This is a genomic window from Bacillus sp. NMCN1, from assembly GCF_002998085.1.
Classification (GTDB): Bacteria; Bacillota; Bacilli; order Bacillales; family Bacillaceae; genus Bacillus.
Genome location: NZ_PVQL01000003.1, coordinates 1 through 57671, shown reverse-complemented (window position 1 = coordinate 57671; position 57671 = coordinate 1). Strand labels below are relative to the sequence as shown.

Here is a 57671-nt window from a genome sequence, read left to right as displayed (position 1 = left end):
CACCTGTGAAGAAATCTTTTCCAACCACCACATGCTCTGTTTGATTGACTGGCACTGTTAAGCGGGTATCAAACACATAGCATTGACCGTCCCATAGCTTCCCTTGAACTTCCGGGTCTTTTCCATATGTGACAATTCCGCCGTCAAGCTGGGAGACATCTTCAAAGCCTTCACGCTTTAACCAGCCTGAGAATTTCTCACAGCGTACGCCGCCTGTGCAATACGTCAGGATTTTTTTCCCTTCAAGTATTTCTTTATTGTCACGAATCCACTCAGGTAATTCGCGGAATGTCTCGATATCAGGACGCACTGCCCCTCTGAAGTGGCCAACATCAAACTCGTAATCATTACGTGCATCAATCACAACGGTATCAGGTGATTGCATTTGCTCGTAAAATTCGACAGGGCTGAGATGTTTACCTGTTAATTCTAACGGATTCACGTCATCTTCAAGGCTAAGATTCACTAGTTCATTCCGATGGCGGACGTGCATTTTTTTAAACGCATGACCATCTGTTTCGTCAATTTTGATCGGCATAGACGCAAAGCGCGGATCTTCTTTTAACGCTTGCATGTACTTATCCGTTTGCTCAATGGTACCAGAAACAGTTCCGTTTAAGCCTTCTGCTGACACAAGGATACGGCCTAACAAACCAAGCTCCTTACAGAATGCTAAATGCTCTGCTGTAAACGTCTCTGGGTCCTCAATGGGGACATATTGATAGTAAAGTAATACACGATATTGTTTTTCCATATATATAAACACCTCTTAAATTTAATGAAAACATACCGTTCTTTATCATACAGGAAATACATACCTAAAGGCAATGTCAGCGGCTCAATTCCATAAAACGGAAGGGTCTTTCTTCTCATATTTGACAGAACTTTCTGTAAAATGAGATGATTTATGAAATATGATGTTATAAAGGAGCAGAACTCAATGATCCAGCCAGAAGATATCGTCAGAAGCGGTCCAAACCAATTTATTTCTCAAAAAGGGATTTATCATGAACTCGATTCACTTGTTTCTCCATCCTTCCAGTCGCCCGCTGTAGTGACGGGACATGATTCATTTCATGCTTTTTCACAGTACACACAGCTTCCGTCTCATTGGCCTGTTGTCCAGCACAAAGGATACAGTTCACCAAATGCGGTCACTCGAATTGCAGAAGAACTGAAAGATGCAGATGTAATCATTGGGATCGGGGGCGGCACGATTTTAGACACCGCCAAGTCAGTAGCAGAAGCTCTTCAAATTGAAGTGATCATGGTTCCAACCATTCCAGGGACATGTGCTGCATCTACACCGCTTAGCGTCATTTATGATGACAAGGGGAATTTCATGAGAGTCGATTACCATAAACGGTCCAGCTACCTCACTCTCATTGATCATACATTTTTGCTCTCTTCTCCTCTTTCCTACCTTCAAAGTGGGATTGGAGATACGCTGGCGAAATGGTATGAAGCGGAAGCCATTATTCGAAATGCAAAGGATTCCTTGCCGCTCATGGTGCATGCTGCACTAAAACAGGCGGTATACGTGAGGGATATTCTTGTTTCCCATAGCGAAGAGGCTGTCCACAGCTTGCAAACAGGTCAGCTTTCGCAAGCATTTGCGGATGTAACGGATACAATTATTACATTAGCCGGTACGGTCGGCGGCTATGGGGGACGCTACGGCAGAATGGCAGGAGCCCACGCCATCCATAACGGATTGACGTTTATTGAGGAAACGCACCATGTGTTACATGGTCAAAAAGTGGCCTACGGCATTCTTGTGCAGCTTGCCGCAGAAAATCGAATGAGCGAAGTAGGAGCATTACTTGAGCTTTATGAAACACTAGGATTACCTAGAAATATGCGTGAGCTTGGCATCACAGCTCAGCTGGGAGAAGCCGCAAAAACGGTGGCAAACCATGCTGCACGTGGAGACGAAACCTTCTGTTTAATTGGAGACTATTCCAAAGAGCAAATTGTCGACGCCATTCAAGTCATTGAAAACGTATCAGCCTCAAAAAACCGTTAAATAAAAAAAGCACAGGCATCCCACCTGTGCTTTTCTTTCGATTAAAAATCAAAGTTATCTGGATCTGGACCTGTGCGCTCATCTTCATTAAGCTGATCGATGACGCCCATCTCATGTGCGGACAGCTCGAAATCGAAGACTTGTGTGTTTTCGATGATTCGGCTCTTCGTCACAGATTTTGGAATGGTGATAATACCATGCTGCAAGTCCCAGCGAAGAATGACTTGTGCCACGGATTTGTCATGTTTTTTCGCAATATCCTGAAGAACAGGATGGTTCAGAAGCTTCCCGCTGCCTAATGGTGACCACGCTTCTACATGAATCCCTTTCTCCTTGCAGTAGTCTCGTAAAGGCTCCTGCGTCAGCTTTGGATGCAGCTCGATTTGATTGACCATTGGCACAACTTCTGCCTCTTCTAATAAATCATCTAGGTGGTGCTGATGGAAGTTACACACACCGATGGCTCGAACGCGTCCATCCTTATACAGCTTCTCTAGTGCTTTCCATGTTTCTTTATATTTGCCTTCAACTGGCCAATGAATTAAATAAAGGTCTAAAACATCTAGCCCAAGCTTGTTCATACTTGTTTCAAAGGCTTCAAGTGTTGCTTCATAGCCTTGATCACGATTCCAGACCTTTGTCGTAATGAACAGATCATCGCGAGAGATGCCTGATTGCTTAATGGCTTTGCCTACCCCTTCTTCATTTTGATAGGCCGCTGCTGTATCGATGCTGCGGTAGCCCGCTTCAAGAGCGTCTTTGACTGCATTTACAGCCTCATCCCCATCTTTTACCTGCCATACACCAAAGCCTAGCTTCGGCATTTTTACTCCGTTTGCTAATGTGACTGTATCTGTTAATCCACTCATCAAACAAACCTCCGCTTCATTTTTGCTTACCAAGCACTATACCCGAATTTTCTATTGATCATGCATGAATTTTCACTGGTGTTATTTGATATATTGTCCTATATCGACTTGATTGGCATCAACGATTTGGTATTCGCTAGTTTGATCTTTCTTTTTAGAAAAATCATATGTCTCCAAAAATGCCTGATCATAGAAAGTCAGACCGTATGTTTCCTTCTTATTCTCATACACCCTGATCCAATAAGAATCTTTTGAGGCTTTTTTAGCTTCATTGGTTTTCTTTAATTTCACATCTGAAAGTTCCTTCAACAGCTTTTGAATCTCTTCTTTTTTATCCAAAACAGCACGTTCATGATCATCCTCAATTTGAATCGAAGTCACCTTATTCGGATCAATCAAGACCACATCATCAAAAGAGTATGTTTTGGCATTGATCATAAAATAAAGACCAATTCCTAATAAAATCATAACCACTAAACCAATCATCCACTTTTTCAACCTAGCTCCTCCTTCTATTCACGCCACACCTATTGAAACAACGAAGTCCAATCATCCTTCTCAGAGAACACTTGAATCCCGTGCTGTTTCAGCAAGGCGGACGTCACACCATCACCAGCTTTCGTCTTACCGTTAAACTCCCCCTGGTAAATCATCCGGCTCCCGCAAGAAGGGCTGTACTCTTTTAACACAACCGCTGTTGCTTTCAGAGACTGAACCTGTTCCAGCGTGGCTTTTGCACCTTTTACATACATGTCTGTGACATCAGTTCCATGCACATCGACAACAGAAGCCTGCCCCCGTAATACATCATGTCCATCTCCGCCAATAATTTCTGCAGGAGGTCTTGGCGTAGAAAAGCCGCCAAGCAGTTCAGGACAAACCGTAACAGCCTTTCCTTCCTGCACAAGCTCTTCGATTCGCTGATCTAATCGATGGCTGCCATTATACCGGACCTTCAACCCAGCAAGACAAGCGCTTACCACAATCACGTTTGTTCCTCATTTTTATGGATTGAGCATTTTTTACTGACTTTAAAATAAATACATACAGGCAGATAGAAGATCGTGTAACCTAAAAAGGGCAGGGCACAATACAAAGCGGCCGCCCAAACAGGTTCTTCAACTCCTGTAATGCCAAAATAGTAAACAAATAATAGCAAGCTGACAAACAGTCCCACGAACGGCATGATGGTTGCTGACTTTTTAAAATTTTCCAACATTTCTTTCTCCAATGAAGCTCCCTCCTTTTGAGCATGATCACGAATAACGTCAATATATGTTAATTTTACCATATAAAAAACCGAAATCATCTCATTTTCTATGATGGTTTCGGTTTTTTTAATCTATATCTTTTCTTTCCAAGCCTTCAAAAAGCGCTCAATCACTTGTAATTCATCTTCATGAAACTGCTGGAGAAGTTCTAAATAGGACGCGACGGCTTTTTCATGCAGTTCATCATGCAGAGCTGCCAATTGCGTGCCTTTCTCTGTCAATGAATAGTAGACGGACTTCTTATCCCCTTGCCGATGACAATAGTCCACCATGCCTTTATCAATTAGTTTTTTCACAGCCTTTGTAATAGCGGGCTTTGATAGTTTCAGTTGTTGAGAAAGAAATGTATTATTTGATTCGTTTGGATTGGCTTGAATCATTGATAAAATGTGAAGCTGTGTGAGTGTCCAATCTTGCTTGAGTGTATCAGTCGTGGTAATCAGTGGATCTGTTGGATCATTCCGTCTCTTTTCCCTATGCATAATCAAATCTTGAATCGCTTTTAATACAATCTGCTCTTTTGTCTCCATCTGAACCTCCACTCTTAACTGATTAATAAAATGGTACTAATAATTAAAAGAGGAGTCAAAAGAAATGGCAGTGTGAGAAAAAGAACAGGCCATCAGACCTGAAAATTGTGTATGCACTTTTCTACTAGTTGACCCATCATGTCACAGCTCCTCTTTCTTTTATTTGCTATAATTCATGGAGGATGTCATCCAATTTTTGATGAAAAAGGTGAGCTAATGAAAACCGAACAACAAATGGCCATTCGCCAGCTAGAAGAAAAGATACACCTGTTTTCTTCAGCTGTGAACGGAACCTTCCTCACATTTGACGATTTTGTTCTATCTAATACTCACATATCGACAGACACATTCAATTTGCTATTACCGACATCAGCCCAAATCAAAGATCCGCAAAAAGTGAAAACAACCATCGAACTCTTGCAGTCACAGAAGCTATTATTCAGCACATGGGTGGATCACCGCTTGCTTCATCCTGATTGGACTGATTTACTAAAGGAATATCAGCTTGAAGAGGTTGAACGCAATACCATCATGATGCTTGAGCAGACAGAAGACATTGATCCATTCACGCCTTCATCGCTCACGATCAAAGAAGTACTCGATGATCAGACACTGCATGATTACAAAAATATCTTTATCGAGCTATTCAAAGAGTCACCGGAGGCCATCGCTTTAGAGGACTATTTCCAGCGTTTTTCGCTTGAAGCTTTACACTCACGCGCTCGCATGTTCGTCGGATATGCAGACCACAAACCGGTTACAACAGGCTTATTACTCGAAGCAAACGACAGCTACGGTATTTATGATGTCATCACAAGGGCAGAGCACCGCGGAAAGGGACTTGGCAGTGACATGTTTCATTACCTTCTGACCCAGACAGAAAACAAACAAAAGTGTGCCCTGTTACAAGCATCGGCTGACGGCAAAAATATTTACCAACGTGCCGGCTTTCAACCAATCGGTGAAATGGTCGTTTTTGAATAGAAAGGCTCTTTTCATGTGAAGTTAAAAAAAACATAAAAAAGCTGCCTATCATTAGGCAGCTACAGATTGTTGACAAAGGGCTAAAATGAACTTGATTTTAGCTCTTTGTCTTCTATTCAGCACGATGCTGACGATCCATATAAAGTGGCGGTCTCTTCAACGAAATCACCGCACAGCTAAAGGCAATCAGCACAAAAACTGCACCGAACTTCGCCAGATCAACAGATGAACCGGTCATCGTAAACAGGACACCGCCAACCGCTGAGCCAATCGAGATACCAATTTGCAAGGCCGATGTATTTAAGCTTTGCTGAATATCAGACGTCACAGGATCTGTTTGAATTAAATAGCTCTGCAAAGCCGGCGTCAATGCCCAGCTGAGCGCTCCCCATAAGACAACCATGACCATAAAGAGGGCAAACACACCCGCTGTATAAGGAATGATAAACATCACAACCGCAAACGCGATTGTCACCAGCAAAATGGCTTTCCCTGAACCCAGCTTGTCACTAAGCCAGCCGCCAAACCCATTCCCGCCTATAGATGCAAGCCCGAAGACCAAATAACAAATGCTAATCCAGAACGGGGTCATATGCAGAACTTCCATCAAAAATGGAGTGAAATAAGAATAAAGCATATAATGACCTGCAAGCATAAACAAACTGATCAAGTGTGCACTAAAAATTTTCGGATGCCCTAAAGAACGAATTTGCTCTCTAAGAGGTGTGACTTTTTCAACAGGCATTTTCTCCAATAGAAAATAGATCAGCACCATCGATATGGCTGATAAAATACTGATTCCTAAAAACATCACTCTCCAGCCAAAGCTCTCTGTAATAAAAATACCGATCGGTACACCGAGAACAAGTGAAGAACTAATCCCAATAAAAATCAGCCCTAATGCCTTCGCACGATGCGCTGGTTCCACCAATTTAGCAGTGATCGTCAGTGATAACACCACCACAAGCGCTGTACTCATCGCGATCAATACCCTAGAGATCATGACAAGGGCAAAGGTTGAACTAAAATATGTGAACACATTTCCTAATGTAAACACCAATAACGCGATTAAATAAAGACGCTTTCGTTCGATTTTAGCTGTGGCAGTCAGCAGCACGGGTGCCGAAATGGCATACACAATGGCAAATACGGTGATAAGCTGCCCAGCAGTCGCAAGAGATACATTCAAATCCTCTGCAAGGCTTGGCAAAATACCCCCAACCACAAGCTCAACTAATCCAACCGCAAAAGTAGAAACGGCTAATAAATATACTCTCCAGTTCATGTCTAACATCCCTTCTATATATCATCGCTTTCACTTTTGATACAGGGTGAAGACAAACAAAAAAACCCTGATTACAAAAAAGGAAAGCGCGCTTTTGTAATCAGGATTTATCGGATCCTGGTAGAAACCCTCAAACCATATTATTGAGGTTATACAAGTCTATTTTTTCTTCAAATATAGTAGCATATGCTTACATAACTGGCAAGCTGTAAAAATAGGAAATGACTGCAAATTCACGATCAAATAAAAACACTCAGAACAGCATGAAAAGAAACCCTGGAACAACTTGCTTTCTCCAGCAATTACAGGTAAACTGATGAAAAATCAACGAACATTGATCAACGTAGATCTGGAATAGTAGCTTGAATTGACCTTTAACAGAGAGGGAACGGTGCTGAGAAGTTCCTACTGACATCTTCAAGTGAACCTGCCGATTTAGTTCTGTTTCATACAGCGGTTCATACCGTTATCATGATCGAGTGTAAAGCTGTGCTTTAAATTAGGGTGGTACCACCAGGAATGGTCCCTAACTTAAAGCACAGCTTTTTTGTTTTTTAAAAGGAGGAACATGCAATGTCAAAGAAACAATTTGTTGAGAACATTACAAGCATGGAAGACGACTTCGCCCAGTGGTATACAGATGTTGTCACAAAGGCACGCCTCGTCGATTATTCAAGCGTCAGAGGCAGTATGATCATTCAGCCATACGGCTTTAAAATTTGGGAGAATATACGGGACGAACTGGACCGTCAAATCAAAGAAACGGGTCATGAGAATGTGTATATGCCGCTCTTTATCCCAGAGAGCCTGCTGCAGCAGGAAAAAGATCACATCGAAGGCTTTGCCCCTGAAGTAGCGTGGGTCACACACGGCGGTGAATCCGAATTACAGGAAAGGCTCTGCGTCAGACCAACCTCTGAGGTGCTGTTCGCTGAGCATTATAAAAACATCATTCACTCCTACCGCGATTTACCGAAGCTGTATAATCAATGGGCGAATGTCGTCCGCTGGGAAAAGACAACACGTCCCTTCCTTAGAACCCTTGAATTCCTATGGCAGGAAGGACACACATGCCATGAGACTGAGCAAGAAGCGATTGAGGAGACAGAAAGAATGCTTCACATCTACGCTTCTCTTTGCGAAGAGCTCCTTGCCATTCCTGTCATTAAAGGGAGAAAAACAGAGAAGGAAAAATTCGCCGGTGCCCGCTTCACCTATACAGTCGAAAGCTTGATGCATGATGGAAAAGCGCTGCAAACGGCCACTTCTCACTTCTTCGGGAACGGATTTGCCAAAGCATTTGGCATCGAATTCTTAAACCGCGAAGGAAAGCTAGAGCATGTCCAGCAAACCTCTTGGGGCTTCACAACAAGAATCATCGGTGCCATGATCATGGTGCACGGCGATGACAGAGGGCTTGTCCTTCCGCCAAACATTGCGCCAACCCAAGTGCGGATCGTGCCAATCGCCTCTCATAAAGAAGGTGTGCTGGACCATGCCTACGAATTGAAAGATCGACTCACCCGCATCGCACGTGCTGACATTGATGCAAGCGATAAACAGCCAGGCTGGAAATTCAACGAGTGTGAAATGCAGGGCATTCCTCTACGTGTAGAAGTGGGCCCAAAGGACATCGAAAAAGGACAGGTGATGCTCGCAAGACGAGACACTGGTGAAAAGCAAGCTGTCACAATAGATGCACTTGAACAAACCATCACATCCACGCTTGAAGATATTCAGCGGACGATGTACGAAAAAGCGAAAGAACGATTACATGAAAAAACATCAGAAGCACACACCATCGAAGACATTGAGCACATTCTTTCAGAAGAAAACCGATTAATTAAAGCCATGTGGTGCGGTGACGAAGATTGCGAAAACGACATCAAAGAGAGAACAGGGGCGACCTCACGCTGTATCCCATTTGAACAGGAATCCGTTTCAGACACATGTGTCTGCTGCGGAAAGCCTGCATCTGATATGGTCTTCTGGGCAAAAGCTTATTGAGAATCGAAACGAAAGAGAAGCATCCTTTACGATGCTTTTTTTTTGTTAAAAAGACCCAAACACCCATTGACCTCACCTGCACGATCCCCTATAATTCATATTAATATAATCGGTTTTTAAGACTTTAACTGGAGTGGTGATATATGAAGCGCTGGCCCTCACTGTTTGCCGAACGCTGCCCTAAATGTAAAACAGCATTAGAAGTCTCTAAGTCCAATGCCCTGCAAGGCAAAGTCGTGAAAACGTGCCCCAACCTTCATTATCAAAAAGAGTTTCACCCAGCCCTTGAAACATATATCGAGCACGATGACGTCAAATAAAAAAGACCAACACGTTTGCTTTGTTGGTCTTTTCTTTATAATAAATCAAGCCAAATTTTGACCGCTGTCGCCGTAATCATCACAGCTAGTGCCCATTGTAAGTAGACGGCATTGATTTTCTGACCGACCTTAGCACCAATCGGAGCGGCTATTAAACTTGCCAGCATCAGCACAACCGCAGGAAGAAGCATGACTTGACCCGTCAATACCTTTCCAGTCGATGCACCGATCGCAGATAGAAACGTAATCGCAAGTGAGGACGCAATCGTCATCCGGACAGGAATTTTTAAAATAGACAGCATCACCGGTACCAATATAAATGCTCCACCCGCGCCTAGCACCCCGGAAACACTGCCAATTACAAAGGCAATACCTGCCGCAAGCCCTTTATGAAAAGTGACTTCTCCCTCTGAGTCTGCACGCTGTCCCTTTTTTGGAATCAGCATGAGGATCACAGCCACTACCGCGAGCAATCCATAGACGAGATTCATCCCACTCTCTGGCATAAAGTGAGATACATAACTGCCTAATAAGCTGCCCGCCAATATACTGCTCCCCATATATAAAATCAACGACCGATGTAAATACCCGCTTTTTCGGTAGGCCAATACCCCACCCAGCGTCGAAAAAAGCACTTGAATGGCGCCAATCCCTGATACCTCGTGTGCTGATAGTGCCATCACACCGACCAGTGGCGGGATATAAAGCAGCATGGGGTAGTTGATCACAGATCCCCCGATTCCCACCATTCCTGATAAGAAGGAACCAATACATCCGATGATAAAAAGTGTAATCAAAAACGCAAAATCCACGCTGGTCTCCTCCTTTGCAAAAGGAAAAGGGGATCTTCAGCAGATACCCCTACATCCTTTAGGACCCTTTTCTCACCCAGAACTTCAGCACATGTCCTTCTTCCGTCTGCGTGATCAATTCATGTCCGCTTGACTTCGCCCATGCTGCTAAGTCAGCTTTAGCTCCTTTATCTGTTGCATGTATTTCTAAAACTTGACCTTCCGCCAAGTCGTTCATTTTTTTCTTTGTTCGAATAATCGGCATTGGGCATGCAAGCCCTGTGACGTCTAACATTTGATCTGATGTCATTTCGTTGTTCCTCTCCTCTTATTTTATTGGACATTACCGAATCGCACAACGGTTTGGACCAATTTCCATTTCACGCTGCGCTTCATCGTCTGGGCTCAGCTTCCCCATATTGGTTTGACGAATGTCTTGATAGGCGTTTGGTTGTGCAGGTAGGTTCTTCGTGACCATTTCTCTAAATACGGCTTCATCATCAATATTCAGTCCATGATTTTCTTCAAATAGAACGCCTAGCTCCTTCCAAACGCTTCCGTCTTCATTAACTTCATCCATGATCATGAAATGCGCTGGCAACACAATCAATTCTTTTGAAAGTGCGCCATATCGGTCATATAGGGTTTCTCTCAAATCACCTACCCAGTCCTCCGCCATTCCATCGAGGTCGGGTCTTCCAATCGAATCCACGAACAAAATATCACCTGAAAGAAGATATTGATCATCCACGATAAAAGATGTTGACCCAATCGTATGCCCCGGTGAGTAAAGGGGATGAATATCAATGGTAGCCGCTCCTATCGCGATGCGCTCTCCTTCTTCAAGACGGTTATATTCAAAGATCACTTCTTCTGCATCTTTTGGCGGCAGCCAGTAGCTAGCACCCGTCTGTTCAGCCAGTTTCTTCCCGCCAGAAATATGATCTGCATGAAGATGAGTGTCCAACACTTGCGTTATAGAGACATGATGCTTTTTAGCAAAACGCATATAGACATCCGTCATTCTAGCTGCATCTACAATTGCGGCTTCTCCATTCGACATGATCATATAAGACAGGCATCCCTTGCCCATCCGTACAAATTGATAGAGCTCTCCACCGCCGGTTAAATCCCCGATCTTCACTGGCTCTAGATGCTCGCTCCACGCCTTCATACCGCCTTCTAAATAATGGACCGTTCTGCCCGCCTCTGACAGCATCTCCGCGACCATGATAGAGGAGCCTTCCTTGGCACAAACCACCAATACTTCACGATCAAGAGGAATGTCATGCAGAATGCCCTCTACTCCTTCAAGGAGATCAAAATAAGGCACATTCATATGAACGATTGCTTCCCCTTCGATCTTCCAGTCCTGTACATCCGCTTGATTTCGCACATCTAGTAAAAAGAGCGGTTCCTTGTTCACAATCTTTTTTGTTAACTGCTCTGCGTTCATCACTTTTACCGTCATGTTCCATTCAGCTCCTATTTTTCAATCGCTCCTGTCCAGCTATTCATGCCTGGCACAATATTCGTCAATTGATGAAATCCTTTTTCTTTTAACTTTTGCGCAGCTAATTCACTTCTTCTGCCGGAATGACAGATAAGGTAAATGTCCGTCTCCCGGCTCAATTCCTCCGCACGTTGTTCAACCTCACCAAGAGGAATGTGAACAGCTCCTGGAATATGACCCGCCTCGTATTCATCCAGCTCTCGTACATCTAAAATAAACAAAAATGGATCTTCTTTTACCTTCTGTTGAAAAGTCTCCAAAGACATTTCCGAAATCATGGACTCTCCTTCTTTCCCTTGTGCTCCGCCCTTACGTATCAAATGATGGAGCACCTGGCCTTCTACTTTTGTTCCTAAAAATTCGTGGCCGGCACTTTTTGACCAAGCCGCTAGATCCGCTGCTGACCCTTTATCGGTGGCTTGCACTTCAAGCACATCACCTGGCAAAAGCTCATTCATTTGTTTTTTCGTTTTTACAATTGGCATTGGGCATGCCAATCCTTTTGCATCTAAAATGACAGTTGGTTGCTGCATGTCTTGCCCTCCTTTATATAGGGGTGGGGGTATATTTTTATGCGCACTTAACACTTAATGCCAAGCATTCATGCCACCCTTGATGTTCGTAATTTGAGTAAATCCTTGCTTCTTCAATATTTTCGCCGCCTGCATACTTCTCATCCCGCTTTGACATATCACATAGATTTCTTTATTTTTCTCAAGCTGAGAAGCTCGATTCTTCAAATGAGACAACGGGATGTTTTGAAAGCCTTTGATATGATTTGTTTGAAATTCACTGGGAGAGCGCACATCAATGAGCTGTTGACCTTTGCTTTTCAGTTTCTTTTTCATATGAGCTGCATCCATTTGCTCTACACCTCGAACCGGCAGAAAGCGGCTCACGATTAATCCAATTACGATGATGAGTAAAATCGTCTGCACCATCCTGCTTCACCTCCCTAGATAAATAAGTTCACATTCCCGATTTCAGCCTCTGCTAAATATGCCGCTACACCAGCATATTGAATATCATCTAATAATTCTTTCTCCTGTAATCCTAAAAGGTCCATTGTCATTGTACATGCCACAAGATTGATATCCTGTTCCTTCGCCATATCAATGAGCTGCGGCAAGGTCATGGCGTTATGCTTTTTAATCACGTGCTTGATCATTTTCGGCCCCATTCCTGCAAAATTCATCTTTGACAGCCCCATTCGATCAGCCCCGCGCGGCATCATTTTGCCAAACATTTTTTCTAAAAATCCCTTATTCATTGGCACCATCTCATCCTTACGCAAGGCATTCAGCCCCCAAAACGTATGAAAAATCGTCACCTCATGATCATAGGCTGCTGCACCATTGGCAATAATGTAAGCTGCCATCGCTTTATCATAATCTCCACTAAATAACACAATCGTCGTGCGTTTTTTCTGTTCTTCCATTCTGCTCCTCCTTCAACAATTACCTATGGGGGTATATAGAAAATAAAAATATATACATATACCGGTAAGGGTATATTACATCAAGTAAAAAAATCCGTCAACCTCCAAAGGCTGAGGAATTTCTTACCGGCTTTTCACCAATAGCTCAACTGCCTCTTTCACAAGACCTTCCGTATCCTTGCCTTGTTCAAGACTTTCACGAACACATTGCTCAAGGTTTGTACTCACAATCACACCCATTGCCCGATCAATGGCATTACGTGATGCAGACAGCTGTGTGACCACCTCGCGGCAATCCTTGCCCTGCTCCATCATCGCAAGAACCCCTTTAATCTGCCCTTCAATCCGGCGAAGACGGTTCTTCATCTGTTGATTATATTCCATGTATAAGCACTCCTTTCTATTCTTTCTATGACAGATAGTATACCCTAAGAGGTATTTAGTCAAACGACTTGCCCTTCTTTTTATAGGGAAAGAATTGCACATTGCACCATTTATTGATAAAAAGAAAATAATCAAAGAACGAGAAATGATTTGAAAGAAAAGGAGACAGCATATGACCTTACATCACTATATAGGAGCCAATAAAGAACTGCCTCTTGGTATCTTTGGTCAAAAGCCTACTTATAAACCGTTCTCTGAACTCAATATCAGAACATTTGATAGAAAACAAAAAAAGCCCAAAACCTATCAAAAAGAAGAGCCCTTGATAGAAGTATTCGAAACAGAAGAGGACTTCGCTGGCATTCACATTACTTATGTAGATCCGGTCTATGAAGCAATAAGAGATAAATTCACCCATCCTTTTGTTTATGAATTAGACATCATTCATTCTCTTCGTCCTCTTTTCCTTTTCATTGAAACAGAGCTGTCAAAAGGAGAAACCATTGAAATCTACTCTTGTGTAGACGGCCTGGAAACGAAAGAAAAAGACGATCAATTAGATGTAGAAATTGACCTAAGCAAAAAACGATTTGGGAAACATATCGATTTTAAAGAGATCGATGAACTGATTGATATGTTTGAATTAGAACACTTACAATATGTGCTGGTGAAGAAGTAAAGATGATAAATTCCTTCCAAATGAGGGATCTTATAAAAAATAAAAACAAAAAAGCAGGTGACCCATGCCAAACAACCAAACACCCAACCAACTCATCAACGAAAAATCACCATACCTCCTTCAGCACGCCCACAACCCAGTTCACTGGTTCCCGTGGGGGCAAGAAGCCTTCGACAAAGCCAAGCGTGAAAATAAACCGGTGCTTGTCAGCATTGGTTATGCCACTTGTCACTGGTGCCATGTCATGGCACACGAAAGCTTCGAAGATCAGCAAGTCGCTGACATCTTAAATGAGCATTTCATTTCTATTAAAGTCGATCGTGAGGAGCGCCCAGACATTGACTCTATGTATATGTCTGTTTGTCAGATGATGACGGGGCAAGGCGGCTGGCCGTTGAACGTATTTGTCACGCCTGATCAAAAGCCTTTTTATGCGGGGACTTATTTTCCAAAGAGAAGTGCTTACGGACGTCCTGGTTTCATTGAAGCACTGACACAATTGCTGGATGCGTACCACAACGACCGAGATCATATCGAATCATTAGCAGAGAAGGCGACGAATAATCTGCGGATCAAAGCAGCAGGGCAGACAGAAAATACGTTGTCTCAAGAGGCGATCCACAAAGCCTATTACCAGCTCATGAACAACTTTGATACGCTGTATGGCGGATTTGGTTCTGCACCGAAATTTCCTGCACCTCATATGCTCTCATTCCTAATGCGCTATTACGAATGGACTGGGCAGGAAAATGCGCTATATGCAGTCACGAAAACGTTAGATGGAATGGCAAATGGCGGTATATACGACCATGTGGGCTCAGGCTTTTCTCGTTATTCAACGGATGAAAAATGGCTTGTGCCGCATTTTGAAAAAATGCTGTATGATAACGCCTTGCTGATGGAAGCTTACACAGAAGCGTATCAGCTCACTCAACAGCCTGAGTATGAAAAGCTTGTCCACTGCCTGATCCACTTTATTAAACGAGATATGATGAATCCGGACGGCTCCTTTTATTCAGCGATAGATGCAGATTCTGAAGGAAAAGAAGGACAATATTACGTCTGGTCAAAAGATGAGATCATGACTCATTTAGGCGAGGACCTCGGCGCATTATTCTGCGCTGTCTATCACATCACAGAAGAGGGGAACTTTGAAGGGGCGAACATCCCTCATACTATTTCCACCTCTTTTGATGACATCAAAGCCTCTTTCTCGATCGACGACCATACGCTTCAGTCGAAGCTTCAATCTGCCCAGCACATTTTACAATCTGTCAGACAGCAGCGACCCGCACCACTTGTCGATGACAAGGTGCTCACATCCTGGAATGCGCTGATGATATCTGCGCTTGCCAAAGCAGGAAGGGTATTCGGTGCAGAGGAAGCCATCCGTATGGCGAAACAGGCGATGTCTTTTCTAGAAACACACCTCGTCCAACATGAGCGGCTCATGGTCCGCTATAGAGAAGGTGACGTGAAGCATCTAGGATTTATCGAGGATTATGCGCATATGCTTTCTGCCTATATGTCTTTATACGAAGCGACCTTTGAACGAGAATGGCTGGTAAAAGCAACAACAGTAGCTGAGAGCATGTTTGAGCTGTTTTGGGACAAGGAAAAAGGGGGCTTTTTCTTCTCAGGATCAGATGCAGAAGCGCTCATCGTTCGAGAAAAAGAAGTGTACGACGGCGCCATGCCTTCTGGAAACAGCACCGCACTCAAGCAGCTTCTCATGCTAAGCAGACTGACCGGACGTCAGGACTGGCTGGACACATTAGAGCAGATGTTCAAAGCCTTTTATGTCGATGTCTCTTCCTATCCAAGCGGGCACACAGCGTTTCTGCAAGGACTCTTGAGTCAATATGCAACGAAAAGAGAGATCATCATTCTCGGGAAAAACGGCGACCCTCAAAAAGAACGGCTTTTACAGGCGCTTCGGAAACGCTTCATGCCATTTGATATCATATTGACTGCCGAAACAGGGCAGGAATTAGCGCAGCTCGCGCCCTTTACAAAAGATTACAAAACAATCGATGGCAGAACCACCGTTTATATTTGTGAAAACTACAGCTGCCGCCAGCCAATCACCGATATCGACGAAGCGATGGAACAATTATTCCACGATTGAGTTTGTCATGAGATGACTATGAGAAGACAAAATGAGGACAAACAGATAAAAAACATGTCAATCCGCTAACAAATTGTCTGTACGGTTTTATTTTTCCTAAAAAACGGTTAGAATGCGCACTAGATGTTCTCATACCGAAGGGAGAGAAAATGATGAAAAAGGTATCATACACACTCATCGCTTGTTTGTTATCTGTTGGGCTTGCAGCCTGCTCGTCAAACGATGCCAAACAAGATAAGCAAAACGATTCAGCCAAAAACAAGGAAACAACACAGGCTGACCAAAAAGAACAGCAAAAGCAAATGGAAGAGATGCAAAAGAAATTAGACGCACAAAAAATCGATGATCAAAAGGTCGTTGCGACCGTCAACCAAGACAAAATCACAGGTAATGAATATAATAGTGCTTTATCTACCATTCAAGGGCAGCTTCAGCAATCAGGGCAAGACCCAACCTCTAAAGAAGGCGCAAAAGCAGTCAAGAAACAAACCATTGATGCGCTCGTAGGTCAAGAGCTCATCCTGCAAGATGCTGAGAAAAAGGGCATCAAAGCCTCTGACAAGCAGGTAGATAAACAGCTAAAAGAAGAAAAGAAACAATTCAAAGACAACGCTCAATTTGAAGAAGCTCTTAAGAAAAGTGGACTCACAATGGATCAGCTGAAAAGTGACATTGCTGACAGCATCAAATACAGCCAATATGTCGACAAAGAAATCAAATCAGCCACCGTCTCTGAAAAGGACGTCAAAGCGTACTATGATCAATACGCAGATGAAATGAAAAAACAAAAGCAAAAAGCACCAGAATACAAAGAGGTTAAATCACAAATTAAAAAACAGCTAGAATCTCAAGAAAAGCAGAAAGAAGTACAAAAAGAAATTGAAAAACTAAAGAAATCTGCGAAAATTAATATGTCTATGTAACAGCTAAGAAAAAATCCGCCATTGTGCGGATTTTTTTCGTTACTTGACGAACTGTTTTTCCAAAATAATGACAAAAGCCTCATCATAAACATCTCTTCTATCCGATATGATGGGAGTACAAAAGAAAGCGCTATCAATTCTTTTGTCTCTTAAAAAGTACAAGATCAAACGCCGATCTCGTACTTTTGCTTCAATCATTCGGATAACTACAAGAGGAGGATCTTTATGTTCAAATGGTTTAAACCCGCTCCGCATATCGACAGGCTTGATGATGCCAAAACAGACGAGACCTATAAGCGGCTGCGGCTGCAAGTCTTTTTAGGCATCTTTATCGGGTATGCGGGCTACTATTTGCTGCGCAAAAATTTCGCTTTTGCCATTCCTTATCTACAGGAAGAAGGGTTCACGAAAAGTGAATTAGGCTTTGTACTCGCGGCTGTCTCTATCGCCTATGGTTTTAGTAAATTCATCATGGGGATGATCTCAGACCGCTGTAACCCAAGATATTTTTTAGCCACCGGACTCTTTCTATCAGCCATTATCAATATCCTATTTGTCTCATTTCCATGGGTGACGTCAAGTGTATGGATCATGTTCTTATTCATGTTTTTAAACGGCTGGTTCCAAGGAATGGGGTGGCCGCCATGCGGACGTACGATGGCGCATTGGTTTTCGGTTAGTGAACGTGGAACGAAAATGTCCATTTGGAACGTCGCTCACAATATCGGCGGGGGGATCCTTGCACCACTCATCACATTAGGGATTGTGCTGTTTGCGACGTGGAAAAGTATCTTTTTCTTCCCTGCCATCATTGCCATTATCGTCTCCTTCGTGATCATTCTTCTCGTCCGGGATACCCCGCAATCCACTGGTCTTCCGCCAATCGAGGAATATCGCAATGACTATCCTGCACAACAATATGAAGATCAAGAAAAAGAATTAACAGTGAAAGAGATTTTATTTAAGTATGTACTCAACAATAAATTCCTTTGGTATATCGCCATTGCCAATGTCTTTGTGTACTTCGTCCGTTACGGTGTCGTTGACTGGGCACCGACCTACTTAACAGAAGCAAAGGGCTTTTCACCAGAGCATTCACGCTGGTCCTATTTTCTTTATGAATATGCAGGCATTCCCGGTACATTATTGTGCGGCTGGATCAGTGACCGCTTCTTTAGAAGCCGCCGCGCACCAGCGGGCGTCCTCTTTATGGCTGGGGTGTTAATTGCGGTGCTCGTTTACTGGTTAAACCCTGCTGGCAATCCAATGGTCGATAACATCGCCCTCATCAGCATCGGCTTTTTGATTTACGGACCTGTCATGCTCATTGGACTTCAAGCCATTGACCTCGCTCCTAAAAAAGCGGCTGGCACTGCGGCCGGACTTACAGGCTTCTTCGGCTATATTGGCGGCTCTGCCTTTGCCAATGCAATGATGGGCGTCGTCGTGGATCATTATGACTGGACAGGAGGCTTCATTTTACTGGTTGGTTCTTGTGTGCTTGCGATTGTCTTCCTGGCGATGACATGGAATACAGGGAAGCGTGTAGAGCAGGCTTCATAAAAATCACATAAAAGATTCATATCCACCCAACATGCCCTTTACATCTATTTCTTATGATGAAGGCAGTTACCGTAAAAGGAGGATAAAATATGAAGAAAAGTAGATTACTTGCTTTCGTGTTACTCTCTTTTGCTTTACTGTCTTTTGCGTGGGTGCCGACCACCATATCGGCACATGAACATCTTTTATCTCCAGATCGTATTCTAACCGTTGCACACCGTGGAGCATCAGGGTATGCACCAGAGCATACCTTGGCTTCCTACAAACTCGCCACAAAGATGAATGCGGATTACCTCGAACTCGACCTTCAAATGACAAAGGATGGACATCTCATCGTGATGCACGATGAAACCGTTGACCGGACCACAAACGGAACAGGCTGGGTCAAAGACCTCACACTTGCCGAAATCAAACAGCTTGATGCCGGCACATGGTTTAACGAAGCCAATCCCGACAGACAAAATGCCAACTATATCGGACAGCGAGTCCTCACATTAGATGAAGTGCTGCGCTATTTTGGCAAACGAGAGAATTATTATATTGAAACAAAAAAACCAGACATCTATCCGCAAATGGAAGAAAAGCTATTGGCTACCCTTAAAAAACATCATCTTCTCGGGAAACACACAAGAAAAGGGCAGGTCATTATCCAATCCTTTAGCCAAGACAGCCTGCTAAAACTACAGAAATTAGATCCACGCCTTCCCAAAGTACAGCTATTAGACAGAACCCAAATGACGTCCATCACAGACGATCAGCTCGACTTCATCAAAACTTATGCAATGGGTGTCGGGCCAAACTTTAGAGCATTGACACCTGAAAACGTACAGCAGGTCAGAAGCCACGGACTCCTCCTCCACCCATATACGGTAAACAACGAAGCAGACATGGCCCGTTTACTGCAATACGGCGTCACCGGTCTTTTCACCAACTTTCCAGATGTCTTTCAGCGTGTGAAAGCATCGATATAACAACAAAAGCCTTGCGGTCCGTTCACTCCGCAAGGCTTTCTATTAGTTCACCGTTTGATCAGAAGAAGCGGCTTGGATTGGTTTTCTTTTTCCAATTCCAAACGCATAAAAGCTAAGCGTCACTACAATCAAGAACACAATTCCCACAATAAGAGAAATGCGCGTATCCTGATTAAAGAACATAAACACAAGAACCATCAGTAGGAAACCGATTGTTAGATAGTTAGATAGTGGCGCAAGTGGCATCTTGAATGGATGTTGATCAAGCGCAGATCCCTTCGCCTTTCTAAAACCGATATGACTAATCAAAATCACAAACCAAGGCACCATACCAGGGAGTACACTCGCACTATACACATAGACGAAAATGTTTGGTGGAGCAACATAATTGAGGACAACTCCTATCGCTAGACCAATCAGCACAGCGAATGTCCCAAAATACGGTACACCATTCTTCGAAATTTTGGTGAAGAAAGCAGGCGCCTGCCCATTCACACCTAATGTATAAAGCATACGTCCCGCACTGAAAATCCCACTATTACAGCCGGACATCGCCGCTGTAATGACAACAAAGTTAATAATACCAGCCGCTGCTGTAATCCCAATTTTCGCAAACGTCGCCACAAATGGACTGCCAAGGGTATTCAGCTGATCCCAAGGATACACAGTCACAATGACAAAGATCGCACCGATATAGAAAATCAAAATACGCCAGATGATACTTTTGATGGCATTTGTCAGCGTCTTTTGTGGATTTTGCGCTTCACCTGCTGTAATCCCAATCAGCTCTACACCTTGGTAGGCAGCAATGACTAGCGACAACGCAAACAAGAATCCGCTAAATCCACCTGTAAAGAACCCGCCATGCGCCCAAAGATTAGACAAACCAATAGGTGTTCCGCCATTTCCAAATCCAAAGAAAATAATGCCTAGACCTGCAATGATCATCAAAATAATCGTCACAATCTTGATCATCGCAAACCAAAATTCAAACTCACCGAACGATTTAACCGAAATCAAATTAGCAGCGCCCAAAATAATCATCGCAATTAATCCTGGAATCCACGCTGGCAGCTCTGGGAACCAATATTTCATATAAGCGCCTACGGCAATAATTTCCGACATCCCGACAATGACCCACTGGAACCAGTTACTCCAAGCCGTCATATACCCTGCAAGCGGATGAATATATTGATGTCCAAATGTTGCAAATGAACCTGTACTCGGTTCAACGTATAACATTTCTCCCATCGCACGCATAATAAAAAAGATAAAGATACCACATACTGCGTACGCTAGAAGAACCGATGGACCTGTCCATTGAATGGCCTTGGCTGATCCCATAAATAAGCCAACACCAATCGTGCCGCCGAGTGCAATCATTTGAATATGGCGGGCACTTAACCCTCTCTTTAATTCCTTTTGAGCCACTTTTCTTCCCCCTCATCAACAAACAACATAAAAAACAAAAATCAGAATTTTCATTCTGATTGAGAAACATCAATCTTTCGATGTATATTATCATAATAAATCTACCCTTAAAAAACAATTGTTTTTTTGAGGAAAACACTTTTAACAAAATATTCTGACATAAAAAGATGTTCAAATTATTTTATATTGATATATTGAATCAAAGGGTGGAAGTCCTTCAATGCTTATGACTTATTAGAAACTGACCGCCTCTTATATCAACCTCAAAGGATCTTAGTCCATTTTTATGCACCATTTTGCCCTTCTCTCGATGACAAGAAAAGTCATTCCGAAAAGAACCAGATCTTTTCTTTACATAACAAGTAAACCCATCATTTTCCGGAATCGTCACTTTGACATATGCTCCAGTTGAAATAGACTTAAGTGAATTCAGCATGCTTGTAGAATGAATCTGTATCCTTCTACCTGCTATATGCAGATCAACATCTGAGAAAGCTCCCGTCAACTCACCTTTTGACGAAGTGGCGTGAAATGACAATGTCTGCGCGGCCAGCTGCCGGCTAGAAATAAGTCCACCTACTGCCTTTAAATGAAGATGCTTGATTTCACCTGATAGCATCGTCTTCCCGGAAGTTAAATGACAAGAGACCTTTTCCGCCATCAGTCTCTCTACCTGAAGATTTGCTCCTTTACAACGAAGAGATATGGACTGTAATTGTTGTTTAGGAAGATAAATATCTACATCAGTTTTATAAAGGTGAAACCCTAAGCTGAGTATTTTTTTTCGTCTATCTTGAATGACCAGCCGTCCATCTCTTACCTGATGATGCAGCAAATAGCGTTTGGGAAAAGCTTGATTGGTCGTTTGACGAATGAATAGATAAGGATGATCATGGTGATGAATACGCACCTCTCCCAACAGCCAATCCAGCGATAATTCTACGACCGATTCTTCAATTTGAATCGTATGCTCCACATGCCTGCCTCCTTTTTTTCATCGTGGCTTATCTTGCTTGAAGCCGGGTGATGCTGCCCCACAATTCCAAGATCACAATGAGAACAGCTGCGATCATGACGCCTGACAAAATGAAATTCATTTGATCATTTCCATAAAAAGCGATTAATACGTTTCCTAAAACAGCACATAGAACAATCGCAGTCAGGATGGTCATGAAAGTAGACCTCTTCATTACCCCCACTCTCATCGCAATCATGCCAATCCCATTGATACAACAAGTAAACACTAGGTACGTTTTGATCACAGTGAACATCACATCAGCTGTCAGCGCATCCTGAACAATGGGGAAGAACGTTTCAGTGACACTAAACACAACAAATGAAGGAATGATACTACACAGCATGACAATTGTAGAAAAGCACACCATCCAAACCATTCTCGAAAGGAGGAATGACTTCATACTTAATGAATGAGATCCATGTTCTTTCAATGCAGTCACTATTACTCGACAATACATCATGGCTGTGACGATCGAAAAAAAGATCATCCATACTATACTGGTCAATAAATAGATATTCTGATATTGCTGAAAACCCATTTCCTGTTCAACCTGTGCAACAAACGCGACAAAATAAATAAACACCAGCAGTACAATACTTACAATCATACTAGCTTGAATATAATGTTTCATATGGCTTTTTCTTAGCTCAAGTTTTATGAAGTGAAGCATAACGCATCCTCCTATGACATGTATTTTTCCTTTTGTCTCATATCTGTCTATTTATGTTCCGAGCTGATCATACCCTCCGATTTCAGCATAATGCGCTGTCACTTTTTGAATAAATAGATCACTCACCACATCCACTCCAAGCCCTTTCATCATCTGTTGTAAAAACAGCAAACGCTGACTTGTCTCCTGTTGATCACGAGCAAATAGCGTTGGGTTCAGCCATATATTCACAAGAAGCATAAACACTTCTGCCACTTCACCAGGAAAAGCAGTTGTCATCGATCCATCATCAATTCCTTCAAGAATCAGCTGTTTGATTTTAAGCGCATCCTGATTGACTCCTGCCTTCATCCCTTCCACCACAAACTGCGGGTTTTTGATCTGATCAACTAAGATTCCATCAATTGAGTGAGACTGTGGATCTGCCACAAGCTTCTCTAAAATAAGCTGTAGCTTCTCTTTTGCATGAACAGCCTCTGTATGCTCAATCAGATCTTCAAGCTTCTCTGTCGCATGACGAAATTGCCTCTCCATCACGGCACGTAATATTTCTTCCTTCGATTTAAAATGATGATAAATAGCACCCTTAGACATGTTCAATTCATGGATGATATCCTGCAAGCTTGTCTTTTCGAATCCTTTTTCCTGAAACAGCTTCGTCGACACATCTAAAATTTGCTTGATTGTCTTTTCTGGATATTTATTTCTGGCCAATTAAAACGCCTCCTTTTACATACCGACCGTTGGTATGTATATTAATCTATTTCATAATAAACTGTCAATATAGGTTCTTTATATAAAATAAAAAAGACCGCTCACACAGTCTCTTCAAGTTCAAATTGTAAATTTTTTAACACCAGAAAATGAAAATATTGTTCAATAAACTTGGGTAACTAGATGATGCGGGGAAGGTATATTACTAACGGTGACTCTCGATGTTAGATAAAAATTCTCTAAAATCAGCTGCGATTTCCTTTGATTTCGTATGATGCAAATAATGGCCACCTTTAAAAGTCACTATTTTTCCATAGTCTGAGTATTTCAGCAAATCCTCATGCATTGGCTTCCAGCTTGGTGTTTCTGCCTCCGTTTGATCAGATAGGTAGAAAATAACAGGAAGTTTCTTAGGATAATGTAAACGCTCAGCGCTTTTAAAATTATTCGTGAAATTTTCTGCCTCACTAGCTTGGCTTTCATTCTGAAAGTTTTTAAATGTAAGCATTTTGATCTGATCTTTCATTTTGTCATCTACTTTAGGCATAATCAGTTGATCTGGATTTAATTTCACTAACAACCTGTAAAAACCTGATTGATGAAACAGCTGTAAACCGGAGACTGGCAATTCATCCGTATCCTGCTTAGGAACACTGCTGTCAATTCCAACAAATGCTGTGACTTCTTTTTCATACTTATTCACATATTCCAATCCATATATCCCAGAAATTGAATGACCCATCATCGTGTATTTTTTAATATTGAGCTTTTGCAAACATTCATGAATCTCATCTACAATGCTTTGACTTGTCCGTACTTTATCTGTATCGTCACTTAAACCATATCCAAATGGTTCAATCACTACGACTCTATAATAAAGTGATAATTCATCTACTAGAGGCTTAAAATCTAGCACTGGTGAAGCAGTTCCATAGCCTGGGAGAAGTACAATCGTTTCTTTCCCATCGCCTTGAATGAGCACATTCATATGCTTCCCATCCACCGAAACCTTTTGCCCGTAAGCTTCTATTTTCCCCTTCTCCCTTTCATTACTAAATAGGTTTACAAAGTAAACACTTGCTAGAAAAACAACCATGACCGTGATAATGGTGCATATGGAGATCAGCATGATTCTCAATATTTTTTTCATTGGTTTTCTCTTCCCTTCATGATGAAGAACTCTAGCTTACATCCATCGATGAAAATTAATATTTTCTTTCACAATAGATGATACCGATTGTATTTGCGCAAACACTTGATACATACATAAATGTAATGGCTATATAAAACCATTCTGTTGGAGATGAAAATTGATGGACTAAAGATTGAATGATAACAACTAATAGATAAGCTAAAGCAACACCTACAATAGAAAAACTTCCTGCTTTCGCTAAAATAAATTGACCCCGTTCATCCTGCTTATATTCACGGCTTTTCTTATATTGAAAGGCCGTACTTAAGATAGAAAGGATAATTAGAGAATAAAGTATGATCGTCGTCATCATCGTTGTTCCTCCTTGTCGACCTCTTGAAATACGTCATACAAATCAACTTCAAATGTTCTAGCAATTTGAAATGCTAGTTTTAAAGACAAAGAATATTTACCATTTTCAATCGCTGCCACAGTTTGACGAGTCACACCTAATTTCTCTGCCAAATCCTTTTGTGTCCAGTCTCTTTCTGCCCGTAATACCTTGATTCTATTTTTAATCTCCATTTCAAATTCCTTTCTTAAAGGATGGTTTTTTTAACATTATGTTAATAATAATTAACATTGTGTTAATTAACAATAACCTCTTTTCTTCTGTATGTCAATTTCACATGAATCAAAAAAATAAGAATCATCCATTTTGAAAAGCCCTTCCTCAAAATGAATGATTCTCTAAAAATGATGTGATCAGTTTGCATTCTATCTGAATTAAAACACTTTCCTCTGATAAATAGCATTAGAAAGTCCCCAAGACAGCAGGTAGATGAGCATAATCAACACAGTTGACCCAGTATATAAAATAGGGATCGATAAATTCATGATAAAATCAGTGATTGCACTGAATTGCTCTGCTAAATAGGCAACAACAGGCGGTCCCATAGCGGATAGAAAGATAAAGCCAATGATCACTGCCGTAGTGATATAGCCAGGTTTTAAAATATAAAACAATGGAAACGTACACGCCGCAAACAATAAAAACAGCCCGCTGCCAATCGCAATATCCGTCAGCGAAAACAGTTTCCCAAAAACAAATAAAGCAGCACTTGTCAGCCCGATTGCGATAATCATATAGAAAACGGCACCAAGATAACGTGATGCGATAATTTCTTTACGTGTATAAGGCAAAGAGTTTAATAGAATATTCGTTTCTGCCTTCTCATCGTACGCATATGTGTTAAAAGGTATGAAGAAACTAGCGACTAGAAAAATCAATGCCGGATGCGCATCCATGAGAATAAAAAATAAGATAAACGGAAGAAAAATGATCAGCTGCTTTTTTTGTAAAATCACATCACGCTTCATTAAATGAAACATGCGCCACCCCGCCTTTCAAATAAAACATGATATCCTCAAGCGACGCCCGCTCAATGACAACAGCATCCCCAAAAATAAGTTTCACTTCATCAATCCGATCGGTTAATGCTTCAAACCCTGCTGCTGTACGCTGGATATGGACAAAGGCCTTTTCTGTGTCTCGATCCAACAACTCCAGGCTTCCTTTCACAAGCGCATAATTCTCCGCTACCTCATGAATCGACTGTTGAAACACCAATCTGCCATTTTGTATAAACGCAATATAATCCGCGATCCGGTCTAAATCAGTCGTCACATGCGTCGAGAAAAAGATCGTTCGATTACCATCAATCATCAATTCTTGTAACGTACCGAGCAGCTCTCTTCTAAAGACCGGATCTAAACCAGCAGTTGGTTCATCCATAATAATCAGCTCTGCATGATGCGATAGTGCAATCGCAAGTGATGCCTTCATTTGCATCCCTTTTGAAAATGTTTTGATTGCTTTATGCAGCGGCAGACCAAACCGCTCAATATATTGATCAAAAAGCTGGTCATCCCAGCGTTTATAGGCCGGTGCCACAATTCGTTTAATGTCCTTTAAATTCAATCCTGGAAAAAAAACGTTGGCATCGTAAACAAATCCGATTCGTTCCTTAATCTCTTTTTCATGAGTATGATAATCTAAACCGAAAATCTTTACGTCACCTGAATCTGGTTTTAACAAATTCATGATCATTTTAATGGTGGTCGACTTACCCGCTCCATTTTCCCCAATAAACCCTGTAACAAAGCCTTTTTTGACCTGTAAATCGAGATTCTGAACTGAAAAGTCCTTGAATCGTTTTGACACTCCTTTGAATTCAATCACATGCTCCACTCATCTCACTCCTCATACAAGAACTTTAATAACTGCTGCAATTCATCAAAAGATAAGCCTAATTCCTTGCCGTTTGTGACAACCGCTCCAAGCTGTTCCTCAATCACCTTCAATTTTTTCTCTCTCATCACTTCTAGGTTTTGTTCCGCAACAAATGATCCCTTGCCTACAATTGAATAAATAAATCCTGCCTTCTCTAACTCTTCATACGCTCGCTTTGTTGTAATCACGCTGATTTGTAAATCCTTCGCCAGCTTCCGAATAGACGGCAGTGCTGCACCTTCTGCAAGCTCACCCGTTAAAATCATCGATTTGATTTGATTCGTAATTTGCTCATAGATGGGCTCCTTAGAATGGTTTGAAATCGTAATTTGCATATAAAAACCTCTTTTTTCAGTACTGGTGTTTGGAATACAACAATGTATATATACTATATATACATTATATACACACTAAAAGAATATTCAACTACTTTTTGATTGCAACTCAACTAAAAAAACCGCACAGCTCTTCAGCTATGCGGCCTTCCCCAACACAATTTATCTCCAATACACCCATTTTCCCATAAACCACTCCACTGGGCCTCTTCTCCATTTTTTCAAATAGAGATAGCTGATGAACAGCTGTGCTGTGTACAGTCCGACAGCGAGCAGCAGTCCAAACATTGACCCCATCTGTCCAAATAGACCAAGTCCATAAGAATAAAAAATCGTTGTACAAATAATCGACTGCGCCAAATAGTTTGATAGAGACAAGCGGCCAAGCCCTGCAAGCAGACGTTTGAAACCTTGAGCTGCCTTTGAATAGTAGAAAACAATAAAGGCTTGAATATACCCGATTGTCAGCACATAAGCACCAAGCGTAATCACTAATTCACTCCAAGAAGCATCAATGAACGTCGCACATTTTAGCGCAAGCCCGATTACAATCATCCAGACCCAGCCTTTACGATAAGCCATTCCTCGATCTTCTTCTGTCAGATGCCCTCGTTTCCCAATCACCATACCTAGCAATGCGAACGGACCAACCGAGATCGTACCGAAAAGAAAACCTAATATCGGCATAAGCGTAATGCTCACGATCGCCAGAATAATGGTCACAATCATCATATCGTCTTCAACCGTAATCCGGCTGAGCAAAATATCCCCATAAGCACCTTTGGCATACACATCGGTTAATAATTCATCAGTCCCATAAACGAGCTTCATCATATATGGCACAACGACTAATGACAATGCACCTAACACACCCGACCAAATAAGCATTGTTTTGATCCGGCTGCTCAAAAACATCATCAAGAAAAACGTACAAGCTCCATAATAAAGAAGAATGTCGCCATTCCAAATAAAGATGTAATGCAGCATCCCAAGCACAATCAGACCAAAGCCTCGGCGAACGACAATGGCATTCGTATTTAGTCCCTTAGCTTTCGTCGATTCAATCAGCTTAATAAAAGAGTACCCAAACAAAAAGGAGAAAATCGGATAAAACGATCCCTGGAACAAAATTTCCGTTACATACACGCCAAATTCCTGCCCCCATATGCTCGGATCAAACATTTTCTCAAAATCATAATCATATTGAAAATTAAGCATATTCACGATCAAAATACCTAATAAACTAAAACCACGCAAACTATCAATTAACTCAACCCTAGATCCCTTCAACACGACAGCTCCTTCGAAAAATATAAAAATAAAGCATATTTATCCTACCACACTTTTAAAAAATTGGTCTCTACACCCATGTGAAAAGATGCGTTTTAAGGTAAATTTAATAAAAAAACCTAGAATATACATTCTAGGTATCATACTGAATGAATTGATGAATGATGACTTTCTTCTTTCCTCATCACACACTTCAAATAAAACAAAATCCCCAATCCGAATAAAATCAACGACAGCTCCCAGTCTGCAGGAATCGGTAACCATTTCAGCATCATCAAAATCAGCAAAACCGCTCCAACCCCCGCGAAAAAAATGACGCTTCTTTTTAATTCTTTGTTTGATTGAAACAACACTCTCTCCTCCCTGACACTTACTAACCAATTGAATGTTTTTCTAACTTTTTCTTTGATCTGAAGGATGAATCCACGGAAGGTGCTCAGGCCAATTGAGTTTTTGCTTTTCCACTATTCATCCCCCTTTTCCTTTAGCTGAAAAGCAATAATCTTCCCTAATGCTTCCTCTGCAGCAAAAGGAGTGACGCTGCCTGTTGGATTTTCTTGTTCTTGTTTTAAGCACTCGTACATGTTTTTTTCAATTTTTGATGGATCAATCCAAGAGATACACCATGATGCCCAGAAACAAATAGGTCCCACATAACGTTTAGCCAGTGGCAGAAGGAATGGCAAGCTGGGCTGACCAATTCTCATGAGTGACATGGCAGCGGCCATTCTTGTATCCTCTTCGTCACTTTCTAATAGCTTTGCTAGTGGCTCAGCTGCTTCTCCCGCATCTGCTCCAAATTCACCAAGTACAGCTGCTGCAATGTTCCGCAGAGATCCTTTTTCTTTTAAAGCCTCAACAAGGACGGGCACTGCATCTTTTCCGAACTTTCTCAATTCGCCTATTGCTTGAACGATCGTAACTTCATTTGTATTTGCCAATTGTTGAACTGATTGAGACAGCTTATTTTCTGGTTTCATTTACAATCACTCCTCTTTTTAATGAACCGCACGGTATCGATAACAAAGCACATAAAATCCAGCTCCAGCCACTAGGGATACAATTGTTGTCAACAAGCCATCAGTGATTAGATGAATGCTAATCATGACCATAGCACTGATCACAGACGCAAATAGCAATGATCGATAATAGGCGGCCAAAGCAAAACTCCTTTCTCGTCTCAGAGGCTGCATAAAAGCAAAGAGCCGTATGGCCAAAAACCATATATAAACTCCTCCACCAAATAAGGTCCAATACAATCCATCCTGAATCTCAACCAATAAAAGAGAAATCAAGTAGAACGCATACAGCCAAAAGGTTTGAAACACTTCTAACAGAATGATTTTTTGATATAAAGCGCCTGGGAAAAGAAAGAGCACTCCTGTTTGTGCGTGTCTTACAATCCCTGCGTAATATGAACTAAAAAGAACGGATGCAGCGATGACAATCAAAAATAGATTCAACCAATCTAAAAAATAAGTAAAGACGACATAGTAAGTACCAATTAACAAAATGGTAGATAACAAATGGAACATCACATATTTTTTTATCAGCAATAATTCAATCCAAAGAAAAGCCCAACTGCCCGTTAATGCTGGAAGCCCCCACCACGTCTTGCCCTTTTTTTGAACAATTGGACTTGATTGAATATGTTTCCCTTCAAATTCCTCCCAAAAGACTGCCTCTTTGACTAAAGACTCCTTCATCTCTATACGATGACTAGCCTTGTACATCATCATGAAAGATAGGAACATCACTCCCACAAAGATGAAGAAAGAAAGAATGGAGAACTCTTCGATCATACGTCCAGCTTGAAACATCAAAGAATCAGCAATGTTCATCAAGAAGGGCTGTTTCATCATCAATTGATTCAAAACAAGCAGTTCAAAGAAGCAAAACATCAATACAAAACCGAGTAAGAGCAGGCGCTTGTATACTCGAATGGTTCTAGCACAAGACACCGCAATCATCCAAGTTTCGATCAAACATAACAGCCCTGTCAGGATGAGTGATTTCCCGAGCAGAAACGGGTACTGCTGCGTCATAAAAAACAGAAGAAGATCTGCAGCCACAGCAGAGATAATGAGAAGAGCCCCTCGCCAAAAAATGTGATATAACCATACACTGATGACAACTGTCCATAAAGAAGCGCCATTTCCATATAACCAAATGATATCGTTCATTTGACTAGGGAGCCGATTTGTAAACAAGCCAAACCCCGTATAGAGAACAAATAAACAGATAATGATCCATCCAGCTGCAATCGTATTCAAATCACCCATACTTGAAACTGCGCTTAGCTGAAAACCAATTGCCGCAATGAACAGAAGTAAGATCAGAAAAGGCATTTTCTTTTCTTGATTTTTACTGATCAAGCGCCTTTGAGATTTCATCCATAAAAGGGAGAGTGTGTTATTCACTTGACCACTCCCCTAGAAGTTGAATAACTTCTGCCCTCCACTCACTCTGCTCTTCCTTTGATTGAGGAACATCAATACTCTTCATGATGGCACCGTCTCGAATCAATACCACCCTGCTGGCCGTATCAAGAACGAACTCCAGACTATGAGTCGACACAAAGACCGACCCACCTTGACTGCTTTTTTGTCTCAGCCAATCCGACAGCCACTGTTTTGACGGAATATCTAACCCAACAGTCGGTTCATCTAATATAAAAAGGGAGGCATCTTGAACAATGGCTCCAGCTAAGACGACACGCTGTTTTTGACCTCTTGAAAGCCTTCCACACAGTTCGTTCATCTTCTTATCCATATGTACTTCTTTCAACGCTTCATATACCTTTTCCTTGATCTGTTTTAAGCCTTTATGATATCCACGTGCACGGAATTGAACATGTTCAGCAACCGTTAAGTCTGGATACAAATACGGCTGATCAGGAATAAGAGCTACTTGTTTTTGGACATGGGCATGACCAGGCGGGAAACCCTCTATGAGAATTTCCCCTCCATCTGGTTTATACAGACCCGTTAAACACCGAATCGTTGTCGTCTTCCCGGCGCCATTAGGCCCAAGCAGTGCCACAACCTCTCCTGCTTCGATGGAAAATGACAGACCCTCTATCCCATCACCATTGCTATATCGTTTGCTTACATTCTGAACCTCCATGAATGGCATCAAATCTCTCCTTTTTATTAGAGTGATGTATGCTTATCAATGGTGTTTTTTACGATGACATGTAAATGTAATGAGACCCACTCAATATTTACCCTGATATTACCATACAGACAATAACAAGATAAGGGTATAGAGGTAATTTCTTAAAATGTCACAAAACAAAAAAGATTGAGTATCAATCACCCAATCTTTTACCTATTAAATCTCCTGACACGCCCAAGCATCCACCTCTACCTTAAAAGCAGGAGAAGCCAAGGCAACCACATAAATCATCGTCATACAAGGCAGATGATCCCCTAAAAACTCACCCACGATTCGTTTTCTGCTCGCAGCATCGAACTCTCCTACGAGATAAAATACTAGTTTCGTTATATCTTCAACGGCCATATCTGCCGCTTCTACGTTTCGCTTCACATTCTCTAACGCTAGCTCTAGCTGCTCCAATGGGCTCTCTGGAATTGTTCCATCCACCTCCATCCCTACTTGACCTGATAGGGTTAACCACCGCTGTGGTCCTGTTGTTTCTATTTGATGAGTATATGGTGCAACTGGCGGGTGTATCGTCTCAGGATTACGTGATGTTCGCATTAACAAAACCTCTTTTCTGAAAATACAATCAATTTATATACCTATCATATCAAACTTTCTTTCTCACTCAGATTGATATGCTTCTGATGGCTCAAATAAAAAAGACCTATCAAAAGAATAGTTTTCTTTAAAATGATGCCCTGCTCAGATGCTCAATCTGGCGGCATGTCTTTTTCTTGATGAAAACCGATTTTCCGCAGAATGATATGGAAGAGCTAAATAGACCCTTTAGACCTTCATATCCAAAGGGTCCAGCAAGCTATAATTCTTGTTTTCTAAAAAGAAACCATCCGATGAGAAAAAAGAAAATAATTAATGCCGTGACACCTAGAAAACTCGTAAGCGCATGATCCGAATAAGTCCCTCTATGAATCATCTCCTCGGCCGCACTTGTCACGCCTTTAGGCGCAAACTTCCCTAATGTATCCTCGTAAAATGAAGGAACGGTAAATAGAATAAGGTTGACCACAAGCGACACACCGCCAGCTGTGACGGAACGGGTAAAGAACGCCGAAGCACAAATGGTCGACACCACAATCAGCAATAAATTGGGGTAATAAAGAAGCGTTCCTTTTAACACATTGACCCAATCCAGATGCCCAAATTGAATGTCCACATAATAAACGGAGGCAAGCACCGCCACCACCAAACTAAACAAGGTCAAACAGGCATAGGCACATATTTTTGATACATAATAACTCGTTCGACTGACTGGTTTCACCATAATCATCGAAGCCACCCCAGAGGCACGCTCTCCCGCAATCGTCCCCATCACGATCATAATGAGAATAAAAACGCCAAGTGAATCGAATTTACTTATTGCACTCGCTAAAGCCTCTCCAGCACTTGGCTCTGGTATATAAAATGTTGATCCTTCAGGTAAATTAGCTGATTTCGATAAAAGATCTGGCAGCATTTTGAGCGTAATAGGCTGTGTGATCATTAAAATCGTAAAAATGATCGGCACAAATAAAATTTTATAGCTAGTGAATAACTCCCTAAATTCCTTTTTCAGCATCATCATGCATTCACAACCTTCATGAAAATATCTTCAAGCGTCAGCTTAGATAGTCGATAATGGAGAAGGACACCGCCAGCTTCAGTGATCAGACGAGGCAGCTCCTTCAATGCCATTTGTTGATCGTTCACTCGCACCTGATAAGCGCCCCCTGTTTCAATGCATTCCTCCACCCAATGCCGCTCCTTTAACAAAGCCACTAATTTCGTATTTTGTTGTTCTAATTGAAATTCAATCACAGGCTGGATATAGTCTTCTTTGATCTGTTTCATGGAAGAGGACATCTCAATTTTGCCGCTGTTGATCATGATAATATGATCCGCCACCCGTTCAATGTCATCTAAAATATGGGTCGACATAAAGATCAGCATCTCATGCTTTAGACGCTCAATCAAAGTCAGGACGTCTTTTCTTCCCATTGGATCAAGTGCAGACACAGGCTCATCCAAAATAAGAACCTTCGGGCTATTGATAAGCGCCTGTGCAATGGCGAGCCTCTGCTTCATGCCTCCGCTGTAGCTGCCAATGGTACGATCCTTCGCCTCATACACACGGCAAAGCTTCAGCAGTTCCTCTGTTTTGGAACGAATGATTTTTTTCTCTAAATGAAATAACCCGCCAACCCAATGCATCCACTCCTGCCCCGTCATGTCCTGATAAAATGCAGGCTGCTGCGGACAATATCCAATCACATGACTGATGTCATCCATGTCCTTTGTCACATCCATACCCGCCACCTTCACGACGCCAGACGTAGGACGAGCAAGCCCCGTCAAAATCCGAATCGTCGTTGTCTTCCCCGCTCCATTGGCTCCTAAAAAACCGACACAACCAACTTCCCCAACAGAAAACGAAACGTTTTTTAAAATTTCATGCCGACCATACGATTTCGTCAGCCCTTGACACTCCAGCATATTCAAGCAAATCCCCCCTACTAAGATTGTTTACGACCAAAAATGAAATACGCAATAGGACCGGCACTCGCCACAAACACAATCACCAAAGCCCAAACCCACTTCACTTCTCCTCTGATCCTCGATGGATCTCTTTTAAGCAAATCAAACAAACCAATCACCATTAAAATGGCTTGCAGCAAAACGAGAGGTAAAATCATCTTCATATCCATCCACGCCACTCCTTTTTCAAACACCAATTTGTTTTGATATCACTTCTTTTGACGACATGAAGAGTGAATTCGTTCAAATGGATTTTATTTTTATCGATCGAGTGGTCTATAAGATATAAAAAAAGCCCAGTGAAGGTGCCTTCACTGGGCTTACGTGTTATAGATGTTTATGATGAACCTCGCAAAATCTTTTCCATCGCCTTTCCCTTCGCTAACTCATCAATTAGCTTATCTAGATAACGAATGTTTTTCATGGTTTCTTCCTCAATATCCTCCACTCGAACACCACAGATGACTCCTTTGATTAAGCTGCGGGAAGGATGAAGCTCAGGAGCCTCAGCAAAGAAGGTTTCAACGTCTATCTGTTTGTTCAACTGTTTCTGTAACTCTTCTGCACTGTACCCTGTTAACCAGCAAATAATCGTATCGACTTCAGACTTCGTTCGTCCTTTTCTCTCCGCCTTTGCGAAGTAGAGAGGATAGACCTTTGCAAAGCTCATTGTATAGATTTTAGGTTTAGTCATGTGTTTTTCTCTCTTTCTTTTTAAAATATTCAAGCTGTATTGACTTCTCTAGATGCCGCTCTCTTAGTATGCATATTCCCTTTTTATTACCTGCATCTTTTTTGAAAGATCTATATTTAAGAAATTGAACGAAACAGAATCCTAGAAATACACAAATCGGTCCTTCGACGGTAGCAGGACCACCAATCAACAAATAAGAGCTTAGCAATAATGTGATATAAACAATTAAGAAAAAAATAATTGCCCATTTTTCCTTTTTAAAATATTTGCTCATAACTCCGCTCCCTTGAAAATGTACAATCTTATCGAATCTATCTTTCATTTTGATTAGCTCTTTAGACACAAAAATACCCCTTTAGAAAATGATATCTAAAGGGGTATCAAAAATCCAATTTAATTTAACCCTACTCCACCGTCACACTCTTCGCAAGGTTACGTGGTTTATCCACATCGCACCCGCGGTGAAGGGCTGCGTAGTAAGCGATCAGCTGTAATGGGACAACAGATGCAAGTGGTGCAAGTGCTGGGTGTACAGCTGGAAGGACGAATCGGTCGCCTTCGTCTTCTAAGCCTTTTAGTGAGATGACACATGGATTTGCTCCGCGTGCAACGACTTCTTTGACGTTACCGCGAATGCTGAGGTTCACGTGCTCTTGCGTTGCAAGGGCAATGACCGGTGTGCCTTCTTCAATTAAAGCAATTGTGCCGTGTTTGAGTTCTCCGCCAGCAAATCCTTCTGCTTGGATGTAAGAGATCTCTTTTAGTTTTAGTGAACCTTCAAGGCACACATAGTAGTCAAGTCCTCTTCCGATAAAGAATGCGTTACGTGTCACTGTGAAGAAGTCACGAGCGATTTGTTCCATTTCATCCTTTTGATCGACAAGGGCTTCCATTGCGTTTGCCACAATACCAAGCTCTTTCACAAGATCAAAGTCAAGAGATTGACCATTTAATTCAGCTGCAACGGATGCAAGGATCGCAAGCACAGCGATTTGTGCTGTGTAGGCTTTTGTTGAAGCCACTGCGATTTCTGGTCCTGCATGAAGAAGCAATGTGAAGTCCGCTTCACGAGAAAGCGTTGACCCTGGTACGTTTGTGATCGTTAATGCTTTATGACCAAGCTCTTTGACTTGAACAAGTACAGCACGGCTGTCCGCAGTCTCCCCAGATTGAGAAAGGAAGATGAACAACGGTTTTTTCGATAGAAGCGGCATGTTGTAAGAGAATTCACTTGCTACATGGACTTCTACAGGTACTTTCGCCCAGTCTTCAATATATTGTTTACCAACAAGCCCTGCATGGTAGCTCGTTCCACAAGCCACGATGTAAATGCGGTCTGCTTCTGCTACTGCGCTTGCGATATCGCCAGCGACTGACAGCTTGCCGTTTTCGTCTTGATATTCTTGAATGATTTTGCGCATGACAAGCGGCTGCTCATCCGTTTCTTTTAACATGTAGTGAGGATATGTGCCTTTCTCGATGTCGCTTGCATCTAGCTCAGCGATATAAGAAGGACGTGTCATGATATCACCGTCAAGGTTTTTGATGATCACCTCGTCTTTTGTGACAATGACCATTTCTTTATCCATTAATTCCGCATATTCGTTTGTTACTTGAAGCATCGCCATTGCGTCAGAAGCGACAACGTTGAAATCTTCTCCGAAACCAACCAATAATGGGCTTTTGTTTTTCGCCACATAGATTGTTTCTTTGTTTTCGTTATCGAAAAGGGCAATTGCGTAAGAGCCTTTTAGTTGAAGAAGCGTTTGACGGAAAGCTTCCTCTGTATCAAGACCTCTGTTCACAAATTGTTCGATGACTTGAACAACAACCTCTGTATCTGTGTCGCTTTTTAGTGTGACGTCTTGTAAATATTCGCGTGTCAATTGTACATAGTTCTCGATGACACCGTTATGAACAAGCGTAAAACGGCCAGAAGCACTTTGATGCGGATGTGCATTTAGATGGCTTGGTACACCGTGTGTTGCCCAGCGTGTATGTCCGATTCCTGCTGAAGATGCTACGTTTGCATCAACGACTTCACGAAGCTCAGCGATACGTCCTTTTTCTTTGAACACATGCACGCCTTCTTCGTTTGCCACAGCGATACCTGCTGAGTCATACCCGCGGTACTCAAGCTTCTCTAAACCCTTTAATAAGATTTCCTTCGCATCATTCTGACCAATATAACCTACGATTCCACACATAAATATTCTTCCTCCCGATCATGTGAAAGGGACAAAGAAAGCCTACTAAAATAGAAGGGACATTTCTTCGTCCCTCTCTACATGTTTAATTTGGGAGATCATGTGTATTCCCTTTGTACAAAGAGTCGCCTCTTTGCTTTAAAGAAACACTTACGGCTGTGATCTCTTTTTTGATCAGCCGGGAGGCATCCGCCGAAAATTCGATAACCTCCATCCTCGTCAACTAAGCATCTTTCGTCCGATCGCTTAGTTCGGGCGCTATAATTATAAGAGAGTTGCTGAACATCTACCCTGCCTTTCCTGATAGAATAAAAATCCAGTAACACAAGGATGATTGTACTATAAGGTCTGACCTCCGTCAATCACAATTAGCGGGTGATCCCTTTCAAGAAAGTGAGACCTCCATACACTATATGCGATGAGGCTTGTCATGTTCTACCTTTGATGTGCTCTCCTATGTATGAAGGCAGCAGCAAATGACCCTCGCTTATAAGATTCGTACAAATCCATCCATTTATGACGTTTATTCGAAAAAAAGCAAACCGCCGCCTAGCGATTTGCTTTCAACTATTACTCGATACCCATTTCCTCTTTCACAACAGCGGTAATTCGAGTCACATATTCATCACATAGCTCTTTTGTTTTCGCCTCTGCCATGACACGTACAAGCGGCTCTGTTCCAGATGGACGAACAAGAATACGACCGTCACCGTTCATCTCTTTTTCAACCTCTTGAATCACTGCTTTTACTTTTTCATTTTCTTCCACTTTATATTTATCAGATACTTTCACATTCACGAGAAGCTGCGGGAATTTTTCCATTTCAGCCGCAAGCTCTGACAATGTTTTTCCTGTTGCTTTGAGTGTATTGACAAGCATGATTGCAGAAAGCATGCCATCACCTGTCGTATTGTAATCAAGGAAAATCAAGTGGCCTGATTGCTCACCACCGACATTATAGCCATCCTTTTTCATCGCTTCAACCACATAGCGGTCACCAACAGCGGTTTGGATGCTCTTAATGCCTTGTTTCTCCAGCGCTTTATAGAAGCCTAGGTTACTCATGACCGTGGACACGACAGTATCATCCTTTAATCGGCCTTCGCCCTTCAAATAACGTGCACATATGTACATAATTTGATCGCCGTCTACAATATCACCTTTTTCATCGACAGCAATCAAACGGTCACCGTCACCATCAAACGCAAGACCAATATCTGCACCCTTCTCCTTCACAAAAGCAGAAAGTGCCTCTGGATGAGTTGAGCCTACACCATCATTGATATTCAATCCGTTTGGTGATGTTCCCATTGTGGACACATCAGCATCTAAATCCGCAAATAAATGTGTCGCTAGAGAAGAGGTTGCACCGTGTGCACAGTCAAGCGCCACGTGAATACCTGTGAAATCCTCGTCTGCTGTCTGCTTCAAGAATTGCAAGTATTTCTGACCGCCTTCAAAGTAGTCATTTACCGTTCCAAGATCCGCTCCAACTGGGCGTGGCAATTGATCGACCGGCTGATCCATCAGCTGCTCAATTTCATTCTCCTGTTCATCAGACAGCTTAAAGCCGTCACCGCCGAAGAATTTAATTCCGTTATCTTGAACTGGGTTGTGAGAAGCAGAGATCATGACACCCGCTTCTGCATCCATTGCCTTCGTTAAATAAGACACTCCAGGTGTTGAGATCACACCTAGACGCATCACTTCAGCCCCAATTGAAAGTAAGCCTGCAACGAGTGCTCCTTCTAGCATATGACCGGATACACGTGTGTCTCGTCCAACGAGTACCTTTGGACGTTCTTTATCCTTCGTGAGCACATAGCCGCCAAATCTCCCAATTTTAAATGCGAGCTCTGGCGTTAATTCGCTATTCGCCACACCCCTTACACCATCAGTTCCAAAGTACTTGCCCATGTTTCAATCGCTCCTTTTTTACCATTCAAGAGGACGCTTCGTCCTCTTTTTTATCTTCTTTGATCCGCTGTCTTTGACTTGATTCTTTCTTTGCTTTATCTTGCGTGGAATCTTCTTTACTCTTCTCATCCTGATCATCGTCATCAGAAGATGGATTCTTCCGATCATTCGTAGACGCTGGCTGATCTTCCGTCTCAGTAGAAGTCAGTTTCACTTTGACCTTTGATCTCGATAATGTCCACGTCACATTTTGAGGACCGTTCACTTGAATTTTGACCTCATGTGTTCCTTCGTTCAAGTCCCCGACATTGATATAGGCCTCAACATCTGAAGCCTTTAGTTTATCAATCGCACTCTTTGATCCCTTTGCTGTTAACGTGAGCCGTCCAGAAGATGGGCTCACAAAATCAGAGGTGAGATCCTTGCTCAGACCCACGACAGAAATCGGTACATTATCGATCTTTTTTTCTTGCGCTGTTGCAACCTTCACCTTGATTTTAACCGTTTCGGGCGATACCTTTTTCACTCCATCTGGCAGGGGAATGTCGGCATCAATCTCGGTATCATCTTTGATCTTGCTTAGGTCCAGCTTAACGCCATCAATAAAATCAAGCGAATCCAGCACTTTTTGAGAGCCGTACACTGTGACCTCACTCGGGCTTGTCTCAATGCTTGAGATACTGATCCCGTCTGGTAAGCTGCCCGTCCGCTCTATTTTAAACGGAACCTTTTTGCTTGGACTCGAGATGGGAACTGTAATATTCACCACAGACGGACTCAATTCGACTGGCAGCTCGTTCCCGCTGCTATCATACACAGTGAGCTTCGCTTCCTTTTCAATTTGCTGATCGACATCCTCTAGGTTCACAAATGCTTTAATGACAGAAATTTTGTCGATCACGTCCTTTGAACCAGTGACTGTGACCTTTTTCGGATTCACAATAGGCTGTTCAGGTGAATAGCCGTCTTTGATTTTATTTTGATTATAAAATTCGGTTTCAACAGGAAATTCAGCTGTTGTTTTTTCTTGTATCGTCACAGTCGTCACAGACGGATTAATCGATAGTGTGAGTCCCTTTGATACATCTCTTGCCTTCAGCTCAACTTTATGGGTACCTGTCGATAAATTCTGCATATCTGCATATATTTCAAAGTTCTTTGTTTGTCTTGCTGTTTTCACAGCACTCGTTGACCCTTTAATCGTCACATTGACTGTCTGCGGCACACCAGTGACGACATACTTCTCGTCATCATAATACGCTTTAACAGGAATGTCGGTTAAGGTTGCTTCATCTGTCGTCGATGTTGGGAAAAAGGATTCACCGATTTTTTTCGGCGTGGGCGCTTGCGCTGAATTGACTGCACCATACAGCAATAAAGCGAAGACCAATGCAAGAAGCTTTACGGCCCAGCGATTATTCAAAATCTTATCCATTTTTCTTGCCCCTCCAATACCATTTGGTCGAGGAAGCATCTTTGCTGTTCTTACTAAATTCAGCAATCAGCATTTCTTCAAGCGCTTCTTCTGTCAATTCTCGGTGGAGATCACCATTTCTTGCGACAGAAATGCCGCCTGTCTCCTCAGAAACGATGACGGTCAAGCTGTCTGTCACTTCGCTAATTCCGACTGCCGCCCGGTGACGCGTCCCAAGTTCCTTAGAGATAAAAGGACTTTCTGACAGCGGTAAATAACATGCCGCAGCTGCAATCTCATCACGCTTCATAATGACAGCACCGTCATGAAGCGGTGTATTTGGAATGAAAATATTAATGAGCAGCTCTGAACTCACCTTTGCATTCAAAGGAATTCCAGTCTCTATGTAATCATTCATCCCAGTATCGCGTTCAATTGTCAGCAGTGCACCGATTCTGCGTTTTGCCATATAGTTAATTGCTTTTGTAATTGCCTCGATCGTTTTCTGCTGCTGTTCTTCTACAGGTGTACCGCTTCTTGAGAAGAAACGGCCGCGCCCAAGCTGCTCAAGCGCTCTCCTTAGCTCTGGCTGAAAAATAATAATGATCGCAAGGAATCCCCACGTAATCGCTTGATCCATCAGCCATTGAAGTGTGTTAAGACCGAGATACGCACTTCCCATCCTGACGAGAACAATGACCACAATTCCCTTTAAAAGCTGAACCGCTTTTGTTCCGCGGATGACCATCATTAATTTATATATCACATACCAAACAACGAGAATATCAACAGCATTACCGAGGTACTGCAAAAAAGGAATATCCCCTAAAGCCATTTCCTCGTCCTCCAGAATTTTCAGTTATTCTTCGTTTGATGCATTTTTGATAAAAAAAGAGCCTATGTGTAAATACATAGCGTGGCTATTATACCACATTTTGTTTCAGCAAGGAAAACAGTTGCCATATATGGCTGGCATGCTAGTTCGCATAAATCTGACCAATATAATAGAAAAAGAGCAGCCCCTAAAAAGACTGCTCTCGACCCGTTTGATTTACTTTTGTTCCTCTGGTCCAATGACCCGCATCACATTTTGTGCTGTGGATTTCATTTTGTACCAGATCCAATCAAACACTTCATTAATTTCATTAATTTGACCAGTGACTTGTCCGGCAGAAGCAGTCAGCTGTTCCCCATTGACGACGGTGACATTTCCATCAACCTTGCCTTCTACAATCAGCTTGCCATTTTTGACAGTGACATCACCTTTTACGGTTTCCCCTTTAGGTACGGTCACTGTATCATTTACAACGACGAGATTCGGCTGCTTTGACACACTGAAATTATGATCGGTATTCCAGCTTGTAAACAGACTGCCTCCCATCAAAATGAGAAAGAGGGCAGCGGCCACCATCAGCGGATGAGCTTTGATCCATCTTTGAACCGACACACGCTTTTTTTCCTTTGGAAGACCTGCCATCACCTTTGCAGTGAAATCAGATGGTGCTTCTATATGAGATGTACTCTGCACAAGCGCGATGGATTTCTCAATTTCTTGAAAATGAGTACGGCACTCCTCACACGATTGCAGATGGCTTTTTAATTCTTTTTCGTCTTGGGGCTCAATGTCCCCGTCTAAATACTGATGCATAAGCAGGACGATTTTTTCCTGACAGCTCATCAAAATCACCTCACTCAAAGGTCTCTCAACTGTTTTCGGAGAGCCTCTCTACCCCTGTGTATTCTCGTTTTCACCGTACCAACTGGTATATTCAAAATCTCACTAATTTCTTTTAACGAGAGTTCATCAATATACTTTAATACGATGACCGAACGATATTTATCGGGTAATCTTAGAATTTTTTGCTGAATGGTACTCGATAATTCAAGAGACACCACCTCTTCCTCTGGCAAAATGCCATTAGCAGCAATTTGAGAATACATATTCAGTCCTTCTGTTCCTGCCACCTCTGCATCTAAATAATAATCCGGCTTTTTTTTGCGAATACGATCGATGGTCAGGTTGGTTGCAATGCGGTACAGCCACGTAGAAAACTTACGATTCACATCAAAGCTTTCAATATTCACATAGGCACGAATAAACGCCTCCTGTGCAATATCCTCTGCTTCGTGTGCATTCCCAAGCATACGGTAGCACAGCTGATAAATTTTGTCTTTATACAGGTCTACGATGTCTGCAAATGCGTTCTGGTCGCCTTTTTTCACTTGCTTAATTCTCTTTTTAATCATTGTGTCCATAGTATATTCAACCTCTGCCTTCACCGGTCTTTATGTATACGAACCTCTTTCCAAAAGGTTTCATTCTCCTCTAAAAAATAGTTTAACAAATTTTTGACAGCGTGTTACGCATATCCACCGGTAAAAACCTTAATATATCCTTAAATTTTCCCAAAACAAAAAAGAACGGGAACAAGTCCCGCTCTACAATAGCTTTTCGCCCATTAACGAACCAATCAACGCAACAGCTGCCTCGGCTGTTTTATTTTTTTCATCCAAAACCGGATTCACCTCAACAAATTCAGCTGAAGTCAAAATACCCGCTTCCTCTAAAAGCTCCATGGCAAGATGACTCTCTCGGTAACTAATGCCACCCGCCACAGGAGTTCCTACACCAGGGCACTCCGCTGGATCTAATCCATCTAAATCAAGCGACAGGTGGACACCATCTGTTCTTTCTTTTAAATATGAAATAGCTTCTTCCATCACCCTCGTCATCCCTAAACGATCTATTTCATGCATCGTATACACTTTAATGCCTTTCTCTCTAATCAATGCCCGCTCTCCTTCATCTAAGGAACGAGCACCAATTAAAACAACATTCTCAGGCTTCAATTTAGGGGAATAACCACCAATGTTCGTTAAATCAGCATGCCCAAGACCGAGACTGACTGCAAGCGGCATACCATGTATATTTCCAGAAGGAGAGGTTTCCTCTGTATTTAAATCACCGTGTGCATCATACCAAATGACACCTAAGTTTTCATAATGCTTGGCTACCCCCGCAAGTGTTCCTATCGCAATGCTGTGATCACCGCCTAAAATGAGCGGGAATGAGCCTGATTGCACAATACTGTCAACCTTCTCAGCCAGCAGCTGATTCGCACCAGCATTCTCCGTTAAATTTTTTAGCTTTTCACTTGTATATAAACCTTTCTCATCATCTCTTTGTTCAACCGGAATATCGCCGAGATCCTCCACATCAAATGAAAACGATTCCAATTTTTCTTTTACGCCAGCACACCGAATCGCACTCGGTCCCATATCGACGCCCCTTCTCATTTGACCCAAATCCATCGGAACTCCGACAAGCGTGACCTTCTTTTGATCTCCCATATGTACATCCCCTTTCTGTTCATGCTTTTATTTTACTTTCTCGATGCCTTCTGACTCAACTCAACAATATTTTGAATAGTTATACACTCCATCTGCCAACATAAAAAAAGACACCTTTTTCAAAAAGGTGTCTTAACTGGGCTAGCTGGATTCGAACCAACGCATGACGGAGTCAAAGTCCGTTGCCTTACCGCTTGGCTATAGCCCAAAAATGGTGGAGGGGGGCGGATTCGAACCGCCGAACCCGGAGGGAGCGGATTTACAGTCCGCCGCGTTTAGCCACTTCGCTACCCCTCCACATATGGAATTGATAAAGAAAAAACAGTGCCGGCAAGAGGACTTGAACCCCCAACCTACTGATTACAAGTCAGTTGCTCTACCAGTTGAGCTACACCGGCATATGGTGGAGGATGACGGGCTCGAACCGCCGACCCTCTGCTTGTAAGGCAGATGCTCTCCCAGCTGAGCTAATCCTCCACATTATGGTGACCCGTACGGGATTCGAACCCGTGTTACCGCCGTGAAAGGGCGGTGTCTTAACCGCTTGACCAACGGGCCAGTTTGTCAAGTTTGCTGTTTCCGTGAAGCTGACAAAAATTATTATATACAGGTTGTCCCCCTTTTGTAAAGGGGATTTTTATTTTTTTTATTTTCTAACTATTCACCTCTAAGTAGCACAACGTTTAGAATGAAATATAATTTCAATATTTAAATATAATGTTGAAATTTCATATCACACTGAATATACTGAAAATGAAGAAATAAGGAGGAATGTCGCATGCACCCATCTCAATTGCGTTCTTTGACAACAGAATCAAGAAATCCTAACACAATGGGAATATCACAAGCAGATCCACTCGAAATGCTCCAAATGATTAATGAAGAAGATATGAAGGTCGCTCAAGCAGTCAACCGTGTACTACCACATGTCAAAACAGCAAGTGACTTCGCCTATCAATCCATCTCAAATGGAGGCAGACTCATTTATTTAGGGGCCGGGACAAGCGGCAGACTTGGCGTGATGGATGCTGTTGAATGTCCCCCTACCTATAGCGTCTCACCTGATGTGATTGTCGGCATCATGGCAGGCGGAGACTCTGCTTTTTCACATGCTGCCGAAGATGTGGAAGACAGTGAAGAAGCCGGCAAGCAGGATTTAGTACACATTCACCTGACATCAAAAGATACGGTCGTCGGTATCGCCGCCAGCGGCAGGACACCCTACATCATCGGCGCTTTAAACTACGCTAAATCCATCGGCGCAAAAACAGTAGCCCTCAGCTGTAATGAACAAGCAGAAATTAGCGAGCTGGCAGACTGCGCCATTGAAGTCATTGTAGGACCAGAAGCCATCACTGGGTCAACACGAATGAAAGCCGCATCCGCTCATAAAATGATTTTAAATATGCTTTCCACCTCTGTCATGATCAGACAAGGTAAAGTATATGAAAACCTGATGGTTGATGTAAAAGTCAGCAATCATAAATTAAAAGAACGCGCCATCACCATCATTCAACATGTGACAAACGCTTCCTACAAACAAGCCGTGAAAACTCTTGAAGCAGCAGACTTAGAAGTCAAAACCGCCATCGTCATGCTTCAAACAAACACAGACAAAAAAACAGCCAAGGATTTACTCAACAAAACGAATGGCCATATCGACAAAGCCATCTCTCATCATCAATCCTAAAGGAGGCAGTGCTCATGTCAGCAGGTGGACTCACCCTACTACACACAATGAAAGCAAAGCTCCCCCAATCTGAAAAAATCATTGCAGACTATATCCTTGCCCATCCTGATAAAGTCATTAAGAGCACAGTACACGAGATCAGTCAGGCAGCCGGTGCAAGCAGCTCTGCAGTCATCCGCCTTTGTAAATCTCTCGGGCTAGATGGCTATCACGATTTAAAAATGCGAATCGCTGGAGACTTGATGCACGACGATAAACATGGCTACCGTGATATCGAACAAGATGAACCGCTTCAATCCATTATTCAAAAAACAGCAGGAAACTCGATTCAATCGATTAAGGACACCGCTTCTATTTTAAATGCAGAAGCATTAGAAAAAGCTGTTCAATTACTGCTGCATGCAAATCAAATCCATTTTATCGGCGTCGGCGCATCTGGCATCGTCGCAGCAGATGCCCAGCAGAAATTTCTCAGAATTAATTATGCAGCGACAGCATTCACTGACATGCACATCGCATCCACGGTCATCGCAAATGCAGGAAAGAATGACATCGTGTTCGGTATATCCTTTTCAGGAGAAACGTTAGACATCATTCAAGCCCTTCAGCTCGCAAAAGACAACCAAGTGAAAACGATTGCCTTAACGCATCCAGGTCAAACAAGCGTTTCTGCCTTATGTGACGTTCACCTATCGACGTCCGGTTCCAATGAAGCACCTTTTCGCAGTGCAGCCACTTCCTCTAGAATGGCACAGCTCTACTTAATTGATGTCTTGTTCCTCAGCTTAGCTTCCCGTCAATATGAAGAGACAGCGCAATATATTGATAAGACAAGGCAAGCCATCCGCTCCATGAGACGAAAATCAAAGGGGGATTCAACATGAGTCATCAAAAGAAATATCAGCAGTTGGCGAAAGACATTCTTTCTCTCTGTGGTGGTTCTGAAAACATCTCTTCCCATACACATTGTATGACGCGTCTCCGAATTACGCTGATTGACAATGAACAAGTTCACATCCAAGCAATCAAAGAACTCGATGGCGTCATTGGTGTCGTCGAGGCAGAAACGCTCCAAATCATATTAGGTACCGGTGTTGTCAACCAAGTATCAAGTGCGTTTGAACAGCTGCTAAATGCCTCTGGCTCTTATGATTTAAACAACGAAGCACAAAAAAACAAGCAAGCCATTTCACAAAAGAACCGCACACCGTTCAAGCTGTTCTTACGACGGATTGCCAGCATCTTTATTCCTATCATTCCGGCACTCGTTGCATCAGGTCTTATTACAGGGATTACGAAAGCAATCGTGCAAGCAGGCTGGCTCGATGAAAAGTCTCAAGCAGCGATCATTTTAACCGTTATTGGTTCAGGCTTGTTCGCATATCTCGGTATATTAGTCGGAACAAATGCCGCAAAGGAGTTTGGAGGCTCTCCTGCATTAGGCGCTTTAGCTGGTATCCTCATTATTAACCCAGCCTCCGCAGATATAATGTTATTTGGCACAAATATTCTACCAGGCAGAGGCGGGCTCATCGGTGTTCTTCTAGCCGCCATCTTTATGGCGCTTGTGGAAACCCGAATTAGACGCTTCGTCCCGCAATCACTTGATATCATCGTCACACCTACCATCACACTACTCATTACAGGCATTTTTACGTACGTTGTCTTCATGCCAGTCGGCGGATTTATATCTGATGCCATTACCTCAGGATTAACTTATCTATTAAATATGGGCGGAATCTTCGCTGGATTTGTTCTTGGTGCGACCTTCCTTCCACTTGTTGTGACAGGACTTCACCAAGGACTGACACCGATTCATATGGAACTCATCAATTCCATTGGAGATGACCCGCTTCTGCCAATTCTCGCTATGGGCGGTGCAGGCCAGGTCGGTGCGGCATTCGCCATTTATATGAAAACAAAAAAGAAAAAACTCAAAAGAGCCATCGCAGGTGGACTTCCTTCAGGGATGCTTGGCATTGGTGAACCACTCATTTTCGGTGTCACACTCCCGCTGGGACGACCATTTCTCACCGCTTGTCTTGGAGCTGGAATCGGCGGTGCATTTCAAGCCTACTTCCAAATTGCAACGAAGGCGATTGGTGTATCAGGTCTCCCATTAACCTTTATCGTTCACACACATCAAATGCTTCTTTACTTAATCGGACTCTTTATTGCATATGTTGCTGGATTTTTCTTCACATACTTATTTGGATTTCATGATGATATGGCTGTTGAATTCGAGGATACCAATCAATAAGGAGGTCTAGACCTTGAAGAAATGTTTTCTTTTGATAACATGTCTGTTCATGCTCCTTGGATTACCCGTACAAACATTTGCAACTAGCTCCCATCCTGTATCGTCTTTGTCTAAAACAGCACCTGAAGAATATCCCGTCTTAAAAAAGGCAAAACAACCGGAACAAGCAGGTTTTTCTTCCAGGCAGCTTAGGAAGGTTGATCACATGATTCAAAACGACATCAAAGCAGGATTTCCAGGAGCCGCACTCATCATTATCAAGGACGGAAAGATCGTCCATCAAAAAGCCTATGGCTACAGACAAAAATACGACGGCACAACTGAACTCAAATCATATAAGAAAATGAAAAAAAATACACTGTTCGACTTAGCATCCAACACCAAAATGTATGCAACCAACTATGCCCTGCAAAAGCTTGTCTACGAGAAAAAACTGGATGTGAACGAAAAAATACAAGCCATCCTGCCAGATTTTAAAGATGAACCAGATGCAAAGGTAACCGGCAAAGATCAGCTCCGTGTAAAAGATCTTCTTACCCATTCTGCCGGACTCCCTTCCAGTGTCTTATTTTATAGCAAAGAAGCAGCCGGCACCTTTTTCTCTCAAGATAGAAAGACAACGATGAAATGGCTGCCGAAGGTGCCACTGCAATACAAACCAGGCACCCAGCATATTTATAGTGACATTGATTACATGCTGTTAGGCATGATCATTGAGAAAAAAACAGGTATGCGTCTTGATCAATATGTAGAGTCGACAATCTATCGGCCGCTAGGTCTCAAACATACAATGTTCAATCCACTGCAAAAAGGATTTAAACCGAAGCATTTTGCAGCAACAGAACGTTTAGGCAATTCGCGAGATGGTGTCATTGATTTTGAAAACATTCGCAGGTATACCCTGCTAGGCGAAGTCCACGATGAGAAAGCATATTACTCAATGGCAGGTATCTCTGGTCATGCTGGACTTTTCTCTAACATTTCAGATATGGCCGTGCTGCTCCAGCTCATGCTTAACAAAGGAGGCTATGGAAAAACAACCATCTTTGATCAAGCTTCTATCGATCTCTTTACAGCCTCCTCTGATACAAACCCAACTTACGGGCTAGGCTGGCGTAAAAACGGTCATACTGACATGGAATGGATGTTTGGAAAATATGCAAGTAACGAAGCCTATGGGCATACCGGCTGGACCGGAACCATGACATTGATTGATCCAAAACATAATCTAGGTATCGTCTTGCTGACAAATAAGAAACATTCGCCTGTCGTTTCACCTGAAACCAACCCAAATCAATTTGAAGGTGACCTTTTCCCAACTGGCACTTATGGAAGCATCATGACCGCAATCTACGAATCTTTTAAGTAAAAGGAGGAATACGATGTTAAAAGCTCTTTTCCCCGCTGCTCTGGTTTTGGCCCTGCTAACCTCTTCCATTCCAACGGAAAAGGTTAGCTCTGCCCCTCTTCCAACTGCCAAACAAATGGTTCAAGACATGTCCCTGGATGAAAAGATAGGTCAAATGCTCATGCCAGACTTTCGTAATTGGCAAACAAAAGATGAATCTGCACCTACAGGCTTAACAAAGATGAATAAAGAAGTATCCCATCTTGTAGAAAAATATCATCTAGGCGGTGTCATCTTGTTTGCCGAGAATGTCGTTGATACGAAACAAACCGTCAAACTCACCCATGAATTTCAAAAGGCATCACCAAACATTCCTTTACTCATTTCAATTGATCAAGAAGGTGGAATCGTCACAAGATTACAAAAGGGAACACATTTCCCAGGAAATATGTCGATTGGTGCCTCTAGAAGTAAGAAAAATGCATACGACACAGGCAAAATCATCGGCAAAGAACTAAATGCACTAGGGATCAATACAAACTTCTCTCCTGTGCTTGATGTGAATAATAACCCAAACAACCCCGTCATTGGTGTCCGTTCCTTTAGCTCTGATCCTGCTCTTGTCACTAGGCTTGGCCTTCAAACCATGAAAGGACTTCAAAAGGAAAAGACCATTTCCACACTAAAGCATTTCCCGGGACATGGTGATACAGCCGTCGATAGTCACTATGGCTTGCCGCTCGTAGAACATGACCTAGATCGTCTTAAAAAAGTGGAGCTGTATCCGTTTCAACAAGCGATCAACGCTGGTGCGGATATGGTCATGACCGCTCATGTTCAATTCCCTGCCATTGATGATACAACGTATAAAAGCAAAAAAGATGGCGAGAACATTATGGTCCCAGCAACCTTATCGAAAAAAGTCATCACACACTTATTAAAAGAAGAGATGGGCTTTCAAGGTGTTGTCGTAACAGACGCACTAAACATGAAAGCGATTGCAGATAACTTTGGACAGGAAGAAGCCGTAGTGATGGCCATTAAGGCAGGTGTCGACATCGCCCTTATGCCAGCACCAGTCATCTCATTAAAAACAGAGAAAAACCTAGAGAATGTATTCAATGCTGTAAAACAAGCGATTTTAAAGAAAGAGATTCCGATGTCGCAGATCAACGAATCTGTCGAAAAAATTCTTCAATTGAAGATCAAACGCGGCATCATTTCTTCCAAGAAACCTATCACCCTTGAGAAAAAAATCAAAAAAGCCACTCAAGTCGTTGGGAAAAAGTCGCACCGGAAAGCAGAACAAAAAATGGCACGTGAGGGAATTACCCTGCTTAAAAACAATGATAAGACCCTACCATTCAAGCCTAAAAAGAATGACAAGATCTTGGTCATGGCACCTTACGAAAATCAGACAAAAGCCATGTCTGTCACAATTGACTCTCTGATCAAACAAAAAAAGATCAAGCCTGTACGTATCCAATCATATGCTTTTGCGGATAAGACCTTCACCAAAGAAACAGCCAAAATGCTTCAAGATGCTAACTATGTGATTACGGGCTCTTACGTTGTCCAAAATGACCCAGCTGTGAATGATGGTATGATTGATGACAATGTACAGGACCCGAAAAAATGGGCTACTACCTTCCCTCGTGCTGTTATGAAAGAAGCAGCATCACAAAACAAAAAATTGGTCATCATGAGTCTAAGAAATCCATACGACGCAGCAAATTTTGAGGAGGCTGATGCCTTACTAGCAGTTTACGGTTTTAAAGGCTACTCAAACGGACAATTCAATCAGCCAAATATTCCAGCTGGATTAGAAGTGATATTTGGCGCTGCATCACCTAAAGGCAAACTGCCTGTTGATATCCCATCTGTCACTCATCCAAATCAAACCCTATATCCATTCGGCTATGGACTCAACTTGAAAGGGAAACAGATCAAATAGGAGGGATTTTCTTGAAAAAAACAGCATGCTTCATACTCGCAAGCATTCTCATCATGAGCACATTGACCGCCGCCTCTCCCGCAGATCATGGACGAACAGACACAAAAGGAAAAAAAGCAGCAGTCAAAACAGGGATCGAAACGCTACTCTCAAGCAATCTTTCATGGCTAAAAGGGAAAAGGGTTGGTCTCATTACCAACCCGACTGGCATTGATGCAAATATGAAAAGCAGTGTCGATCTCCTATTTGAGCATCCAAATATCAAGCTCACTGCTTTATATGGACCTGAACACGGCGTGCGCGGCGATGCACAGGCAGGAGAAGGCGTCGAATCCTATACCGATGAAAAAACAGGTCTTCCTGTTTACTCTCTTTATGGAAAAACAAGAAAACCAACCCCTGAAATGCTCAAAAATGTAGATGTCCTGCTGTTTGATATTCAAGACGTTGGTACTCGTTATTACACCTATATTTACACGATGGCCTATGCAATGGAAGCCGCTAAAGAAAACAACATTCCCTTTGTTGTCCTAGACCGTCCAAACCCCATTGGGGGAGTAAAAGTAGAAGGACCTGTCTTAGAACCTGAACACGCCTCATTTGTGGGGCTCTATCCAATACCATTAAGGCATGGAATGACCACTGGCGAACTCGCAAAATTTTTTAACAAAGAATTTCATATCAATGCTGATATAACAGTCATCAAAATGAAAAATTGGAAGCGTTCTATGACGTTTGATGACACGAAGCTGCCGTTCGTTCTTCCTTCCCCTAACATGCCAACAGTGGATAGTACCTTTGTATATCCCGCCACAGGATTAATTGAAGGCACAAATGTCTCTGAAGGCAGAGGAACGACAAAACCGTTCGAGCTCATTGGTGCACCATATATCAATAGCAGCGAGCTAGCAGATCATTTAAATCAGTTAAAACTAAAGGGTGTACAATTTAGACCCGTATCATTCACCCCCACTTTTTCTAAACATGCAGGTAAGCTATCACACGGTGTGCAGCTATACGTCACAGACCGCTCTTCATTTGAAGCGGTAAAAACAGGGTTATCCATCATCAAAGTAATACATGATTTATATCCTAAAGACTTTCAGTTTCTTCAAACAGGCAGCTTTGATAAACTCATCGGGAATGGTTGGATCAAAGAAGAAATCAATCAAGGTACTTCCGTCAAACACATCATGAAACGTTATCATCATGACCTTAAAACGTTCGAAAAGAAACGAAAGAAATATCTCATCTATTAACTCGCAAAAAGACCTCCATCTCATAAGATGGAGGCTTTTTCATGATAAAGATTTAGACACAGCAGGTGCTTTCAGCTCAAAACGATTGAGTAAGAAACCAAACAAGGCAGCAAGCACTTGCTGAAATAGCATGCCAATCACAACAGGAACCGCAACAGCAGGCGGGAAAAAGCTAATAGCCAGCACAGCCCCCGCACTAATATTTCTCATGCCGCCCGTATACACAATGGCCACAATCTCTCCTTGAGTACATTTCATCACCTTACCAATCAACCATGCAAATATATACCCACTCATCGCAATGAAAAAGACAGTCGCTGCTTTGCTAAAAAATGCAGCATCCAGTTCCCGCAAATATGGCGCAACAACAGAACTGTTAATCGATACGACAACAAACAAGCCTAGTTTTGAAAAAGGGGACAGAGTCTGACTAATTGTTTTCGTCACCGACGGCTTTGCATACTGACGAACGAGCATCCCTAAAATAGACGGCAGCACCACCATACCGAACAGCCCTTTCATGATCGCCACCATGTCCATATGGACCTGTGTACCGACAAAGAGTGACAAGCTGGCTGGCACAATCAATGGCGAAAGCAATGTATCAATTAAAATGATGGATAACGTTAACCCGACATTCCCTTTATACATCGCCGCCCATATTAAACTAGACACACCTGTCGGAATCACCATAGCAAGCGTCAAACCGGTGATCGTCATGGCATCACCCGCAAATATTAGATGTCCCGCTGACCAAGCATAAAGAGGCATCAGCACATGCAAAATCATAAAAGATAAAATCAAAGGCAATGGGTGCATCACCGTATGCTTTAAAGCTGAAAAAGTAGATGACAAGCTCCCTGCAAATGTCATCATAGCAAATACCCAGGGTACCATAAACGTAAAATCCTTTAAATAGGCCGCCAATAATACACCGAGTAACACACTAATGGGAGTAATAAGCGGCATCATCCGGCCGATCACTTGGTTCAAACGCACAAGCATGCCGGCCACCTCCATCCTTCACTTTCTTACCTTTTCTATTGTAACAAACAGAAAGGCCTTTTTAAGAACCATTCACCTGTTTCACAAGCTTTCGACTTGATGTATCCATTCCAACAACGTCTACCTGTACACCAGCTGCTTGATACTTTTCCTTTACACGTTCTATCGCTGCCACGCCTGATTCATCCCATATACGCGCTTCAGACAAATCAATCACAACTGTTTTGAGATCTTTTTCCTGATGGAACGCTTGGATGAATTCAGTGACAGAAGCAAAGAAAATTTGCCCTTTAATTCGATACACCCAAATACCTGCTTGGCTTTCTGTAGAGATAATATGAAGCTTCGATATTTTTGCTACAAAGAATACCGCACTGAGCAGCACACCTGCAAACACACCCTTTGATAAATCATGAGTCAATACCACAGTCACGACCGTGACAATCATGACAATAGAATCTGTTTTCGGATTCTTTTTTAACTGCTGAAAGGAACTCCAATCAAATGTCCCAACGGAGACCATAATCATCACAGCCACGAGAGCAGCCATCGGAATTTGAACCACCACATCACCGAGCACAAAAATTAGCACCATTAGAAATGCTCCCGCTACAAAGGTAGAAAGACGGCCACGCCCGCCTGCCTTCGTATTAATCACTGATTGACCAATCATCGCACAGCCAGCCATACCACCAAAGAATCCTGCAACCACATTGGCAATCCCTTGACCTCTCGCTTCCTTGTTCTTACGACTAGACGTCTCCGTCATATCATCGACAATCTGTGCAGTTAAAAGAGACTCAAGTAAACCAACCATCGCAAGTGCTAAAGAATAAGGAAAAATGATAGCAAGTGTCTCCCAGCTAAACGGAACTTGAGGAATCAGAAAAGCAGGCAAAGTACTAGGAAGCTCTCCCATATCTCCAACTGTCCTAACATCAATATGTCCAAATACAGCAATGATCGTCATGACAATAATCGCAATGAGTGGGGAAGGTATCACCTTTATCACCATCGGCAATAAATAAATGATCAGCAAAGCACCACCTGTCATGATATACATGGCCATTGATTCCCCAATGAAATGCGGAAGCTGAGCCATAAAGATCATAATAGCCAACGCATTCACAAAACCAACCATCACGGACCTCGGAATAAATTTCATTAGACGAGACACTCGGCACAATCCAAACACAATTTGAATGAGACCTGTTAAAATCGTAGCTGCAAGCAAATATTGCAATCCATGATCGGCAACCAAATTAACCATGACCAGAGCCATAGCCCCTGTAGCGGCCGAAATCATACCCGGCCGTCCACCAACAAACGCAATCACAATTGCAATACAAAACGAAGCATACAACCCAATTTTCGGATCAACGCCTGCAATAATCGAAAACGCAATCGCCTCAGGAATTAAAGCCAGAGCCACTAAAATACCCGCCAGCACATCCTGACGCACATGTCCAAACCATTCTTGCTTTACAAATAAATCTTTCAAACCATCTACTCCTTTTTATACACATACCGCACACAGAAAAGAAGATCAATCAAACCTGGAAATGAAGAAAGGAAAATAAACAATGCTTCACTTTCGGGGAAAAAGAGGAACGTACAGAGTCTTTTGTTAGAGAGGATAATCATCACTTTAGTAAGAATATAAGAAAGGAACTAAGGAATCAAGCACAAAAAGAAGGAATGTGTAGAAAATTGATACAAAGCTTCCTTATCAATCGATTTATTCCATTTTCATGATTCTATTTGTCACTGAGCAAGTCCAACATTTTAAAACAAACAAAAAAAGCCCCTATATAAATGGGGCTTTTGGTTTATTAACGTAATAATTGAAGTACGTTTTGTGGCTGTTGATTCGCTTGTGCAAGCATAGCTTGAGACGCTTGAGAAAGAATGTTGTTCTTAGTGAACTCACTCATTTCTTTTGCCATGTCAACGTCACGAATACGAGACTCAGCAGCTGTTAAGTTTTCAGCAGATGCACCCAAGTTGTTAATAGTGTGCTCTAAACGGTTTTGTACTGCACCAAGTTTTCCACGTTGAGCAGATACTTGGTTAACAGCTGCATCAACAATACTTAGTTGAGTATCAAAACCAACATCATCTGCTTTTGCATCATTGTCAGCAAATTTTCTTACATCGATGTTTTTAACGGCTTGATTGGCTACAACATTACCATCATCATCTTTAACTCCTAATGCATCAGTACTCATTTTATCAATACTAACTGAAATTTGTTGAGTTGCGTTAGCACCGATTTGGAACACTAAAGCATTACCACTTGCTGGGACTACAGGTGTACCTGTATCTGGATCATCTGGATCTGTCGGCGGAATTGCTGGTGTTCCTGGGGTTCCTTTAAAAGTACCATCTAATAATTTTTTACCGTTAAACTCTGTACGATTTGAAATTCCATCAACTTCTTCTTGTAAAGCTTCAATCTCATCTTGAATAGATTGAAGATCTGTGTTTTTATCTTGTGTACCAGTGTTTCCAGCTTGAACCACTAATTCACGTACACGTTGAAGGATTGAGTGAGTTTCAGTCAAAGCACCCTCAGCTGTTTGGATAAGAGAGATACCGTCCTGTGCGTTTTTAGATGCCATTTCTAATCCGCGGATTTGTCCACGCATTTTCTCAGAGATTGCAAGACCAGCTGCATCATCTCCTGCACGGTTGATTTTAAGACCAGAAGAAAGCTTCTCCATGTTCTTTTGGCTCGCACCGTTGTTTGCAGACAGACGGTTTAAAGTGTTAAGTGCTGCGATATTGTGGTTAATTCTCATTTCCTATTACCTCCGTGTAATTTTTTTCGAGCTTATCTGTCAAGTCCATTTGGATGAGAAGCTCTTCCTTAGAATTTCCTATTTCTAAGGCATGTGTATAGTAGTAATGCAGAGCACCTTTTGGCTCTCTAACTTTACTACCATATGTAACACCAGTTATGGCAATAATCATGAAATCTCCTTCTTTTAATGCTCACCATAACAATGAGTATTGTGTTACCTACTATAGACAGACCTACCATATATTTTAGTTTGTGGAAATTGTTAATTTCACAAATTCGACACATTTAAAAAGCACATAGGGATGATAAAATTCAATCAACTGCGTTTTGTGGAATATTAAGTAAAATAAAAATGACATTTTACGAAAACAGGGGAGAAACATGATTAGTGTAAAACCGTGTGGAAACAACACTTTTTCACATACCCTAAAAACACTCGATAAAGTAACAGAGAAAGGATTCACTTCAAAAGAAGAACAATGAAAGTTGCAAATGCAAAAGAATTGCAGCTTCACGCATTTTCAAACGATGAAAAATAAACATCAAAAAAGCCCCTGTTCTCTATGGTCAGGGGCTTTACTTTTTTCATTTTTTCAATGCTTTTTGAAGAGCTGCTTTTGTCTTCGATCCGTTCCATCTCTTATATGTGGCACAACGTTGGCCAATGGAATGCCTTGCTCTGTCTTCAGCTGGACGAATTAGCATTGTGAGCTCTCAACTACCTTTTCAAATTTAAATACATGGTGGGAGCGATTCGCAAAAAGGCTCGATATAAGAAAATTCATTTGCATGATATGCGTCTTACTCATGCTACTATGCTAATAAATCAAATCAGCTAAATACCTGGGTTTAATATTAAATCTGTCTCTCAGCGTTTAGGTCATGCGTATGTTAAAACAACTCTTGATACGTATACACATACGGTCTAGTGGCGGATGCTTTAACAAACTTATTGCAAATTCGATAATTGGTCCCCAATTTGTCCCCAAGCAAATAAAAAAGGACATAAAAAAAAGCCTTCTCATCATCGAGAAACCCTGTCAGATCAACATTTAGAGGAAAGCTTCCAAGCGGGCTCGAACCGCTGACCTCTTCCTTACCATGGAAGTGCTCTACCTACTGAGCTATGGAAGCATGGCTCCGCAGGTAGGACTCGAACCTACGACCGATCGGTTAACAGCCGATAGCTCTACCACTGAGCTACTGCGGAATGATAAAGTAACTTCTTCCATTGGAAGGATATAAGCAAAAAGCTTGGCGGCGTCCTACTCTCACAGGGGGAGACCCCCAACTACCATCGGCGCTGAAGAGCTTAACTTCCGTGTTCGGTATGGGAACGGGTGTGACCTCTTCGCTATCGCCACCAAACCTGATGGAGAGAATGTTCTCTCAAAACTAGATAACAATGTTCAAGCTTCACATTAGAATATAGGTTAAGTCCTCGATCTATTAGTATCTGTCAGCTCCACGTGTCACCACGCTTCCACCTCAGACCTATCAACCTGAT

At 42.3% G+C, this 57671-nt stretch carries 61 protein-coding genes, 7 tRNA genes, 1 rRNA gene, 1 pseudogene and 1 riboswitch (1 of these 71 running past the window's edge); of the genes and pseudogenes, 16 read left to right on the top strand and 54 right to left on the bottom strand.

Translation table 11 applies throughout. From position 1 onward, the window contains the following. A protein-coding gene (gene trhO, locus C6W21_RS15040) for an oxygen-dependent tRNA uridine(34) hydroxylase TrhO (RefSeq protein ID WP_106056642.1) crosses the window boundary here: on the bottom strand, positions 1-754 show its 5' portion. 215 nt of this gene lie to the left of the window's left edge; only the first 754 of its 969 coding nucleotides appear in the window; its start codon is at positions 752-754; the stop codon falls past the left edge of the window. Positions 755-943: 189 nt separating this feature from the next. On the opposite strand from trhO, the gene C6W21_RS15035 reads away from it, so the two are divergent. After that, positions 944-2026 (top strand): iron-containing alcohol dehydrogenase family protein, encoded by a 1083-nt coding sequence (locus tag C6W21_RS15035; protein ID WP_106056759.1) that lies wholly within the window; start codon positions 944-946, stop codon positions 2024-2026. 41 nt (positions 2027-2067) lie between these two features. On the opposite strand, the gene C6W21_RS15030 is transcribed toward C6W21_RS15035, so the two are convergent. From C6W21_RS15030 to C6W21_RS15010, 5 genes are all read right to left on the bottom strand, one after another. Then, positions 2068-2895 (bottom strand): aldo/keto reductase, encoded by an 828-nt coding sequence (locus C6W21_RS15030; RefSeq protein WP_106056640.1) that lies wholly within the window; start codon positions 2893-2895, stop codon positions 2068-2070. 81 nt (positions 2896-2976) lie between these two features. Continuing rightward, positions 2977-3393, bottom strand: coding sequence for a DUF5301 domain-containing protein (locus C6W21_RS15025; protein ID WP_106056638.1), 417 nt, complete (start codon positions 3391-3393; stop codon positions 2977-2979). Between the two features lie 29 nt (positions 3394-3422). Continuing rightward, complete coding sequence (locus tag C6W21_RS15020) at positions 3423-3884, bottom strand: 2-thiouracil desulfurase family protein (protein ID WP_106056636.1); 462 nt, start codon at positions 3882-3884, stop codon at positions 3423-3425. Continuing rightward, positions 3881-4126 (bottom strand): hypothetical protein, encoded by a 246-nt coding sequence (locus tag C6W21_RS15015; RefSeq protein WP_106051040.1) that lies wholly within the window; start codon positions 4124-4126, stop codon positions 3881-3883. Before C6W21_RS15015 ends, C6W21_RS15020 begins: the two co-directional genes overlap by 4 nt. A gap of 111 nt (positions 4127-4237) precedes the next feature. After that, complete coding sequence (locus C6W21_RS15010) at positions 4238-4696, bottom strand: MarR family transcriptional regulator (protein ID WP_106051039.1); 459 nt, start codon at positions 4694-4696, stop codon at positions 4238-4240. Positions 4697-4912: 216 nt separating this feature from the next. Between C6W21_RS15010 and C6W21_RS15005 the strand changes: the two genes are divergently transcribed. Continuing rightward, positions 4913-5680: a GNAT family N-acetyltransferase gene (locus C6W21_RS15005; protein ID WP_106056757.1), complete on the top strand. Its 768-nt coding sequence runs from the start codon at positions 4913-4915 to the stop codon at positions 5678-5680. A gap of 112 nt (positions 5681-5792) precedes the next feature. Here C6W21_RS15005 and C6W21_RS15000 read toward each other — a convergent pair whose 3' ends face one another. Next, a complete protein-coding gene (locus tag C6W21_RS15000) occupies positions 5793-6965 on the bottom strand; it encodes an MFS transporter (RefSeq protein ID WP_106051038.1) in 1173 nt (390 codons plus the stop codon). A 77-nt stretch (positions 6966-7042) separates the two neighbouring features. After that, positions 7043-7142, bottom strand: a riboswitch (purine riboswitch). Between the two features lie 396 nt (positions 7143-7538). Between C6W21_RS15000 and proS the strand changes: the two genes are divergently transcribed. Together proS and C6W21_RS19085 are read left to right on the top strand one after the other, a co-directional pair. Beyond that, entirely contained in the window at positions 7539-8972 is a 1434-nt protein-coding gene (gene proS / locus C6W21_RS14995; protein WP_106056635.1) for a proline--tRNA ligase, read from the top strand. A 143-nt stretch (positions 8973-9115) separates the two neighbouring features. Beyond that, entirely contained in the window at positions 9116-9292 is a 177-nt protein-coding gene (locus C6W21_RS19085) for a hypothetical protein (protein ID WP_003216908.1), read from the top strand. A 35-nt stretch (positions 9293-9327) separates the two neighbouring features. On the opposite strand, the gene C6W21_RS14990 is transcribed toward C6W21_RS19085, so the two are convergent. From C6W21_RS14990 to C6W21_RS14960, 7 genes are all read right to left on the bottom strand, one after another. Beyond that, positions 9328-10104: a sulfite exporter TauE/SafE family protein gene (locus C6W21_RS14990; protein WP_066031393.1), complete on the bottom strand. Its 777-nt coding sequence runs from the start codon at positions 10102-10104 to the stop codon at positions 9328-9330. 58 nt (positions 10105-10162) lie between these two features. Next, positions 10163-10393: a sulfurtransferase TusA family protein gene (locus tag C6W21_RS14985; RefSeq protein WP_012008770.1), complete on the bottom strand. Its 231-nt coding sequence runs from the start codon at positions 10391-10393 to the stop codon at positions 10163-10165. 33 nt (positions 10394-10426) lie between these two features. Next, positions 10427-11554: an MBL fold metallo-hydrolase gene (locus C6W21_RS14980; RefSeq protein WP_106056633.1), complete on the bottom strand. Its 1128-nt coding sequence runs from the start codon at positions 11552-11554 to the stop codon at positions 10427-10429. A gap of 14 nt (positions 11555-11568) precedes the next feature. Next, positions 11569-12129: a sulfurtransferase TusA family protein gene (locus C6W21_RS14975; protein WP_106056631.1), complete on the bottom strand. Its 561-nt coding sequence runs from the start codon at positions 12127-12129 to the stop codon at positions 11569-11571. A 54-nt stretch (positions 12130-12183) separates the two neighbouring features. Beyond that, entirely contained in the window at positions 12184-12537 is a 354-nt protein-coding gene (locus tag C6W21_RS14970; RefSeq protein WP_106051032.1) for a rhodanese-like domain-containing protein, read from the bottom strand. A gap of 14 nt (positions 12538-12551) precedes the next feature. Further along, positions 12552-13034 (bottom strand): DsrE/DsrF/DrsH-like family protein, encoded by a 483-nt coding sequence (locus C6W21_RS14965; RefSeq protein ID WP_106051031.1) that lies wholly within the window; start codon positions 13032-13034, stop codon positions 12552-12554. A 123-nt stretch (positions 13035-13157) separates the two neighbouring features. Further along, positions 13158-13418, bottom strand: a complete 261-nt coding sequence (locus C6W21_RS14960) for a metal-sensitive transcriptional regulator (protein WP_003217059.1) — start codon at positions 13416-13418, stop codon at positions 13158-13160. Positions 13419-13590: 172 nt separating this feature from the next. Here C6W21_RS14960 and C6W21_RS14955 point away from each other — a divergent pair, with 172 nt between their 5' ends. The 6 genes and pseudogenes from C6W21_RS14955 (at position 13591) to C6W21_RS14935 (ending at position 19682) form a co-directional block, all read left to right on the top strand. After that, complete coding sequence (locus C6W21_RS14955; protein WP_106056629.1) at positions 13591-14097, top strand: hypothetical protein; 507 nt, start codon at positions 13591-13593, stop codon at positions 14095-14097. A gap of 64 nt (positions 14098-14161) precedes the next feature. Beyond that, a pseudogene (locus C6W21_RS19285) lies at positions 14162-14653 on the top strand (thioredoxin domain-containing protein); the annotation flags it as partial. Positions 14654-14737: 84 nt separating this feature from the next. Continuing rightward, a complete protein-coding gene (locus tag C6W21_RS19395; RefSeq protein ID WP_317615085.1) occupies positions 14738-16225 on the top strand; it encodes a thioredoxin domain-containing protein in 1488 nt (495 codons plus the stop codon). 152 nt (positions 16226-16377) lie between these two features. Then, the gene (locus C6W21_RS14945) at positions 16378-17148 is read left to right on the top strand and encodes a SurA N-terminal domain-containing protein (protein WP_106051028.1); all 771 of its coding nucleotides are present in this window, start codon (positions 16378-16380) and stop codon (positions 17146-17148) included. A 225-nt stretch (positions 17149-17373) separates the two neighbouring features. Next, entirely contained in the window at positions 17374-18711 is a 1338-nt protein-coding gene (gene glpT, locus C6W21_RS14940; RefSeq protein ID WP_106051027.1) for a glycerol-3-phosphate transporter, read from the top strand. 89 nt (positions 18712-18800) lie between these two features. Further along, the gene (locus tag C6W21_RS14935) at positions 18801-19682 is read left to right on the top strand and encodes a glycerophosphodiester phosphodiesterase (RefSeq protein ID WP_106056625.1); all 882 of its coding nucleotides are present in this window, start codon (positions 18801-18803) and stop codon (positions 19680-19682) included. A gap of 42 nt (positions 19683-19724) precedes the next feature. Here C6W21_RS14935 and C6W21_RS14930 read toward each other — a convergent pair whose 3' ends face one another. The 33 genes from C6W21_RS14930 to C6W21_RS14770 all read right to left on the bottom strand — a co-directional run bounded on the left by C6W21_RS14930 (position 19725) and on the right by C6W21_RS14770 (position 44403). Further along, the gene (locus tag C6W21_RS14930; protein ID WP_106051025.1) at positions 19725-21113 is read right to left on the bottom strand and encodes an amino acid permease; all 1389 of its coding nucleotides are present in this window, start codon (positions 21111-21113) and stop codon (positions 19725-19727) included. A gap of 217 nt (positions 21114-21330) precedes the next feature. Continuing rightward, complete coding sequence (locus tag C6W21_RS14925) at positions 21331-22089, bottom strand: DUF4097 family beta strand repeat-containing protein (protein WP_106056623.1); 759 nt, start codon at positions 22087-22089, stop codon at positions 21331-21333. A 28-nt stretch (positions 22090-22117) separates the two neighbouring features. Then, positions 22118-22801, bottom strand: coding sequence for a bacitracin ABC transporter permease (locus tag C6W21_RS14920; protein ID WP_106056621.1), 684 nt, complete (start codon positions 22799-22801; stop codon positions 22118-22120). A gap of 51 nt (positions 22802-22852) precedes the next feature. After that, entirely contained in the window at positions 22853-23485 is a 633-nt protein-coding gene (locus C6W21_RS14915; protein WP_106051482.1) for a TetR/AcrR family transcriptional regulator, read from the bottom strand. Between the two features lie 235 nt (positions 23486-23720). Continuing rightward, complete coding sequence (locus C6W21_RS14910) at positions 23721-24665, bottom strand: alpha/beta fold hydrolase (RefSeq protein WP_106056619.1); 945 nt, start codon at positions 24663-24665, stop codon at positions 23721-23723. Between the two features lie 55 nt (positions 24666-24720). After that, complete coding sequence (locus C6W21_RS14905; RefSeq protein WP_223249605.1) at positions 24721-25017, bottom strand: hypothetical protein; 297 nt, start codon at positions 25015-25017, stop codon at positions 24721-24723. Beyond that, positions 25017-25232, bottom strand: a complete 216-nt coding sequence (locus tag C6W21_RS14900; RefSeq protein WP_106051020.1) for a helix-turn-helix transcriptional regulator — start codon at positions 25230-25232, stop codon at positions 25017-25019. The genes C6W21_RS14905 and C6W21_RS14900 overlap by 1 nt, the downstream gene beginning before the upstream one ends. Positions 25233-25433: 201 nt before the next feature. Continuing rightward, on the bottom strand, positions 25434-26039 hold the full coding sequence (locus tag C6W21_RS14895; protein ID WP_106051019.1) for an ABC-2 transporter permease: 606 nt from the start codon (positions 26037-26039) through the stop codon (positions 25434-25436). Further along, positions 26017-26898: an ABC transporter ATP-binding protein gene (locus C6W21_RS14890; RefSeq protein WP_106056617.1), complete on the bottom strand. Its 882-nt coding sequence runs from the start codon at positions 26896-26898 to the stop codon at positions 26017-26019. Before C6W21_RS14890 ends, C6W21_RS14895 begins: the two co-directional genes overlap by 23 nt. A gap of 5 nt (positions 26899-26903) precedes the next feature. Continuing rightward, positions 26904-27275 (bottom strand): GntR family transcriptional regulator, encoded by a 372-nt coding sequence (locus C6W21_RS14885; RefSeq protein WP_003217079.1) that lies wholly within the window; start codon positions 27273-27275, stop codon positions 26904-26906. A 162-nt stretch (positions 27276-27437) separates the two neighbouring features. Then, entirely contained in the window at positions 27438-28565 is a 1128-nt protein-coding gene (locus tag C6W21_RS14880; protein ID WP_106056615.1) for a DUF418 domain-containing protein, read from the bottom strand. Positions 28566-28705: 140 nt separating this feature from the next. Beyond that, positions 28706-28915 carry a hypothetical protein gene (locus C6W21_RS14875; protein WP_106056613.1) on the bottom strand — a complete coding sequence of 70 codons (210 nt, stop codon included), beginning with the start codon at positions 28913-28915 and terminating at the stop codon, positions 28706-28708. Positions 28916-29029: 114 nt separating this feature from the next. Next, positions 29030-29545, bottom strand: a complete 516-nt coding sequence (locus C6W21_RS14870) for a HEAT repeat domain-containing protein (protein WP_106056611.1) — start codon at positions 29543-29545, stop codon at positions 29030-29032. A gap of 18 nt (positions 29546-29563) precedes the next feature. After that, positions 29564-30985, bottom strand: a complete 1422-nt coding sequence (gene skfF, locus C6W21_RS14865; protein ID WP_106056609.1) for a sporulation killing factor system integral membrane protein — start codon at positions 30983-30985, stop codon at positions 29564-29566. Further along, entirely contained in the window at positions 30978-31700 is a 723-nt protein-coding gene (locus tag C6W21_RS14860; protein ID WP_106056607.1) for an ABC transporter ATP-binding protein, read from the bottom strand. The genes skfF and C6W21_RS14860 overlap by 8 nt, the downstream gene beginning before the upstream one ends. Before the next feature lie 198 nt (positions 31701-31898). Continuing rightward, positions 31899-32288, bottom strand: a complete 390-nt coding sequence (locus C6W21_RS14855) for a RidA family protein (RefSeq protein ID WP_106051012.1) — start codon at positions 32286-32288, stop codon at positions 31899-31901. A gap of 259 nt (positions 32289-32547) precedes the next feature. Beyond that, the gene (locus C6W21_RS14850; protein WP_106056605.1) at positions 32548-33312 is read right to left on the bottom strand and encodes an ABC transporter permease; all 765 of its coding nucleotides are present in this window, start codon (positions 33310-33312) and stop codon (positions 32548-32550) included. Continuing rightward, on the bottom strand, positions 33309-34226 hold the full coding sequence (locus C6W21_RS14845) for an ABC transporter ATP-binding protein (RefSeq protein ID WP_106051010.1): 918 nt from the start codon (positions 34224-34226) through the stop codon (positions 33309-33311). The genes C6W21_RS14850 and C6W21_RS14845 overlap by 4 nt, the downstream gene beginning before the upstream one ends. Before the next feature lie 14 nt (positions 34227-34240). Beyond that, positions 34241-34432 carry a PLD nuclease N-terminal domain-containing protein gene (locus C6W21_RS14840; RefSeq protein WP_106038463.1) on the bottom strand — a complete coding sequence of 64 codons (192 nt, stop codon included), beginning with the start codon at positions 34430-34432 and terminating at the stop codon, positions 34241-34243. A 167-nt stretch (positions 34433-34599) separates the two neighbouring features. Further along, positions 34600-34956 (bottom strand): DUF2200 domain-containing protein, encoded by a 357-nt coding sequence (locus tag C6W21_RS14835; protein ID WP_106056603.1) that lies wholly within the window; start codon positions 34954-34956, stop codon positions 34600-34602. Continuing rightward, positions 34949-35299, bottom strand: a complete 351-nt coding sequence (locus C6W21_RS14830) for a hypothetical protein (RefSeq protein WP_106056601.1) — start codon at positions 35297-35299, stop codon at positions 34949-34951. The genes C6W21_RS14835 and C6W21_RS14830 overlap by 8 nt, the downstream gene beginning before the upstream one ends. 61 nt (positions 35300-35360) lie before the next feature. After that, complete coding sequence (glmS, locus tag C6W21_RS14825) at positions 35361-37163, bottom strand: glutamine--fructose-6-phosphate transaminase (isomerizing) (RefSeq protein WP_008360582.1); 1803 nt, start codon at positions 37161-37163, stop codon at positions 35361-35363. Between the two features lie 570 nt (positions 37164-37733). After that, a complete protein-coding gene (glmM, locus tag C6W21_RS14820) occupies positions 37734-39080 on the bottom strand; it encodes a phosphoglucosamine mutase (protein WP_106051005.1) in 1347 nt (448 codons plus the stop codon). A gap of 25 nt (positions 39081-39105) precedes the next feature. Beyond that, positions 39106-40515, bottom strand: a complete 1410-nt coding sequence (locus C6W21_RS14815) for a CdaR family protein (protein WP_106056599.1) — start codon at positions 40513-40515, stop codon at positions 39106-39108. Then, the gene (gene cdaA / locus C6W21_RS14810) at positions 40508-41329 is read right to left on the bottom strand and encodes a diadenylate cyclase CdaA (RefSeq protein WP_008344027.1); all 822 of its coding nucleotides are present in this window, start codon (positions 41327-41329) and stop codon (positions 40508-40510) included. The genes C6W21_RS14815 and cdaA overlap by 8 nt, the downstream gene beginning before the upstream one ends. A gap of 216 nt (positions 41330-41545) precedes the next feature. After that, positions 41546-42172, bottom strand: a complete 627-nt coding sequence (rsiW, locus tag C6W21_RS14805; RefSeq protein WP_106051480.1) for an anti-sigma-W factor RsiW — start codon at positions 42170-42172, stop codon at positions 41546-41548. 14 nt (positions 42173-42186) lie between these two features. Next, the gene (gene sigW / locus C6W21_RS14800) at positions 42187-42750 is read right to left on the bottom strand and encodes an RNA polymerase sigma factor SigW (RefSeq protein ID WP_106051003.1); all 564 of its coding nucleotides are present in this window, start codon (positions 42748-42750) and stop codon (positions 42187-42189) included. 183 nt (positions 42751-42933) lie between these two features. Further along, positions 42934-43845, bottom strand: coding sequence for an arginase (rocF, locus tag C6W21_RS14795; RefSeq protein ID WP_106056597.1), 912 nt, complete (start codon positions 43843-43845; stop codon positions 42934-42936). 136 nt (positions 43846-43981) lie between these two features. Next, a tRNA-Gln gene (locus C6W21_RS14790) sits at positions 43982-44053 on the bottom strand. 4 nt (positions 44054-44057) lie between these two features. Next, positions 44058-44142: transfer RNA gene (locus C6W21_RS14785), tRNA-Tyr, on the bottom strand. A 28-nt stretch (positions 44143-44170) separates the two neighbouring features. Continuing rightward, a tRNA-Thr gene (locus C6W21_RS14780) sits at positions 44171-44243 on the bottom strand. A 3-nt stretch (positions 44244-44246) separates the two neighbouring features. Continuing rightward, a tRNA-Val gene (locus C6W21_RS14775) sits at positions 44247-44322 on the bottom strand. Between the two features lie 6 nt (positions 44323-44328). After that, positions 44329-44403: transfer RNA gene (locus tag C6W21_RS14770), tRNA-Glu, on the bottom strand. Between the two features lie 220 nt (positions 44404-44623). Between C6W21_RS14770 and murQ the strand changes: the two genes are divergently transcribed. From murQ to C6W21_RS14740, 6 genes are read left to right on the top strand one after another with little or no spacing between them, the layout of a single operon-like run. After that, positions 44624-45535 carry an N-acetylmuramic acid 6-phosphate etherase gene (gene murQ / locus C6W21_RS14765; RefSeq protein WP_106051001.1) on the top strand — a complete coding sequence of 304 codons (912 nt, stop codon included), beginning with the start codon at positions 44624-44626 and terminating at the stop codon, positions 45533-45535. A 14-nt stretch (positions 45536-45549) separates the two neighbouring features. Further along, positions 45550-46419, top strand: a complete 870-nt coding sequence (locus C6W21_RS14760; RefSeq protein ID WP_106051000.1) for a MurR/RpiR family transcriptional regulator — start codon at positions 45550-45552, stop codon at positions 46417-46419. Next, positions 46416-47795 carry a PTS transporter subunit EIIC gene (locus tag C6W21_RS14755; RefSeq protein WP_106050999.1) on the top strand — a complete coding sequence of 460 codons (1380 nt, stop codon included), beginning with the start codon at positions 46416-46418 and terminating at the stop codon, positions 47793-47795. Before C6W21_RS14760 ends, C6W21_RS14755 begins: the two co-directional genes overlap by 4 nt. 13 nt (positions 47796-47808) lie before the next feature. Beyond that, the gene (pbp4b, locus tag C6W21_RS14750; RefSeq protein WP_106056595.1) at positions 47809-49164 is read left to right on the top strand and encodes a penicillin binding protein PBP4B; all 1356 of its coding nucleotides are present in this window, start codon (positions 47809-47811) and stop codon (positions 49162-49164) included. Positions 49165-49177: 13 nt separating this feature from the next. After that, positions 49178-51097, top strand: a complete 1920-nt coding sequence (locus tag C6W21_RS14745) for a glycoside hydrolase family 3 protein (RefSeq protein WP_106056593.1) — start codon at positions 49178-49180, stop codon at positions 51095-51097. Positions 51098-51108: 11 nt separating this feature from the next. After that, on the top strand, positions 51109-52356 hold the full coding sequence (locus tag C6W21_RS14740) for an exo-beta-N-acetylmuramidase NamZ family protein (RefSeq protein ID WP_106056591.1): 1248 nt from the start codon (positions 51109-51111) through the stop codon (positions 52354-52356). Between the two features lie 39 nt (positions 52357-52395). Here the strand turns inward: C6W21_RS14740 and C6W21_RS14735 are convergent, their stop codons facing one another. From C6W21_RS14735 to rrf, 7 genes are all read right to left on the bottom strand, one after another. Continuing rightward, the gene (locus C6W21_RS14735) at positions 52396-53361 is read right to left on the bottom strand and encodes a bile acid:sodium symporter family protein (protein WP_223260989.1); all 966 of its coding nucleotides are present in this window, start codon (positions 53359-53361) and stop codon (positions 52396-52398) included. Positions 53362-53422: 61 nt separating this feature from the next. After that, on the bottom strand, positions 53423-54862 hold the full coding sequence (locus tag C6W21_RS14730; RefSeq protein ID WP_106056587.1) for a SulP family inorganic anion transporter: 1440 nt from the start codon (positions 54860-54862) through the stop codon (positions 53423-53425). 331 nt (positions 54863-55193) lie between these two features. Next, positions 55194-56162 (bottom strand): flagellin Hag, encoded by a 969-nt coding sequence (hag, locus tag C6W21_RS14725; RefSeq protein WP_106056585.1) that lies wholly within the window; start codon positions 56160-56162, stop codon positions 55194-55196. Next, the gene (locus C6W21_RS14720) at positions 56152-56334 is read right to left on the bottom strand and encodes a hypothetical protein (RefSeq protein ID WP_106056583.1); all 183 of its coding nucleotides are present in this window, start codon (positions 56332-56334) and stop codon (positions 56152-56154) included. The genes hag and C6W21_RS14720 overlap by 11 nt, the downstream gene beginning before the upstream one ends. 891 nt (positions 56335-57225) lie before the next feature. After that, positions 57226-57298: transfer RNA gene (locus tag C6W21_RS14715), tRNA-Thr, on the bottom strand. Between the two features lies 1 nt (position 57299). After that, a tRNA-Asn gene (locus C6W21_RS14710) sits at positions 57300-57374 on the bottom strand. Positions 57375-57416: 42 nt separating this feature from the next. Then, positions 57417-57532: ribosomal RNA gene (rrf, locus tag C6W21_RS14705) — 5S ribosomal RNA — on the bottom strand. Positions 57533-57671: the final 139 nt, after the last annotated feature.

Bases quoted from the DNA above. Each gene is read 5' to 3' on its own strand.
- C6W21_RS15005 (WP_106056757.1), top strand. From the start codon at position 4,913: ATGAAAACCGAACAACAAATGGCCATTCGCCAGCTAGAAGAAAAGATA.
- C6W21_RS14985 (WP_012008770.1), bottom strand. From the start codon at position 10,393: ATGACATCAGATCAAATGTTAGACGTCACAGGGCTTGCATGCCCAATG.
- C6W21_RS14965 (WP_106051031.1), bottom strand. From the start codon at position 13,034: ATGGAAGAACAGAAAAAACGCACGACGATTGTGTTATTTAGTGGAGAT.
- C6W21_RS14960 (WP_003217059.1), bottom strand. From the start codon at position 13,418: ATGGAATATAATCAACAGATGAAGAACCGTCTTCGCCGGATTGAAGGG.
- C6W21_RS14815 (WP_106056599.1), bottom strand. From the start codon at position 40,515: ATGGATAAGATTTTGAATAATCGCTGGGCCGTAAAGCTTCTTGCATTG.
- C6W21_RS14895 (WP_106051019.1), bottom strand. From the start codon at position 26,039: ATGTTTCATTTAATGAAGCGTGATGTGATTTTACAAAAAAAGCAGCTG.
- C6W21_RS19395 (WP_317615085.1), top strand. From the start codon at position 14,738: ATGAACAACTTTGATACGCTGTATGGCGGATTTGGTTCTGCACCGAAA.
- C6W21_RS14720 (WP_106056583.1), bottom strand. From the start codon at position 56,334: ATGATTATTGCCATAACTGGTGTTACATATGGTAGTAAAGTTAGAGAG.
- hag (WP_106056585.1), bottom strand. From the start codon at position 56,162: ATGAGAATTAACCACAATATCGCAGCACTTAACACTTTAAACCGTCTG.
- C6W21_RS14980 (WP_106056633.1), bottom strand. From the start codon at position 11,554: ATGACGGTAAAAGTGATGAACGCAGAGCAGTTAACAAAAAAGATTGTG.
- rocF (WP_106056597.1), bottom strand. From the start codon at position 43,845: ATGGGAGATCAAAAGAAGGTCACGCTTGTCGGAGTTCCGATGGATTTG.
- C6W21_RS14905 (WP_223249605.1), bottom strand. From the start codon at position 25,017: ATGACGACGATCATACTTTATTCTCTAATTATCCTTTCTATCTTAAGT.
- C6W21_RS19085 (WP_003216908.1), top strand. From the start codon at position 9,116: ATGAAGCGCTGGCCCTCACTGTTTGCCGAACGCTGCCCTAAATGTAAA.
- C6W21_RS14955 (WP_106056629.1), top strand. From the start codon at position 13,591: ATGACCTTACATCACTATATAGGAGCCAATAAAGAACTGCCTCTTGGT.
- cdaA (WP_008344027.1), bottom strand. From the start codon at position 41,329: ATGGCTTTAGGGGATATTCCTTTTTTGCAGTACCTCGGTAATGCTGTT.
- C6W21_RS15010 (WP_106051039.1), bottom strand. From the start codon at position 4,696: ATGGAGACAAAAGAGCAGATTGTATTAAAAGCGATTCAAGATTTGATT.
- C6W21_RS14745 (WP_106056593.1), top strand. From the start codon at position 49,178: ATGTTAAAAGCTCTTTTCCCCGCTGCTCTGGTTTTGGCCCTGCTAACC.
- glmM (WP_106051005.1), bottom strand. From the start codon at position 39,080: ATGGGCAAGTACTTTGGAACTGATGGTGTAAGGGGTGTGGCGAATAGC.
- C6W21_RS14755 (WP_106050999.1), top strand. From the start codon at position 46,416: ATGAGTCATCAAAAGAAATATCAGCAGTTGGCGAAAGACATTCTTTCT.
- C6W21_RS14900 (WP_106051020.1), bottom strand. From the start codon at position 25,232: ATGGAGATTAAAAATAGAATCAAGGTATTACGGGCAGAAAGAGACTGG.
- C6W21_RS14840 (WP_106038463.1), bottom strand. From the start codon at position 34,432: ATGGATATGAAGATGATTTTACCTCTCGTTTTGCTGCAAGCCATTTTA.
- C6W21_RS14760 (WP_106051000.1), top strand. From the start codon at position 45,550: ATGTCAGCAGGTGGACTCACCCTACTACACACAATGAAAGCAAAGCTC.
- C6W21_RS14885 (WP_003217079.1), bottom strand. From the start codon at position 27,275: ATGCAAATTACGATTTCAAACCATTCTAAGGAGCCCATCTATGAGCAA.
- C6W21_RS14945 (WP_106051028.1), top strand. From the start codon at position 16,378: ATGAAAAAGGTATCATACACACTCATCGCTTGTTTGTTATCTGTTGGG.
- proS (WP_106056635.1), top strand. From the start codon at position 7,539: ATGTCAAAGAAACAATTTGTTGAGAACATTACAAGCATGGAAGACGAC.
- C6W21_RS14850 (WP_106056605.1), bottom strand. From the start codon at position 33,312: ATGATGATGCTGAAAAAGGAATTTAGGGAGTTATTCACTAGCTATAAA.
- murQ (WP_106051001.1), top strand. From the start codon at position 44,624: ATGCACCCATCTCAATTGCGTTCTTTGACAACAGAATCAAGAAATCCT.
- C6W21_RS14935 (WP_106056625.1), top strand. From the start codon at position 18,801: ATGAAGAAAAGTAGATTACTTGCTTTCGTGTTACTCTCTTTTGCTTTA.
- C6W21_RS15000 (WP_106051038.1), bottom strand. From the start codon at position 6,965: ATGAACTGGAGAGTATATTTATTAGCCGTTTCTACTTTTGCGGTTGGA.
- C6W21_RS14870 (WP_106056611.1), bottom strand. From the start codon at position 29,545: ATGAAACCAGAAAATAAGCTGTCTCAATCAGTTCAACAATTGGCAAAT.
- C6W21_RS14910 (WP_106056619.1), bottom strand. From the start codon at position 24,665: ATGAAAAAAATATTGAGAATCATGCTGATCTCCATATGCACCATTATC.
- rsiW (WP_106051480.1), bottom strand. From the start codon at position 42,172: ATGAGCTGTCAGGAAAAAATCGTCCTGCTTATGCATCAGTATTTAGAC.
- C6W21_RS14735 (WP_223260989.1), bottom strand. From the start codon at position 53,361: ATGCTTGTGCGTTTGAACCAAGTGATCGGCCGGATGATGCCGCTTATT.
- C6W21_RS14920 (WP_106056621.1), bottom strand. From the start codon at position 22,801: ATGCTTCACTTCATAAAACTTGAGCTAAGAAAAAGCCATATGAAACAT.
- glmS (WP_008360582.1), bottom strand. From the start codon at position 37,163: ATGTGTGGAATCGTAGGTTATATTGGTCAGAATGATGCGAAGGAAATC.
- C6W21_RS15030 (WP_106056640.1), bottom strand. From the start codon at position 2,895: ATGAGTGGATTAACAGATACAGTCACATTAGCAAACGGAGTAAAAATG.
- C6W21_RS14835 (WP_106056603.1), bottom strand. From the start codon at position 34,956: ATGACTAAACCTAAAATCTATACAATGAGCTTTGCAAAGGTCTATCCT.
- C6W21_RS14860 (WP_106056607.1), bottom strand. From the start codon at position 31,700: ATGCCATTCATGGAGGTTCAGAATGTAAGCAAACGATATAGCAATGGT.
- C6W21_RS14970 (WP_106051032.1), bottom strand. From the start codon at position 12,537: ATGGTGCAGACGATTTTACTCATCATCGTAATTGGATTAATCGTGAGC.
- C6W21_RS14855 (WP_106051012.1), bottom strand. From the start codon at position 32,288: ATGCGAACATCACGTAATCCTGAGACGATACACCCGCCAGTTGCACCA.
- sigW (WP_106051003.1), bottom strand. From the start codon at position 42,750: ATGGACACAATGATTAAAAAGAGAATTAAGCAAGTGAAAAAAGGCGAC.
- C6W21_RS14975 (WP_106056631.1), bottom strand. From the start codon at position 12,129: ATGCAGCAACCAACTGTCATTTTAGATGCAAAAGGATTGGCATGCCCA.
- glpT (WP_106051027.1), top strand. From the start codon at position 17,374: ATGTTCAAATGGTTTAAACCCGCTCCGCATATCGACAGGCTTGATGAT.